The following is a 54562-nucleotide window of genomic DNA, read 5'->3' as shown; positions in this document are numbered from 1 at the left end:
AGCCCGGGAACCGCGCCGCCAGCCAGTTCGAAAGCGCCCCCGCCGTGCGGTTCACCAGCGGCATGATCGTCTGGCGCCACAGGGCGACATTGGCCTCGCGATAGTTGGCGTAGGTCGCGTCGCCGGGCACGCCCAGCAGCTGCGGCGGCACGCCGAACGCCAGGGCGATCTCGCGCGCCGCGGCGTGCTTGCCGGCGATGAAGTCCATCTCCGCCGGACTCAGGCTGATCGGCTTCCAGTCCAGCCCGCCCTCCAGCAGCATCGGCCGCCCGGCGTTCGCAGCGCCCGCATGCGCCTCGTTCAGCTCGGCCTTCAGCTGCTCGAACTGCGCCTCGGTCATCCGCTCGCCGCCCTTGGCGCCGTAGACCAGAGCGCCCGACGGCCGTGCCGCGTTGTCCAGGAGCGCCTTGTTCCAGGCGCCCGACGCATTGTGCACGTCGATGGCGAAGGCCGCCGCCTCCAGCGGCGAAAACCCGTAGTGGTCGTCCGTCGGATGAAACAGCCTCAGGTGCAGCACCGGCGACCAGCCGTCGCCCTGGCGCGGGATCGTCACCGACCGTCCGCCGGCCGCGTACTCATAGGCCGCCGGCCAACCGTTCGGCCCCGGGACCACCTTCACCCGGTCCGGCCGCAGCGACCACAGCTCGTCCGGCGCCCCGTCCGCGTCCCCGTCGGCGGTCGCCTCCAGATAGGCGTTGCCCGCCGTCTGCAGCCCGGCGTAGAGCGCCTCCATCAGCTCCGCCCCGCCCTGCTCGGCATTGGGCCGGGCCAGCAGCCGCGCCAGCGGATGATCCGCCGCCCGCTCCCCGTTCACGAAGACCTGGAGCGGCACGCTCGCCGCCGCCTCGGCCACCAGCCGGATGCAGCGATAGGCCACCGCGTTCTTGGCGAAGCCTTCCTCCGCCAGCCGGCCGTAGTCGCGCGGCGTCCATCGCGGCCGGCCCACATGGCTCCAGGCCACCACGGCGCCGGTGCGGCTGGTCTTGGCCTCCCACGGCCAGCGTCGCCGTCCCATCATCGCATCTCCAGCCGTTGAAGCTCGTTGCCCGGTCCGATCCAGGGCCGCCCCGCGACCAGGTCGAACGCCGTCCCGCCCGTGACCGGGCCGCTGACGACGGTCCGGCCTGATCCGTAGACCGCCGTGTAGCGGCTCGCCCCCGGCGGCGGCGTCACGCTGGCCAGCTCGGCGGAACGCGCCGCCTGTGCGCCCTCCGTTCGGATGGTCGAGGTCGCCGCTCCGCCCGCCTCGAACTGGGGCAAGATCAGCCAGAGCGTCTGCCCGGGATCGGCGAAGATCCGGGGATACCGGCCCGCCACCATCGGCATGCCGCCGGACGCGGTCGTCGCTCTGCGGTACAGTATCGACGCGGGGATCAGTCCAGCCCCGGACGATAGGCCCGTCGTCGACACCGACGTGCCCACCACGCCCGTCCCGCCCCGACTGTAGATCGAGATCGAATGGGCGGACGTCGCCCCGGCCACGCTGGTCGGGAAGTTGATGTAGGCCGCCGTGGAGCCCGCGCTGTTGTCCAGACGGAACACCACGCCGGACCCGCAGACGCCGCCCAGCCCCGATCCAGTGACGGCGGCCGCGTCGTTCACCAGCGACAGCGTGGCCGCCGCGTCCCCGCCCTTGGAGACGCCGGTCAGATCCAGCGGCTCGGCGTTGCGGATGACCAGCTTGTTCAGCGCCGCCGGCTCCAGCAGGAGCCCCGCCGTCGTCAGCCGCGGCTGGCCGTTCGCAAACAGCGACAGACCGCCGCCCGCATCGCGCGCGATCGCGGTCGACGCCCGGGAGAACGTCAGCCCCGTCACGCCTGGACGCGTGAAATCCCAGATCCGGCGCGGTCCCAGATGCCCCCACAGGCCGTTCGACAGCCCGAGCATCAGTCGAACAGCGCCACGATCTGTCCGGCCGTCGTGCCGGTCTGCAGAACGCGTCGCGTCTGGATCGGCACATAGCCGGACGGGTGGGCCGCGAACGACACGGGCGTGTCGCCCGCCTGCCCGGCCGGGATGATCGTCAGGTCGCCCCCCTGCCCGAGGAACAGCGCCTTGGCGACCTCGGGCAGATCCGCCGTGTCGCTCGGCGTCAGGGCCGAGGCTCGACGGGCGGGCCCTTCGGGCGAGGGCGCCCGGCTCGCATAGATGTCCTTCATTTGCTTCCTCGCAGGTTCAGACGCGCCGGACGCGCGGCAGTCCATCGGCCTTCAGCAACAGCTCGCTCACCGCCCAGACCAGCGCATCGGCTCGGTCCGGGCTTGATTTCGGGGCCGCCGCGCCGAACGCCATCAGCTCCTCCTCGAGCTCGGGCATCGGGGCGGCGTGCCTGACGCGCCCCTGTTCGTAGAGCGCGGCTACCGGCTCAGCCCTGCTCTTCTTGCCGAGCCTGGCCCGCACCGGGCGCACGGGCACGCTCACCCCGGCCAGGCGGAGCACGGTCTCCACCATGTCGCCGCCCTGGTTGACCTCGGCGACCACCTCGCGCGCGCCGAAGTCGGCGACCGCCCGTCCCACGGCGGACGCCCATCCCAGCGGCGCCTCCCCCCTCACCGACCGGTCGGCCAGCACCCAGGCCATCCCGCCGGTCTTGCCGACCACGACGATGCCGCAGGCGTCGCCGCCCGCCGTCGCCGGCGGATCGACGGCCACGATGACCGGCTGGAGATCGGCGGGCGCCTCGCCTCGGCACGACGCCACCATCTCCGGCGTCCACAAGGCGCCGTCGGGCGCGAGCACGAGGCCGTCCAGCTCCTGCGCCTCCAGGCGCGTGCCGCCGTAGAGGGCCTGAAGACCCTTGATGAAACCCGGCGCCAACGCCTGCGCGTTGGCCTGCGTCGAGGCTCGCGTGGTCCGGCAGCCGGGCTCCTCCATCAGCCGGCGTAGCGCGGGCGTCCCCTTCGGCGTGGTCGTGATCACGAGCCGGGGGTCGTCGCCGAGACGAAGCCCCAGCCGCAGCATGGCGAGAACCTCCTCCGATCGTCGCCAGGCGGCGAACTCATCGGCCCAGGCCGCATGGAACTGAGGCCCGCGCAATCCTTCCGGGTCCTCCGCCGAGAAAGCGTAGGCGACCGCGCCGTTGGGCCAGACCAGACGCCGGCGGCTCGTCTCATACGTCGGCCGTGTCTCGGCGCTTCCGATGTTCGCCAGACCGGACGGCCCCTGGACCATGACCTCGCGCACGTCGTGCAGGGTCGGCCCGACGAGGGCCAGTCGGCGGCCGGGCGTGGCCTGAAGCCTCAACCATTCCGCCCCCGCCCGTGTCTTGCCGGCGCCCCGTCCCCCGAGGAACAGCCAGGTCCGCCAGTCTCCCTCAGGCGGCAGCTGCGCCGGGTGGGCCCACAACGGCCAGTCCGTCGCCAGCGCCGCCAGCTGGCTCTCCGTCAGAGCCTCGACGGCCTCCCTTCGTTTCGAGTCGGGCTGCGAGGCGATCCAGACGCTCAAGGAGCTTGGCCTTGAGCTGCTCCAGCTCGCCGTCGTCCGCCGGCCCATGCTTCGCCTTCGACCTGTTCATCGCGTCCAGCGCCTCCTGCGCGCGGATCAGGGCGAGCGTGGCCTTGCCGAGCCGCTCGGCCTTGGCCGCCGACACGTCGTCGCCCGCCGTCAGAAGCGACCATCCTCGCCTGAGCGCCGCGGCCGCCTCGTCCTGATCTCCCGCCATGCCTGAACCCTATCGCCCCAGCGCACATGGGCGCGCCGAGGGCGCTCCTGTCGCCACGTCAGCTTGTTTTCAGAACGGCTTTTCGGTTCGGGTATGAAGGCGTGCGCCTTCGCGCCTTCGCTTCAGGGGTTGGAGACCACCAGCCTCAGGCGCCCGCGCCTCTCCTCGTCGCTCGTGGCCGGCGGCGGCGGGGGCGGGTCCGGGTCTCGCGCGCGCCAAGCGTCGGGCCGGACCAGCCAGCCCTGCGGGCTCTTCATCCGGTCCGGCAGGGGCGACCGCGCCACCAGGTCCACCGGAACCTCGGCCCGCGCATGACAGTGGCGCAGGATCTGCCGGTTGTGCCCCCGCCCCGGCGGCGCGACGCTGATCACCCGCATGCGTGGGAAGCCCTCGCTCAGGAACCGCGCCGTCGCCGCGTGGTCGCCGTCGGTCGTCAGCAGATAGGCGGCGTCCATCCGCCTCGCCTCCGCGTCCGCCGCGGCCGCGAGCGCCAGGTTCACGTCGCTCTGCTTCTCGGTCGCGTCCATCCAGCTGTGCCCGCAGGCATGGCAGTGATCGCCGCGCACCACGAAATGCCCCATCAGGCAGCGCACCCCGGACGCTCTCAGGGCCAGTTCATAGGTCGCGAGCGCCGTCATGCGCTCGCGCCTCTGCGGCCGGTGCGCCGCCACCCACGTCACGCCCGTCAGCCGCTCGCCGCGCGGCAGGATCGCCTTGCCCAGGGCGACAAGGTCCAGCCACAGCCACTCCGGCCGGTCCAGATCGAGGATCGAGTGATGCAGGTTGAAGCCGTCGACATAAAGCCGCGCTCGCCGCCGGAAAAGCGGCAGGCCCGTGCCGGGATGAACCACCGGCAGCTCCCCGACCTGTGACGTCCCGCGCGTCATCGCGCCCCCGCGCCGTTCTTCCCCGGCCGCAGGTTAACCCTTCTGAACGACGCGAGTCTGTGGCGCGGACGCTACATCCGCTCGGGCGTGGCGATCCCCAGCAGGTCCAGCGCCGTCTCCAGCTGGTCCAGCGTCGCCCGGCTCAGCGCCAGCCTGGAGGCCCGTGTCCCGGCGTCCGGGGCCGCCATGACAGGGCAGGCCGCGTAGAACTTCGAGAAGGCCTGGGCCAGGCGATAGGCGTGCTCGGCCACCAGATGCGGGCCCCGCCGTTCGTAGGCGTCCGCCGCCGCCTGGTCGAACGCGTCGAGCGTCAGCGCCAGGTCGCGCTCGGCCGGCTCCGTGATGCGGATGTCGCCCGCCGCCGCCCGCTCGCCCTCGGCGCGGCGCAGCAGGCTCTTGATCCGCACGGCCTGGTACAGGAGGTAAGGGCCGGTCTTGCCCTCGAACGACATGAAGCGGTCCAGGTCGAAGACGTAGCTGGTGGTCCGGCTGTTCGACAGGTCGGCGAACTTCAGCGCCGCCACCGCGACCTTGTGCGCGATGTCCTCGAACGCCTCGGGCGACAGGTCCTGGCCCAGCTCCGCCTCGCGCAGGCGCTCGCGCGCCTTGTCCTTCGCCTGGGTGATCAGGTCGTGCAGCTTCAGCACGCCGCCCGCGCGAGTCTTGAACGGCTTGCCGTCGGCGCCGTTCATCGTCCCGTTCGCGGCATGCTCCAGCTGGCCGGGCGTCGCGTACCCGGCCTTGTAGGCGGCGCGGAACACCTGCTCGAAGTGGTCGCTCTGTCGCTGGTCGACGCAGTAAAGCACCAGGTCGAAGTCCTGCTCCCGGCGGCGCTGCAGGATGGTGGCGAGGTCGGTGGTGCCGTACATCGCCGAGCCTTCGGACGACACGAGCAGGAGGGGCGGCAGCTCACGCTTGTCCCCCTCCTCGGCCACACGGATGATCCAGGCGCCCTGGTCGAACTCCGCCAGGCCCCGCGCCTTCAGATCGGCGACCATGTCGGGGATCAGCGGGTCGGCGTCGGACTCCCCATTCCACAGATCGAAGGTCACGCCGAGCGCGCCGAACTCGCGCTCCAGCGCCGTACGGCTGACCGCAACGAAATGCCGCCACAGGGCGCGATAGCCCGGGCGTCCCCCTTGCAGCTCGGCCGTGGCCTTGCGCGCCCGGTCCCGGAACTCCGGGTCTTCCTTGGCCCGCGCCGCCGCCGCCGGATACAGCCGCTCCAAATCTTCCAGCGTCACCGGGGTCTCTTCCGGGAAGGGGCCGTCGCCCTCGGCCAGGAACGGCGCGCCCAGCCCCTCGTCGGCGCAGGCGACGATAAGCAGCCCCATCTGGAAGCCCCAGTCGCCGAAGTGTGCGTCGCCCCAGACCGTGTCTCCGCGGAAACGGAACAGTCGCTTCAGGCTCTCGCCGATGATCGAGCTCCTCAGGTGCCCGACGTGCATCGGCTTGGCCACGTTCGGGCCGGCGAAGTCGATCACCACGCGCCTCGGGCTCGCGACCGCCGAGGCGCCTGTCAGCTCATCGGCGCCGACCTCCGCCGCGCGCGCCGCCAGCGCCGTGTCCGACACGGTCAGGTTCAGGAACCCCGGCCCGGCCACCTCGACGGCCTTCAGGTCCGCGTGTCCATCCAGGCGCGCCGCCACCTTCTGCGCCAGCTCGCGCGGATTGAGTTTCAGCGCCTTGGCGGCGGCCAGCGCGGTGTTGGATTGGAAGTCGGCCAGATCGGGCCGGTCGGACGGCGTGACTCTCACGAGGGACTCGTCCACGCCTTCGGCGGCGAAGGCGGCCTTGACCGCTTCGCCCAGCGACGATGCCAGCGCGGTCATTGAGCTCCGCCGACCCCCGCCTGCGGCCGGAAGCGGCTTCCGGTGCGGTTGAACGCGGCCATCTCCGGCGTCACGTCGAAGCCGATCAGGATCTCGAAGTTGCCCCCGGACGTCGTCGCTTCGGCCCGGGGAATGACCACGCGCTGCTGCTGCTCGATCTGGGCGGTCTGCTGTCCGTCGAAGTTGACGGGCAGATCGAAGTACTCCTTCGACAGGATCGCGCGGTTGCGCTCCGTCACCGCCACCCAGTAGCGATAGGTCCGCTGATCGCCCTGCGCCTGCGGGCCCCGGCCCAGGTTGAACAGGACGTTGAAGTCCACGGTGATCGGCTCGTCGCCCTGATAGGAACAGCCGGCCGAGACGCCCTCGATCTCGCCCGTGTAGCCCACGGCGGACGCCGAGGCCTGGTTGTTCTCCAGCTCCACATAGCGGGCTGCGTCATAGAGGATCTTCACGAACGGGCACGGGCCCACATTGGCCTGGCGCCGCAGCGGGGCCAGCGGCCTCGGTCGCGCCCGCTCCTGGTCTTGCCCCTCGGCGCCCGGCCGCTCGTTCCGATCCCGGCCGTCCGGGCGCTCGCGCGACTGCGCCTCGGCGACCCCGGGCAGGGCCGTCGCGAGGACCGAGATCGCGGAAATGGCGAGAGCGAGGCGACGCATGGCGAGTCTTCCGATGACGTGGGGGCGCCCGGCGCGAGCGCGACCGGAAGCTCCCGCCTGATAGCGGCTAAAGCGAGGCGCGGCAAACGGGCGCCGCGCGGCCGGTGGCGGGTGTCACGCGAAACCGCTACTGTCCGACGCATGACCGCCGAACCCCTCCCCCCAGCGGCCTCCCGACCCGCCCTGTCGGTGCGCATGGCGACGCCGCGCGGTTTCTGCGCCGGGGTGGATCGCGCCATCCAGATCGTGGAGCGCGCCATCGAACGTTTCGGGGCCCCGGTCTACGTCCGGCACGAGATCGTCCACAACAAGCATGTGGTCGATCGCCTGCGCGGCCTGGGCGCGGTCTTCGTCAAGGAGCTCGACGAGTGCCCCGACGACCGGCCCGTCGTCTTCTCGGCCCACGGCGTGCCCAAGTCGGTCCCGGCGGCGGCGAAGGCGCGCAACCTGTTCTATCTCGACGCCACCTGCCCGCTGGTCTCCAAGGTCCACGTGGAGGCCGAACGCCATCACGCCGCCGGACGCCACATCCTGCTGATCGGCCACGCCGGCCACCCCGAGGTCGTCGGCACCATGGGCCAGCTGCCGTCCGACGCGGTGACCCTGATTGAAACGGTGGAGGACGCCCGGGCCTTCCAGCGTCCGGGCGACGCGCCGCTCGCCTACGCCACCCAGACCACGCTCTCGCTGGACGACACCTCCGAAATCATCGCCGCTCTCAAGGCGCGCTTCCCCGAGCTGCCCGATCCGCACAAGGAAGACATCTGCTACGCCACCACCAACCGTCAGGAGGCGGTGAAGCGGCTCGCCGACGGCGCGGACCTGGTGCTGGTGGTGGGCTCGAAGAACTCCTCCAACTCCGCCCGTCTGGTGGAAGTGGCGCTGAAGGCCGGGGCCCGCGACGCGCGCCTGATCGACGACGCCTCCCAGATCGAATGGGACTGGCTGGAGGGGGCCTCGCGCATCGGCCTGACCGCCGGCGCCTCCGCGCCCGAGTCCCTGGTCCAGGGGGTCGTCGACGCCCTGTCCGCCCATTTCGACGTGTCGGTGGAGGAAGACGACGGCCTGCGCGAGACCGTCACCTTCAAGCTCCCGCGCGCGCTGACCGCCTAACCGTCCTTCAGGAAATCCTGCGCGAACTCCGGCGTGTCGCCGTCCTCGACCGGATCTTCCTCGGCGTCGCCGCCCCGCGAGGGGTCGGGGACCTCGAAGCCGGCGGGAATGGACAGGTCCAGCAGCCCCGCCGCCTTCATCTCCGACAGGCCCGGCAGATCGAACAGACTCGCCAGCCCAAAGTGCTCCAGGAACCGGTCCGCCGTCGCATAGGTGACGGGCCGCCCCGGGGTCCTGCGGCGCCCGCGCAGCCGAACGAACCCCATTTCCAGCAGCTGGTCCAGCGTTCCCTTGGAGATCGATACGCCACGCACGCTCTCGATCTCGGCCCGCGTGACCGGCTGGTGGTAGGCGATGATGGCCAGGGTCTCGAGCGCGGCCTTGGACAGCCGTCGCGGCTCCTCGCGCTGATCGGTCATCAGGAACGACAGGTCCGCCGCCGTGCGAAAGCGCCAGCGGTCGGCCACGCACTCCAGCTCCACGCCTCGCCCCTGGTAGCGGGCCTTCAGGGCCGCGATGGCCCGGCCGACGTCCACGCCCTCGGGCAGCCGCTCGGCGAGGTCTGCGGCTGACAAAGGCCCCGCCGCCGCGAACAGCAGCGCCTCCACCCGCCGCTCGACCTCGCCCTCGTCGGGCTCGAAGCTCAGGCCGCTCAAGGCGTCAGCTCCAGCGGCTGGCCCAGTCCCCGCCGCTTCAGATAGAGCGGATCGAAGGGCTTCTCCTGGCGCACGTCCAGCGCCCCCTCCTTGACCAGCTCCAGGCCCGCCGAAAGCGTCGAGGCGACATAGCTCGCCCGCGAGGGCTCCTCCTCCGTCCCGCCCGGCTCCGGCGCGATCTCCTCAAGCGGTGTCCAGTCCGCGATCCTAGGCAACGCTTCGCGCAGCCAGTCGCGCGCCGCCTCCAGGGGGAACGCCTCGACCCGCCGGCCGGGGTTGTAGCGCCGCAACTCGCCGCGCCGCCGCTGGTCCACATAGGCGGCCATGAGGTCGTAAAGGCTCGCCTCGATCCGGTCGGACGGCACGATCACGGTCGCCTCCGGATCGCCCCGCGTGAACACGTCGCGCTTCAGCTGGGGCCGTTCCAGAAGCAGGTCCGCCGCCTTCCGCATCGCCTCGAGCTTCCGCAGCCGGAAGGCCAGCGCCGCCGCCATCTCCTGCGCGTCCGGCTCCTCGGCCTTGCCCTTCTCCGTGCGGGGCAAGAGCAGCCGCGACTTCAGGAACGCCAGCCACGACGCCATCACCAGATAGTCCGCCGCCAGGGCGAAGTTCCGCCGCCGCGCCTCGTGCACGAACTCCAGATACTGCTCCGCCAGTCGCGTGATCGACAGCTTCAGCAGATCCACCTTCTGCGTCCGGGCCAGCGCCAGCAGCACATGCAGCGGCCCCTCATAGCCCTCCAGATCGACGACGAACGCCTCGCCCGCCTCGATCTCCTGGGCGGCGGTGAAGTCCAGGCTCGGCTGGAAGCCCTCGCTCACGCCTGGGCCTCCCCGACGTCCGGGCCCTTCGCCGCCGTCAGGCGCCCCGACAGGAAGGCGTCGAACCGGCCCCGCGCCTCGTCCACGTCCAGCGGCTCCGGCGCGCGCACGATGCGGGAGAGCGCCGCCTCGGCGCGCCGGGCGGCCCCGCCCTTCAGTTTCCCGACACCCTCGGCGACCTCGACCATCTCCTTCAGATCGCCGGTCCAGTGGATGACCAGGTCGCAGCCCGCCTTCAGCGACTTCTCCGCCCGTTCGGTCAGCGTGCCCGACAGGGCGTTCATGCACAGGTCGTCGGACAGCAGCAGACCGCCGAACCCCAGCCGCTCGCGGATCAGTCGGATCGTCTTTCGGGACTGGGTCGCCGGCCGTTTCCGATCCACGGCGGTGAAGACGATGTGCGCCGTCATGCCGATCGGCATGTCCGAGAGCGACCGGAACGGCGCGAAGTCCCAGGCCTCCAGCTCGTCCAGGCTGGCCTCGACCGTCGGCAGTTCCTTGTGGCTGTCGGCGAACGCGCGTCCCTGCCCGGGCATGTGCTTGATCACCGGCAGCACGCCGCCCGCCATCAGCCCCTCGGCGACCGAGCGCCCCAGCTGCGCCACGGTCGCCGGGTCGCGCGCATAGGCCCGGTCTCCGATGATGTCGTGGGCGCCCGGCGTGGGCACGTCGAGCACGGGCGCGCAGTCGATGTCGATGCCCACCGCCTTGAGGTCATGGGCCATCAACCGCCCGCCGAGCCGGGCCAGCTCCCGCGCCGTGAACGGATCGTTCGCCGCCTTCAGATAGGCCTCGCCCGGCGGATACTTCGGCCAGTGCGGCGGCCCCAGCCGCTGGACCCGCCCGCCCTCCTGATCGACCAGCACCGGCGCGGGGCGGCCCACCGCGTCCCGCAGGGCCTCGGTCAGGCGCAGCACCTGTTCCGGGCTCTCGACGTTGCGGCGAAACAGGATGAAGCCCCAGGGCCGGGCCTCGGCGAAGAAGGCGCGCTCCGCCGCCGTCAGAACCGGCCCTTCGCAGCCGTAGATCGCCGCCGAGACGCCCACGCCCGTCAGCGGACCAGGCAGTCGCGCCCGGCCGCCCTCAGCGCCGCGCAGAAGGCGTCCGCCCGCTCGCGGCTCAGGCCGGTGAACTGGGTGCGATAGACCGTCTGGCCGTTCGAGCCGGTCACCTCCTGCACGCGCTTGCCGGCGCCCGAGGCGAACTGGCCGAAACGCGACGCGACCGCCGCGTACTCCCGGTCCGCGATCTCGGGGCTGCCGAAGGCGCCGATCTGCACCGCCGAGGTCCCCGTCGCCGGCGCGGGGGCCTGGCCCCGGTCCGCGCGCACGATGGCCTCGCCGACCGGGTCTGCGGCGGCCGGTCGCGCCGGCGCGGGCGCCGGCCGTGCGGGCGCCGGCGCCGGACGGACGGCCGGGGTCTCCAGCGCTTCGCGGGGCAGCGGCTCGGCCGGCGGCGGGGCGAAGGTCACCCCGGCCGGCGTCTCCGCGTCGGCATAGACGCTCACGTCCGCTTCCGGATCGATCGGCTGGGCCTCCACGGGCGCCTCGACCTTCATCTGGCCGACGGGGTCGCCCACCGCCGGCGGCGCGTCCTCCGACGCCCTCAGGCCCGAGCGATAGAACAGCACCACCGCCACGATCAGGGCCAGCAGCACCGCCACGCTGATCATCAGCGTCATCGGCGGGCGACCCGCCGGCTGGGCGCGGCGCGCGTCATAGGAACGGTTGAAGGGCAGGTCGTCGTCGGTCGGGGGCGTATAGGCCCCGCGCTCGGGACGGCCGCGCGGATCGTCATGGGACATGGGTCGGGCTCTTCCGGCTTTCGGCCCCGGCCCGAATCGGTCCGGCGCGCCGCTCAGTCTAATCGCCCCCGCGCGGCTTTCGAATCACAGATCGAGGGCGAGATCGAGACTGAACAGGTTTCTGTGCTCCTCGATGGCGTAGCGATCCGTCATGCCGGCGATGTAGTCGCACACCACCCGGGCCCGCACGGACGGGTCCGCGGCGTGTTCGCCCCATTCCGGCGGCAGCACCGTCGGATCGGCCATGAACAGGGCGAACATGTCCTTCAGCAGCCGCCGCGCCTGGCTGCGCGTGCGGTTGACCCGATAGTGCCGGTACATCCGCTCGAACAGGAAGCGTCGCACGGCCGACAGATCCTCCAGCATGGCGGCCGAGAAGGCCACCATTGGCCGCGACGCCGCACGCACGTCCTCGACCGTCCCGATCCCATCCGCTGAAAGACGGGCGCGGGTCTCGGCCAGCACGTCGTCGGCCATCGCCCCGATCATCCGGCGCACCGCCTCCAGGCGCACCATGCGCTCATCCGCCTTCGGCCAGTCGCGCCGGACCTCGCTCAGGATCGCCCCGATCAGCGGCAGCCGCTCCAGGTCGGCCAGGGTGAACAGACCGGCCTGAACCCCGTCGTCCACGTCGTGATTGTTGTAGGCGATGTCGTCCGAGATCGCCGCGACCTGCGCCTCCAGCGAGGCGAAGGTGTCCAGCCGCAGGTCCCATCGGGCGCCGTGGTCCGCGACCGCCCTCCAGGCCGGCTCATCCAGCCGGTGCGCCACGGGGCCGTTGTGCTTGATCACGCCCTCCAGCGTCTCCCAGGTGAGGTTGAGCCCCGGAAAGCCGGGATAGCGGGCCTCCAGCTCCGTCACCACGCGGAAGGTCTGGACGTTGTGATCGAAGCCGCCGTGCTCGGCCATCAGCAGGTGCAGCTCATCCTCGCCCGCATGCCCGAACGGCGGATGTCCCAGGTCGTGGGCCAGGGCGACCGCCTCCGCCAGATCGACGTCCAGCTTCAGCGCCCCGGCCAGCGACCGCGCGATCTGCGCCACCTCCAGCGAGTGGGTCAGGCGGGTGCGATAGTGGTCCCCCTCGTGCGCCACGAAGACCTGGGTCTTTTCCTTCAGGCGGCGAAAGGCGGTGGTATGGATGATCCGGTCCCGGTCGCGCGCGAACGGCGTGCGGGTGCGGCTCTCGGCTTCGGGATAAAGACGCCCCCTGGACGCCCGCGCGTCGCAGGCGTGGGGGGCGAGGCGGCGGTCGGTGTCCGGATCGGTCAAGGCGGCCTGCTTTCAAGCGCGACGCCGGGGCTTTGCGCCCGGCGCTCGCCGCCACATATAGAGGGGCGTGAGCGACGTCCAATCCCAGAGCTTCCAGATCGCCGAGCGCGGCCCCGCCGACCACGGCCTGGTGCTGGCCGAGAGCGCCGCGCGGCGTCTCGCCCGGCTGTCCGCCCAGGAGGGTCGTCCGGTGCTTCTGCGCGTCGCCGTCGACGGTGGCGGCTGCTCCGGCTTCCAGTACCGTTTCGAGCTGATCGAGGCGGCCGACGCCGACGACATCGTCATCCGCCGGGACGATCAGGCGGCCGTCGTCGATCCGGTGTCCCTGCCCTTCCTCAGGGGCTCGGAGATCGCCTTCGTCGACGAGTTGGTCGGCGCCCAGTTCGCGGTCCGCAACCCCAACGCCGCCTCCTCGTGCGGTTGCGGCGTCAGCTTCTCGATCTGATCGGGCCTCAGGCCTCCACGCCCACCCCGATCGGACAGGCCACGCCGGTGCCGCCGATGCCGCAGTAGCCGTCCGGGTTCTTCGCCAGATAGCCCTGGTGATAGTCCTCGGCGAAGTAATAGGGGCCCGCCGGCGCGATCTCGGTGGTGATCTGGCCGCGCCCCGCCTTGGCCAGCGCCGCCTGATAGGCGTCGCGCGACGCTTCCGCCTCGGCCCGCTGGGCCTCGTTCAGATAGTAGATCGCGGAACGATAGGTCGTGCCCACGTCGTTGCCCTGACGCATGCCCTGGGTCGGGTCGTGGTTCTCCCAGAACGCCTTCAGAAGTTCGCCGTAGGTGATCTCCTTCGGGTTGAAGACCACCTGCACCACCTCCGCGTGACCGGTCCGCCCGGTGCAGGTCTCCTCATAGGTGGGGTTCGGCGTGATCCCGCCGGAGTATCCGACCGACGTCACCCACACGCCCGGCAGCTGCCAGAACACCCGCTCCACGCCCCAGAAACAGCCCATGCCGAAGATCGCCGTCTCGAACCCCTCCGGGTGCGGCCCCTTCAGCGGACGTCCGGTCACATAGTGCACCTCATCGGTCTTCAGCGGCGTCTCGCGGCCAGGCAGGGCGGTTTCGGCGGTCGGCAGGGTGGTCTTCTGGCTCAGCATCGAAGCGATCCGGTCAAGGAGGGACATGCACGCCATATGGGCCGCCTCGCCGAGGTTCGCCAGCGCCCGGCTTGCCGTCGGCGCCCGCCTGTTCTATCAGCCTGCCCTCCCGGGCCGAGCGCCCGGTGATCGCCCCGGGGCGATTGGACAGGTGGCCGAGTGGTTGAAGGCGCACGCCTGGAACGCGTGTATAGGTGAAAGCCTATCGAGGGTTCGAATCCCTCTCTGTCCGCCACCGTCCCGACCTGAGGCTGACGAGCTCCGATCCCCTCTGATTTCGGTCCACGCCTCGGGACCTTGGAAGCCTTGAGTCGTGAATCAGGCTCTCACTCAAAACTGGACCGAAATCTGAGCCCAGTTGGACTGCGTCCAACTAAACCGATTTCGGTCTAGGCCTCGTCGTCAGGCGGCGTCGCGGGCTCGACCTCGTCGAGGCTGACGTCGGCCGTGGGGGCCGCGCCCGCCTGAGCTTGCTCCAGCAGCGCGGCGGCGGCGGCCGCCGCCCCACCCCCGTGAGGCGCGTTCGCCAGGGGCCGCAGCAGCACCGCCGCCTCGTCGTGGCGGTCGACCATCATCAGCGCCTGCGCCAGACCGATCCGGCTTTCCGGCAGTTGCGGCGCCAGCTGGAACGCGCCGGTCCAGGCCAGGAGGTCGTTGTCGTTGGGATAGCCCGGCGCCCCGATGCGCGAACGGGCGATAAGAAGCAGGGTGAAATAGTGATCGGGGTCGGCCTCGTAGGCGCGGGCGAGGAAGGTCCGCGCCTGTCGCCGCAACGGCTCCGGATCCTCGGCGGTCTCGTCGGCCTGCGCGAGGCGCCGCGTGGCCATGAGCTGAAGCGCCTCGACGTTCGCCGGGTCCCGCTCGAGCACCGCCAGCAGGAGGCGTTCGCCCTCCGCCGCGTCGCCCATGTGCAGCTCCGCATGGCCGAGCTGAAGCTGAGGATAGAGCGCGTCCGGGTGGCGGGCGGCGGCGCGGCGCACGCGCTCCACGGTCTCGGCCCTGTCCTCCTGCGGCACGCCGACCTTCAGGCGCTGGCCCAGCAACAGCAGGTCGCCGACGGCGTCCGGCAGGCGGGTGACCTGCACCTCCACCTCGCGGGCCGGGAAGTCGTAGTGGGTGCCCATCAGCCGGGTGCGCATACAGTCCCTGAGTTCGGCGCGCAGGGCGTCCGGATCCAGCCCCGTCGCCGACTCCATCGCCTCCAGCGGCTCGACCCCGTCGCCGACCAGGCGGATGTACTCCACGAGCCGCCGGTTGCGTTCCGGATCGCTGGTGAACCAGTGCGTCAGAAGCCACGCCTGGGCGTAGAAGCCCGGACGGTCCGCGGGGCGGACCTCGCCGGCGCGCTTGGTCAGCAGATCCTCCATGGAGATCCAGGGCGTGTGCAGCAGCGAATAGGCGCGCCCCTCGTTGTAGTGGCCGACCTCCACCTGGTCCGAGCGGATCTCGGCGGTCATGTAGTATTCGGCCAGCCCCTCGATCATCCATCCCGGCGCGACGCTCAGGGCCCCGGCCTGGAACGAGAAGTGGTGGAAGTATTCGTGCAGGAGCGCGTCGTCCTCGGCCTCGTGCAGAGCCAGGGCGAACATGCCCTCGCTCGCCGTGAAATAGACGCCTCCGACGCTGCCGAGCCGTTCGCTCACGGTCCGGAGGCCGCTTTCGTTGACCAGGAAGATGGGCAGCTTGTACGCCGCCGGCTCGTCCGGCAGCCGGAATCGCTGCCTGAGGATGTAGTCATAAATCTCAAGGTCGCGTGCGTAGCGCCGCAGCTCGTTCTCGCTGCGCTCGCTGTAGATGCGGAAGCTCGGCGTCTCCGCGACCCGCCAGTCGGCGCGCGCGGGCGCGGCCCCGACCATGGCCCCGGTCACCGCGCCGCACGCCGCGGCGCCCGCCGCCAGACACTTCAGCTTCACGACACACGCCCTCGCCCGACCGCCGAAGGGAACTACGCCGGGTTGCATGTGGCAAGCGTGGCCGTGGCTGCGGCGGGTGGTTCCGGGCGTCCGTCGCCCCCGCGCCACAGGGCGTCGGACGCCCCGGTTCAGTTGGAGAAGATCGTCGACCAGTCCATCGTCCGGGTGTTCATTTCCCGACGGGCGGCCTCGATGCGCGCGGCCTCCTCGAAGGTTGGCGGCGTGCCGTCGTCCCTCAGGGCGATCGCCTGGCTGATGCAGGCCTCTTCCAGCGCCGTCTCGCGATAGCCCACGCAGCGCCTCAGATAGGTCATGCCCTCCTCGGTCTGGCGCCGCTGGAAGGCGATGCCGACCCGCAAGGGCAGGAAGAGCTTCTCCGGATCCTGGGTTTCGGCCGCGTGGGCGACGCCTCGGTCGATCACGGCGCCCGCCTGGTCGAAACGACGCAGCCGGGTGAGCAGGCCGGCGTGGGCGTAGTAGCCGTCCACGGTCTGATCCGGACTGGCGTGCGCGATCTCATACAGGCGTATCGCCTGGGCGTCCTCGCCGGCGGCCGCGAAGACGGCGGCGGCGCGATTGGCCACGGTCGCGGTGGACCGGTACCGGGTCTTCAGCGCCGGGTCGATGGCCAGCAGGGCGTCGCGGAACTGACCGGCCTGAACCAGGCGGTCGGACGTGGCCAGGGCTTCGGAGACGACCCGCGCCTCCTGGAACTCCGCGCTCGCCTTGATCGCCGATATGCGGTCGGTGGCCAGGTCGGGGGCGTCGGCGTCCGGATAGGCGCGATCGATATAGCGGGTGATCCCCGCGCGACGCGCGTCGGGCGTCCTGTGCCGCTGTCCGAAATATCTCAGCGCCCAGCCGATCGCACGCTGGCGCAGGGCGTCGCCGCCGCTACGTCCCAGCTGCTGCCAGAAGTCCCCGGCCCCGGCCCCGGTCAGGTTGTTCCGCGCCTGGGCGGCGGAGATCTCGGCGAAGGCCTGCGTCAGCACCTCGACGCTCTCGGCCGTCATGGCCTGCCTCAGCTGGAAGTCCGCGTTGTAGCGTTCCAGCATCAGGTTGGCCGCCTGGGCGGCGTTGAGGTTCAGCCGCAGCGTCAGGTCGACGCCGAGCGCGTCGGCCTCATCCTCCTGGTTCCGCTGCCAGGCGCCCTGGAGAAAGCTGTCGGTCATGTCCTCGACGGCGCGCGCGACACGGGTCGCCCGCGCGTTGGCGGCGGCGATCTCGTCGCGATCGTCGACCCGCATCCGATACTCGTCGCCCGAGCGCACCAGCCGTAGCTCCTCGGCGAAGGCGGCGCCGGTGTAGACCTGCCCAAGCGCCGTGATCATCTGGCGGGTGCGGCGGAATCCGGCGTCGTCGGCGAAATGGCCGAGCCGCAGATGCGCCAGCTCATGACCGAGGATCAGGGCCAGCTCGTCGTCGGACTCCACATCCGCCAGCAGGCCCACGTCCAGCACGATCGATCCGTCCGGAAACGCCTGGGCGCCATAGCCGGGCGCGGCCGTCACCCGGGCGCGCGGCGGGATGCCGCGTTCGTGGGGCCAGGCGGCGTCCAGCTCGTTGATGAAGCCCATCAGGGCCGCCTCGGTCTCCGGCATGGCGAGCAGCAGCTTGGCGTCCTCGCCGCGATTGCCGCTTTCGCCCGCCAGGACGCGGCCCTGGGCGTCGGCGACCCGCTGGCTGATGCGGGCGGGATCGACGGTCGTGATCAGCGGGCCGCGCCGGCCGTCGACCGAGAAACCGCGATCCGGCAACAGGCTGAACTGGGCCGACGCGGGCCCGGCCATGACGAGCGCCGCCAGGACGGCGACCAGGCCCGACAGGATGAGGCGCGACCGTTCCATCCTCACTCTCCCGGGCGGCAATCGCGCGAGGTTCCGGCGCCGGCCGTGACGCCCGCCACCACGGTGTCGCCCGCGCGGCGCTGGGGCGCGACGGTGTTGCACACCACCTGGGCCTGTCCCTCCAGCCTGAACTCCAGGTCGATGCCCCGGATGTAGATCACCTCGTCGCCCTGGGTCTGGACGCCGATCAGGCCGCTCGGGCGCGCCTCGACGACCGGGGCCGGCAGCCGCGGAAGCTCGCCGACCGGCAGGCGGCCGGCGGACCGTCCCTCGCGGGTGAACACCCGGACCTCGTCGCGGGGCTTGTATTGCGTGACCTGTCCGATGGGGTCGGTCAGAAGGGCGGTCATCGCCAGAATCAGGAAGGGATCGGGCATCAGTTCCTCACCAGTTTCGACAGATCGACGAAGGCCAGAAGGCGGGAGACGAGCCTGCGGCCGGGCAGGCGGCTGGCCGCGCGCTCGAAGCTCGGCGCCACGCAGATGACGAGGCTGCCGCCCACGACGCTGAGCACCGGGAAGGGGTTGATCGCGCGATCGCCCCAGTAGGCTCCACCCAGGGCGTGCGCGGCGAAGGCGGCGCCCGCGACGATCACCAGCGTCGCCGCGATCCAGGCCGCGTTCAGGCCCGGGCGACGCGGCCATCGACGCCCCGCTTCCACTGCGCCGGCCCGGACCAGGGCCATGAGACAGGCGGCGAAGACTCCGACGAAGGTCACCACCAGCGTGTGCAGGTCGCCCCGCACGAACAGGGCGCGCGGGTCCTTCTTCAGATAGGCGGGCCCGGCGGTGAGAAGGTTGTCCAGCGCCATGGCGTGCAGATGCACGCCGGGCACGGCCCCGTGCAGCGGCGACGGAATCCAGTCGTTGCCGTTGTCGAAGACGGCGCCGATGAGGACCAGCTTGTCCTCGAGCAGCAGGGGATAGTCCGAGGCGCTGTCCAGGCCGTAGCCGGCCACGAGCCGGTCGTAGCCCAGCGTCAGGTGCGCGAGGCAGGCCTCCCGGCCTCGGCCGGGGGAGGCCCCGACGCCGACGATCCGGCCGGCGGCGTGGATGGGTCCAGACCGGTCCGAGCGGCAATCGGGAACCCGGCCGGTGGATGTCTGGCTCCACAGCCGACGCTGTTCCGGGTGGATCCGGTCCGACCAGACCACCTCCATGGGCGTCCAGAAGGCGGCGAGGTCCCGGGCGGCGTCGGAAGAGGCGGCGACGACGCCGCCGGCGCGCAGCGACCTCGCCCGCGCCCAGGCGTCGTCGACGGCGGGGAGAGCGCAGCCCGGCTCGCCGCGCGCCGCCAGCGCCAGGCAGTGGGCCAGATACAAGGCCGTCGCCGGATGCAGTTCGCCCGTGTCCGGCGATCTCAGATCATAGGCCTTGGCGTGGGTCTCGATCGGCGTGGCCAGCGCCACGCGATCGAACGGCGTGGCGGTGTCGGCCGGACCCCGGGCCATCAGGATCGGCATGCCGCCCCAGGCGGTCGTGCACGCCAGGACCATCAGGGGCCCCGAATGGCAGGCCTGGACCGTCGACCAACCCCCGCCGTCGGGCTCCACCGCCCGCGAGAGGCCGCCGATGGTGGACACGAGGTCCTCGAAGGCGTCGCCGTCCTCCGGCCTCAGGTTCTCGCCGGTGATGATCAGGTCGAGGAACAGGGCCCGGGGCGGCGCGCCCTCGGTGCGTGTCGCCACGTCCTCGATCATGATCGCCAGGTTGTCGTATCCGGGGGGCCATCCGTTCCAGCCGGCGCCCGAAAGCGCCTGGACCGCCGCGTCGTCCACCGTCACCACGCGCACCAGCCCCTGGGCGTCGACGCTGGTCTCGCCGCGCCGGAGGTCCCCATGCCGGAGCAGGCCGCGCGTCTGGGCGGCGCCCGCCGCGTGCGCGTCCTCGGCGCTCTTGAAGCCGCCCAGATCGATCTTGGAGACGGCGATGCCGATGAGGGCGGCGCAGAGGCTCACCACAACCGCACGCGGTAACTTGGCTAGCGCCATCACCCACCCCCGGCTGTATTAAGCACGCGGCCGGAGCGGGGGTCAACGAACCGCGTTGCGGCTCAGGCGGACCGGCGGGAAGCCGTCAGGCGGTCAGGCGGTCAGGCGGTCAGACGGTCAGGCGGTCAGGCGGCGAGGCGGCCCCACACCACGCGATCCGCCGCGACGGCGTCGAGACGCCCGCGGGCGGCCTTGCCCTGCAACTGCCGCATCAGCGGCTCCGGCAGGTGACAGAAGCGCGGCTCGACCAGTTCCGGCGCGCAGCCGGTCTCCGGGGCGGCGAACAGCACCGCGTTCAACTCCGGCTCCCGGTCGTGCAGCAGCCAGGCCAGCCGCCGCGCGCGCTGCGGATCGTTGCGATGCAACAGCGGATCTTCGGCGAACAGCTCGCAGCCCAGCTCGATGACGTAGTCCAGTCCAAGCTTCTCGAAGCGACGCGCGTCGGCGGGCGTGACCGGGCAGGCCTCGTCCAGGTCGAACACCACGTCGTTCAGGAGAAACAGCATGCGGGACACCACCACCACCGGGCGTGTTCTTCCGCCCATGGCCGAACCCTAGGCCGGGCGCGCTTGCGGTTCCGTTCCTGAACGCGGTTAAGCGGCGTTAGGGCTGTTCGGGCTCTCGCCCTCGACCTTCTCGGTCAGGAAATGACGGCCCTGCCGGTCCTCGATCTCCACGATCCAGATGTCGGGATCATAGCGGACCTGCCGCGCCAGATAGTCGTCGATCTCGCCCTCGACCTCGCTCGTCACCGGCTGCAGCCACAGCCGGTCGCCGTCCGGCCCGAAGGCCTCCGCGTACACGCGCGCGCGCAGGGTCAGGGTGTCGTAGGTCTTCACCAGCACGCTGCCGGCCCGCACGTCGCCCTTGCGGGCGACGACCGCCGACGCCCCGGAAAGCTCGGCCCGGCGGATCAGGGCGCCCACCCAGACGTCTGTCGGCAGCAGCATTTCGCTAACCCTGAACGGAAACCGGGCCGGAAGGTCATGGCCCTATGGTCGAGGCGATGAGGATAGGCCCGACCCTGCTCCTGGCCAATGCGCTCCTGGCGCTCGCCGCGCCCGCGGCGGCGACGGAGGCGCTGGACCTTTACCGCGAACGCGCGCTCGTGAGCGCGCTCGACCGGCGCTGCGACCTGCTCAGCGGACCGACCGCCGCCGCGCTCGACGCGGCCACGGCCCAGGCGCGCGGCGCGGCCCTGCGCGGCGGCGCGGACGCGGCGACGCTGGACGGCGAGCGGCGCCGGGCGGAGCGGCGCGCGGCTGCGGCCGCCTGCGACGGCGCGGACGCCGCGACGATCCGGACCCGGGTGGAGCGGGCCTTCGGGGACTGGTCGCGCACCCCGCGCCTGACCCTGGCCGGCGACTGGTCGGCGTGGCGCGCCGAGCGCGGCGCCGCCGAGGGCTGGCGTCTGGTCCAGACCGGTCGCACCGGGGCGTCTCCCGTGGCGTTCGGCCTGCCCAGCTTCGACGCCCAGGGCCCCGCCGCCGTCGTCTCCTTCGTCGGCGCGCCCCGGCCCTATGGCGCGCGGCTGGTGTTCCGGGACGCCGAGCGCACGGCCCGGCCCTCCCTCGACCCACGCGCCCGCGTCGCCAAACGCACGATCTGGGCCTCCAGCCAGGCGCGCGCGCCGTCGGCCCTGCTCGGCGGCCGACGCGACGGCGAGGTGTGGCGCTTCCCCGCCGAGGCGATCGACCGGCTCGCGGAGCTGGATCCGCGCGAGCGGTTCACCGTGGAGTTCGTCTTCAGGGACGACAGCGTCGCCCGGGCGGAGTTCGAGGTGGGCGAGCTGATCGCCGGCCGCGCCTTCGTCCAGCTGGGGCCGTTGAGGCTCTAGACCGAGATCGGTTCAGTCGGACTGACGTCCAACCGTGCCCCGGTTCTGGTCCGACTTGAGTGAGATCAGGCTCTAGGCTTCCGCCGCCGCCGGCCGGCTCCCCGTCGTCAGCTCGACCACCGGCAGTCGGACCAGCGCGGCGGTCCCCTCCCCCAGGGTGCTCTCCAGAACGAGACGTCCGCCGTGCAGCTCGGCCAGAGAGCGCACGAGGGACAGGCCCAGTCCCGTGCCCTGCGCCTTCTGCGCCGCCTCGCCGGCCTGTTCGAACGGACGGCCCAGCCGCTTGACGTCCTCCGGCGCGATGCCCACCCCGGTGTCGGCGACGGTGAGCTCCAGATAGGGCCCGACCGCGTCCAGCGAGACGGTGACGGCCCCGCCCTGCGGCGTGAACTTGATGGCGTTCGACATCAGGTTCAGGGCGATCTGCTTCAGCGCCCGCCGGTCGGCCATCGCCATCAGGGGATCGGCGGGCAGGACGCCGTTCAGCTGCACGCCCTTGTCCTCGGCCTGGGCGCGGATCATGGCCATGGCGGCCGACACGGGGTCGCGCACGTCGATCCGCTCGGCGTTCAGCTCATAGCGCTGGGCCGCGATCTTGGAGACGTCGAGCACGTCGTTGATGAGCTCCAGCAGGTGCTGGCCGGCCTGGTGGATCAGGTCGGGATAGGTCTGATAGCGGTCCGGCATCGGGCCGAAGATGCGCTGGCGCATGATGTCGGCGAACCCGATCACGGCGTTCAGCGGGGTGCGTAGCTCGTGGGACATGTTGGCGAGGAAGCGCGTCTTGCCGGCGTCGGCCGCCTCGGCCTCCATGCGCGCCGCCTCCAGCCCGGCCTCGCGGGCGAACTGGGCGCTGTCGTCGAAGGCCTGGACGATCAGCCGACGCCCCGGCCCGGCGCCCTCGAAGGGGCGGACCAGGACCGCGATGCGGCGATCCAGCGCCACGCGCGGCGCGAACCGGGTCTGCGCCGAACCGCCCGCCAGCGCCTTGCTGATCGCCGACAGCACGGCGGGGCGGTCGGGCGCGTGGACCGCCGCGATCAGCCCGCCCTCGAACAGCGGGTCGATCGCCATGCCCGGCGGCGACAGCCCGTAGGCGGCGGCCACCCGACCGGCGGGGTCGACCAGCAGCGTCAGCCCGGGCTGGCTCGCCAGGATACGTTCGGCCCGGCCGGCCGAGATCTCCGCCAGCAGGACCCGCCGTTCCCGCGTCCGCCCCGCCAGGCGCGCGCCCCAGGCGGCGGCCCCGGCGGTGAGCAGGGCGACCGATGCGGCCACCACCGGCGAGGCGGCCGGCGGTCCGAACCAGGCCGCGACCAGCAGACCCGCCAGGGCCGCGACCCCCGTCGCCCCGGCGCCCATCTGAACCCGCCGCCAGCCGCCCAGCGTCAGGGCCGCGGCGAGCGGCATGAAGGCGAGCGAGCCGAGCGGGCCCGTCAGGCCGCCGGTCATGGCCGACGCCAGCACCGCCGCGACCGCCCATCCCCCGAGAACCTGCGCCCGGCGGATCTCCGGATGGCCCGGTCTGAGCAGGACCAGTCCCGCCGCCCCGGGCGCCGCGGCGAGCAGCAGCGCATAGGTCACCGCCGGGTCGGCGATGAGCCCCGCCACCCGCAGCACGAGCGCCAGAAGCACACAGGCCGACGCCCACGCGGCGTGCCACACCGACAGGCCCGGCTGCGGGACCGGCTCCGGCGTGCTGCCCTGAAGGGGGCTGGAATGGGCGGCGGGCTCGGTCAAGCGCGGGGTCTGAACTTTTGATCTGACCGGTGAACCTAGCCGGGCGCGCGAGTCGAGGCGAGCGCGCTCCCGCCTCAGGCGACGAACGTCTGTGGGCGCGCGCGACAGGGCTGGGGACGGATCGGCCGCATTGTCCTTAACGCGCCCGCGGCCTATGTCGCGGCCATGTCGACCGGTGAAATCGAGACCGCCCTTCAGGAGCTCGTCGAGGACTTCGAGGTCCTGGACGGCTGGGAGCAGCGGATCGAATACGTCATCGAACTCGGCAAGGGGCTCGCGCCGCTGCCCGAGGCCGACCGGACCGAGACCAACAAGGTGCGGGGCTGCGCCGCCCAGGTCTGGCTGGCCAGCGACCGTCGCGACGGGCGCCTTTGGTTCCGCGCCGATTCCGACAGCCACCTCTCCAAGGGCAACATCGCCCTCCTGCTCAAACTGTATTCGGGCCGGGAGCCGGCGGACATTCTGGCCTTCGACGCCCGCGCCGCTCTGGACCGTCTCGGCCTGCCCCAGGCGCTGACGGTCCAGCGCGCGAACGGCCTGAACAGCATGGTGCAACGCATCCGCACCGAGGCCGCCGCGGCCGCCTGAGGGCCGTCATCCCAGACGATAGTGCCGCGCCAGCGCGGCCAGCGCCGCCCTCAGCCGCTCGCGGCCCCGCCGGGGCGGCAGGCCGAGCCGCCCTTCCGCCGCGCGCAGGGCGTCCCCCTCAAGGCAAATGCGGACCAGGATCTGCGCCTCCATCGGCGACACCGCGTTGAGCGCCTCGGCGACGCGCCGTCGCGCGGCCAGCGCCGCGCCGCCGGGACCGTGGTCGGCGCCCCCGCCCGCCCCGCGTCTGGGCAGGGCGTCCCAACGCATGGTCAGGGACGGGCCCCGCCTCGCCAGTTCGCCGTCCAGCGTCAGCCGCTCGCCGGCGGCGGCCTCGGCGGCGCTCAGCATCGGCCGCCCGTCGCGGTCCTTGCGCGCCGCCAGCCAGGCCACCGCCGTCGTCGTGGCGTTGACCCGCACCCTGCGGCGCACGCCGTCGGGCCCCTCCACCTCGCGCTCGGCCTCGGTCACGCCCGGCCGGCCGCCTGGGCTTTCGGGCTCCGGCGCCCGCCTGCGGACCCAGCCCCCTCCGGCGCGCGCCTTCAGACCGGGCGCGATCGCCAGCGCCCGGAAATCGTCTTCGTCGAGGACCATCAACACCCGCGCGCGGCGGTCGGGACCCAGCCTCAGCGCATAGCCGCCGGGCGCCTCCGCCAGCCACGCCCCCTGCCGCTCGATCAGCCGCCGCGCGCGATCGATCCGATCGGTCACGTGCGGGCTCCCGCCGCGCGCAGGGCGGTCTCCAGCGCCTCGCCGAGCCGCTCGATGCGCGCGTCCGCCTCCGGGTCGTCGCGCTCGTCCTCCACGCGCTTGCAGGCGGCGCCCACCGTGACGCGGTTGCGCCCCATGGCGTGGCCGACCCGCTCCAGCGACCAGCCGTAGGTCACATGCGCCAGATAGAAGGCGGTGCGCCGCGCCAGGCGGACCTCGGGCTCGCGCCGGCGCACGTCCAGCACCGCCTCCGGCGTCAAGTCGTTCGCCAGCGCCACCAGCTGGACGACCAGCCCCGCCTTCACGCGGTCGGCCCGCCCGACCAGGATCCTGTACTCGCCGTCGCCCACGCCGCTGTCCTCCGCTCTCTGGAGCGACTCGGACTATCTTCCTATTGCGACGGAATCGGTCGCATGGGGCCGGGCTTTCGCGGGCGGGCCGGTTTTTTCGAGGGGTCTTGACTCCCGGGGGTCTGGACGCCGATTCGCAAATCACCCTAGATTCGCCGTTAACTAATCTTAAGCCTTTGGCCGATTAACTGGCGAACAAGGTTACCGCTTTCTACGCTGGCGGAGCCACGGCCAAGCTTTGCCTGGAGGGGCATGAATGCGCGTTCTGTTGATTGAAGACGACAGCGCTACCGCGCAGAGCATCGAGCTGATGCTGAAGTCGGAAGGCTTCAACGTCTACACGACCGATTTGGGCGAGGAAGGCGTCGATCTGGGCAAGATCTACGACTACGACCTGATCCTGCTCGACCTCAATCTCCCGGACATGAGCGGCCTCGAGGTTCTGCGCCAGCTGCGCGTCGGCAAGATCAACACGCCGGTGATGATCCTGTCGGGCAGCCACGAGATCGAGACCAAGGTGAAGACCTTCGGCGGCGGCGCCGACGACTATCTCACCAAGCCGTTCCACAAGGACGAGCTGGTCGCCCGCGTCCACGCCGTGGTGCGCCGCTCCAAGGGCCACGCCCAGGCGATCATCCACACCGGCGAGATCGCCGTGAACCTGGACGCCAAGACGGTGGAGGTCGACGGCCACCGGGTGCATCTGACCGGCAAGGAATATCAGATGCTCGAGCTTCTCTCCCTGCGCAAGGGCACGACCCTGACCAAGGAGATGTTCCTGAACCACCTCTACGGCGGCATGGACGAGCCCGAGCTGAAGATCATCGACGTCTTCATCTGCAAGCTGCGCAAGAAGCTGGCGACCGCCGCCGGCGGCAAGCACTACATCGAGACCGTCTGGGGCCGCGGCTATGTGCTGCGCGACCCGGCCGAAGGGTCCCAGACCGCCGCGGCCTGAGGCCCCCGAGACCGACCACGCGACGCCCGCCGCGCCCCACGCGGCGGGCGTTTTGTTCGCGCGGATTGCGCCAAACCGCCCCAGCCGCCCGCGCTCGGAGAGATTTTCTATTGTTTTCCAGCATTTAAGCCGCGCCCGGCCCGCCTTGACCTGTCGGCCCCTCGCCTATAGGTTCCGCGCCGAATTCAGACCCCCCTCGGAGCCCGCCAGACGGCGGAGGACGAGGCGCTGAGGCCGTCATGTCCCAAGAACCGGAATCGCGCGAAGAGGCGATCGCTCGTCTCAACCGCAGCGCATCCGAACTGGAGGCGCGGAACCGGCCGAAGTCGTCGCAGACGCTCGCCGCCAGCGCGGTCGTCTCCGAGGCCTACAAGATCATCGCCGAGCTGATCGGCGGCGTGGCGGTGGGCCTGGCGATCGGGTTCGTGATCGATCGGTTTCTGCCGACCGATCCGTGGGGACTGATCGGCGGCGTCCTTCTGGGCTTCGCCGTGTCGATCTGGATGGCGCGCCGCACGGCGAACCGTCTGATGGAAAAAGCCAAGGCGGAAGGGATCGAGGCCAAGTCGATCCCCTTCGACGACGAAGACGACGACTGGGAGCGCAAGGCTTAGGCGATGGCCGACCCGATTGAGCAGTTCAAGGTCAAGACCCTGGTCGACCTGCCCGACGTCACCGTGCCCGGTCTGGGCGTGGTCGACCTCGCGTTCACCAACTCGCACCTGGCCATGACCGTGGCCTTCCTCTTGATGGTCGGCTTCATGCACGCCGTGACCTCGCGAGCCCAGGTGGTGCCGGGACGGCTGCAGGCGGCGGGCGAGCAGATGTTCGGCCTGATCGACAATGTCACCGAGTCGATCATCGGCCATGACGGCCGCAAGTACTTCCCCTTCGTGTTCAGCCTGTTCCTGCTGATCCTGGGCATGAACCTGCTGGGCATGTTCCTGTTCTTCACCGCCACCTCGCAGCTGGCGATCACCGCCGCGCTCGGCGCCATGACCATCCTGCTGGTGATCGCGGTGGGCGCGATCAAGAACGGCTTCGGCTTCTTCAAGCTGTTCTGGCCGACCTCGGCGCCGCTGGTGCTGCGCCCGGTCGTGGGCCTGATCGAGTTCCTGTCGTTCCTGCTGCGGCCGGTCACCCTGGCGCTTCGTCTGTTCGGCAACATGCTGGGCGGCCACGTGGCGCTGAAGATCTTCGCCGGCTTCGTCGTCACCCTGGGCGCCGCCGCCTTCGCGGGGGAGGGCCTGGGCCTGTTCGCCCTGCCGATCGCGGCCCTGTCCCTCGGCATGGTCGTCGCCCTGACCGCGCTGGAGTTCCTGGTGGCCTTCCTCCAGGCCTTCGTCTTCGCCGTTCTGGCCAGCATCTATCTCAACGATGTGGTCAACCTGGGCCACGGGCACTAAGCCCAGGACCAGCCTTTCACCCCCAACCCTGAACCTCTGAACTAGGACTAGACAGACATGGAAGCTGAAGCCGCCAAGTACCTCGGCGCCGGCCTCGCCACCCTCGGCATGATCGGCTCGGCCATCGGCGTGGGCAACATCTTCGGGAACTTCCTGAACGGCGCGCTGCGCAACCCGTCGGCCGCCGCCTCGCAGGTCGGCAACCTGTTCGTGGGCGCGGCGCTCGCCGAAGCCCTGGGGATCCTGGCCTTCGTGCTCGGCATCCTGATCCTGAACGCCTAAGCGGCGACAGGACCCTGATCCAAGCGGCGGCGGCCTCCTGCGGGGAGCCGCCGTCTCTTCGTTTTTCTTCGCGACGAACGGACCCCATGGCCTCTCCCGCCCCTACCGATCCGCACGGCGAGACCCACGCCTCGACCGAGGCCGCCTCGGGCGGCCTGCCCCAGTTCGACACCACGGTGTGGGCCGGGCAGATCGCCTATCTGCTGATCCTCTTCGTCCTGATGCTGATCCTGGTCAGCAAGGTCTTCGCCCCGCGCATGCGCCGGGTGTGGGACGAGCGCGCCGCCACGATCCGCGGCGCCGTCGAGACCGCTCGGTCCGTTCAGGAGCAAGCCGCCCAACAGGCCGCCGCCGCCAAGGCCGAGGTCGAGGCCGCCCGCGCCGAGGCTCGCGCCACCGCCGCCGCCGCCCGCGCCCGCGTGGCCGAGCAGGCCGCCGCCCGCACCGCCGCCCAGGAAGCCGAGCTGAACGCCAGGATCGCCGCCGCCGAGGCCGAGATCGCCAAGACCCGTGACGGCGCCCTGGCCTCCGTCGGCGCCGTCGCCGCCGACACCGCCGCCGCCATGGTCGCCAAGCTGACCGGCAAGGCGCCGACGGCGGCCGAGATGAAGGGGACCGCCTGATGCCCTACTTCCTTGACCCCCACTTCTATTCCTTCGCCAACGCCGAGCTGTGGGTCGCCATCGGGCTGCTGATCTTCTTCGGCATTCTGATCGCCGTCGGCGTGCCGAGGCTGGTCGCCGGCCAGCTGGACGCGCGCGCCGCGAAGATCCAGGCCGAACTGGACGAAGCCGCCCGCCTGCGCGCCGAAGCCGAGGCGCTGCTGGCCCAGATCCGCGCCGAGAAGGCCGAGGCCGAGGCCCAGGCCAAGGGCATGCTCGCCGCCGCCGAGGCCGACGCCCGTCGCCTCGAGGAAGAGACCCGCGCCACGCTCGAGGAAAGCCTGGCCCGCCGCCAGAAGCTGGCCGAACAACGCATCGCCCAGGCCGAGGCGCAAGCCGTCGCCGAGGTGAAGGCTCTGGCCGCCGAACAGGCCGCCGAACAGGCCGAGCGCGTGCTGGCCGCACGGTTGGCCGCCGGCGGCGCCGACCCGCTCGCCGACGCCGCCATCGCCCAGATCGGCCAGCGCCTGAGCTGAGGCGACCGATCTTCTCCTCCCCCTCTCGAGGGGGAGGGGGACCGCCGAAGGTGGTGGAGGGGGCGACTCCAGACACCGGCGCTTGAACTCGCCCCCTCCACCATGCTGCGCATGGTCCCCCTCCCCCGCAAGCGAGGGAGGAGTCCTGGTAGAGCGCGCCGCCCCTTAGTGCGCGGCCAGGCCGTCCATGGCGTGGGCGCGCTCCAGTCGCCGGTTGCGGGCCACCAGGCGGGCATAGACGTTGCCCATCACGATCCCGAAGACGATGTGGCCGCCCAGCATCCACAGGACGCCGCCCAGCCCGGCGCGCGCGCCCAGCATGCCGACGCCGGACAGGGGCGCCACGGTCAGCATCATCACCAGGAAGGCCCCGACTGCGAAAAGGATGCCCTTGGTCTCGGGCGTGTCCGTCGGCAGGCGTGGACACAACATGCCGAAGATCGGCCCCAGAACGAGGGCCCCGACCACGAAATGCCCGACCCAGCCCACGACGGTCATGTCGGGGACCTGAAGCATCGTCGCGATCATTCGTGGGAACGGGACGGCCCAGGGCCCCAGGACGGTGTTGGCGACCTCCAGGACCGCCACGGCGATCGCCCCGGCAAGGCCGGACAGAGCGCCCATTTGTACGCGTGACATCATGATCAGAGCGCCTCCCAACGCTTCTTTCTTGTTGTACGCGGGAAGGAGGATACGCCCGTTGGGCGAGCCCGGATGTCACATTGGCGTGCGCGCCCTGGCCTTGGGGCGTCGACCGCTCAGCCGAACCTGACCCCGGTCAGGCGCTCGGCCTCGTCCCACAGAGCCCGGGCGACGGCTTCGTCCCTGGCCCAGGGCTTGATCTCGGCGGGGCCCGCCGGACCCTTCAGCTCGTTCAGCCGGGTCGCCCCGTAGTAGCCGCCAGGCTCCACCTGTCCGGTCGCCGCCATGAGGATCGGCAGCGCCCCGTCCGCCTGCGAATGGCTGACCAGCGGCTCGATGAATGGCCGGAACACATAGCGGAACCCCGCCCGCACGAAAGCCGAGCTCGACGCCAGCGGCCCGTTGGCGATCAGGTCGGTGCGGGCATAGCCCGGATGCGCCGCCACACTGGTCAGGCCCCAGCCGCCTGCCCGACTGCGCCGGTCCAGCTCCAGCGCGAACATCAGCATCGCCAGCTTGGACTGGGCATAGGCCTTCCACGCGGTGTAGCCGGTCTTCAGGTTCACGTCCTTCAGGTGGATTCGCCCTTGGCGGTGGGCGATGGAGGACAGCTGCACCGCCCGGGCCCCACCGGCCCTCAACAGCGGCAGCAGCCGCGCCGTCAGCGCGAAGTGGCCCAGGAAGTTGGTCGCCAGCTGAAGCTCGTGCCCGTCCGCGCTCTCGCGCCGCTGGGGCAGGGCCATGACCCCGGCGTTGTTGATCAGCACGTCGATCGGGCGGCCCTCGGCCAGCAGCCGGTCGGCGAAGGCGGCGACCGACGCCTGGCTGGACAGGTCCAGGATTTCGACCCGCACGTTCGCCCAGGGGCTCGCCTTCAGAACGGCCGCCCGCGCCGCCTCGCCCTTTGCGGCGTTCCTCACCGCCATGATCACCTCGGCCCCCTTGGCGGCGAGCACCTTGGTCGCCTCGAGGCCGGTGCCGGAGTTGGCGCCCGTGATGACGATCCGCTTTCCGGTTTGGTCCGGCACGTCGCGGCTGGTGAAGCGGTCCATGGGCGTTATCCTTGGTGGGGTGAAACCATCGACGAAAGCATCTGACAGGTCTATATCTGCACTTGATGCAACATTGCAAAGGGTGCAGATGATCGGCCTTCGCGACCGCAAGCGACGCGACACCCACGCCCGGATCCAGGGCGAGGCTCTGCGCCTGTTCATGACGCACGGCTTCGAGGCGGTGACGCTGGATCAGATCGCCGAGGCGGCGGGGGTGTCGCGCCGCAGCCTGTTCCACTACTTCGCCTCCAAGGAGGAGATGGCCCTCTCCGCCAAGGTCGAGATCGGGCCGCGCCTGGCCCAGGCGGTGGCGCGACGGCCCGCCGACGAGTCGCTGCTGGACATGGCCGAGGCCGCCCTGACCGAGATGGCGCAGGACTTCCAGGGACCGGAGGCGCGCGCCCTGGCCCGGCTGATCTCGACGACGCCGGCGCTCGAGGCCGGCGACCACGCCAAATACGCCGCGCTGGAGACCACGCTCGCCGCCGCCATGGCCGAGCGGAGCGGGCGGGCCGCGGACGACGCGGAGATCGTCGTCGTCGCCGCCGCCGCCATCGCCATCATGCGGCACGCCACCGACGCCTGGCTCGCCGCCGACGACTCTCGCGGGCCGGAGGTCTTCGGCCACGCCCTCTTCGCCGCGCTCAGGCGCGCCGCGCGCGGCTGAGGATCAGCCCGCGTATTTCGCGGCGTCCTCTTCGGAGATGTCCTCGTTGGAATAGACCTGCTGAACGTCGTCCTCGGCGTCCAGCGCGTCCAGCAGCTTGAACAGGGTCCCCACCTGGTCGCCGCTCAGCGGGACCTCCGACTGGGGCTTCCACACGATCGAGGTGGACTTGGGGTCGCCCAGCACCTTGGACATGGCCTCGGCGACCTCGTTCAGGTCCTCGAAGGCGGTCCAGATCACGTGGCCCGGCGCATCCTCATAGATGTCCGGCTTGACCAGGTCGCTCTCCACGTCCTGGGCGCCCGCCTCGATCGCGGCCTCCATCACCGCGTCTTCCGACCCGGCTTCGGCGGGATAGTGGATGCGGCCCACCCGGTCCCACATGAAGGTCACCGACCCGGTCTCGCCGAGCGCGCCGCCGTTCTTGGAGAAGGCCGAGCGCACGCCGGACGCGGCGCGGTTCCGGTTGTCGGTCAGCACCTCGACGATGATCTGCACCCCGCCCGGCCCCCGACCCTCGTAGCGGATCTCCTCCATCGCATCGACTTCGCCGCCGACGGCCTTCTTGATGGCGCGGTCGATGTTGTCCTTGGGCATGGACTCGGCCTTGGCGTTGTTCACCGCCAGGCGCAGGCGCGGGTTCATCGCCGGATCGGGCAGGCCGGACTTGGCGGCCACCGTGATCTCGCGCGACAGCCGCGAGAACAGCTTGGAGCGGAGCGCGTCCTGGCGCCCCTTCTTGTGCATGATGTTCTTGAATTTGGAGTGGCCGGCCATGCGCGCTGACGTCTCGATCGAAGGCTTGGGGGATGGCGGGCTCTAGCGCAGCCGCGCGCCCCTGTCACGGCGGGGAACCCGCGCCTGCGGCCGGCATTCAGACCGCATCAGCACGGAGAAGTCCCATGGGCGCCGAAGAAGCTCTGATCGACGACGACGACCTCGACGAGGGCGAGATCGTCGAGTGGTACGCCGCCCGGCCCGTCACGGTCTCGACCGCCGCCGCCTCGGGCGCGATCCTGGGCGCTTTCGCACTGGGCGTGGTGGCGACCGTCGGCGTGCTGATCCTCAGCGGCCGCCTCGACGACTGAGCTGTCACATTCGCGCGCTAACCGGCGAGGGTTCGTCGTCGGAGCGCGTCCATGCCCCTCATCTCCCCCTCCCGTCGCGGCCTGATCCTGGGCCTGACCTCCGGCGCGGCCGGCTTCGCCGCGTCCGGCGCCCTGGCCCGGCAGGTCTACGTCGACTACCCGTTCCAGCTGGGCGTCGCCTCGGGCGACCCGACCCCGGACGGGTTCGTGATCTGGACCCGGCTCGCGCCCCAGCCGCTGGAGGTCGGATACGGCATGCCCGCCGCGCCGGTCGGCGTCTCCTGGGAGGTCGCGACGGACCGGGGCTTCGGCGAGGTCGTCCGCTCCGGCGACGTGGTCGCCCGCCCCGAACTCGGCCATTCGGTCCACGTCGAGGTCGAGGGCCTCCAGCCCGGCCGCGACTATTTCTACCGCTTCGTCTCCGGCCGCGAGCGCAGCGCCACGGGGCGCGCCAAAACCGCCCCGGCGGCGGGCGCCCGCACCGACGCGGCGCGTTTCGGCGTGGTCGGCTGCCAGGCCTATGAGCAGGGCTTCTACACCGCCCACCGACGGGTCGCGGGCGAGAACCTCGACTTCATCTACTGCTACGGCGACTACATCTACGAGGGGCGCGCCAGCCGCGTCTGGAACAGCGCCGACGGCCCCCAGGCCCAGCCCCGCAGCCACATCGGCGGCGAGATCCATTCCCTGGACGACTACCGGCGCCGCTACGCCCAGTACAAGATGGACGCCGACCTGCAGGCCAGCCACGCCTCGGCGCCCTGGTTCGTCGTCTGGGACGACCACGAGATCGACAACAACTGGGTCTCGGACCTCGATCAGGACGATACCGACCCGGCCGTGTTCCGGCTGCGCCAGCAGGCGGCGATGCAGGCCTTCTATGAGAACATGCCGCTGCGCCGCTCGGCCTTCCCGCGCGGTTCGGCGCTGCAGCTGTACCGCCGGGCCCAGTACGGCGACCTGCTGGACCTGAACCTGCTCGACACGCGCCAGTATCGTTCGAACCAGCCCTGCGACGAGCGCTGGGCCTCGACCTGCGACGGCGTCAACGACCCGGCGGCCCAGGTGCTGGGCGACGCGCAGGAGGCCTGGCTGTTCCAGAACCTGCAGTCGTCCCGCGCCCGCTGGAAGGTGCTGGCCCAGCAGGTCATGCTGATGGACCTGAACCGCAACCTCAACGGCGAGGTCGGCTACAACCTCGACACCTGGGCCGGCTACCGCATCCCGCGCGCGCGCCTGCTGAACCACATCCAGCGGCGCGGCGTTGACAACGTCGTGGTCCTGACCGGCGACGAGCACCAGAACTATGCGGGCGAGCTGCACCTGGATGGCCGAGATCCGACGGGCCGGCCGATCGCCACCGAGTTCGTCACCACCTCCATCAGCTCGTCCGGCGACGGCGTCGACCAGCGCCCCGACGGCGTCCGCATCCAGGCCCAGAACCCGTTCCTGAAGTTCAACAACGCCCAGCGCGGCTACGTCGTGTGCGACGTCACCCACGAACGCTGGCGGACCGACTTCAAGGTGCTGGACAAGGTCTCGACGCCGGGCGGCGTCCTCACCACCCGCCGCTCGCTGGCGATCGAGGCGGGGAATCCGACGCTGGTGGAGGCGTAACCGTTCTCCTCCCCCTCGCAGAGGGGGAGGGGGACCACGAAGTGGTGGAGGGGGCGACCTCGGCCCCCGGCGCTTGAACTCGCCCCCTCCGCCATGACGAGCATGGTCCCCCTCCCCCGCTTCGCGAGGGAGGAGAAGGCTCAGCTCACCGCCGCCCCAGGGCCACGAACCGCACGGCCATGCCGCCGCCGGGGGCGAGGCGCAGCTCCATCGTGTCGCGCGACGTCACCTCGCGGCTTTCGATGACGATCTCGTACGGGTTGCTTTCCCAGTCCGCGTTGGCCCCGTCGCGATAGATTTCGGCGCGATAGCGGCGGTTCGGATCCAGGAAGTCCAGGCTGACCGGCAGCACCCGACCGTGCTCGTCCGTCACCGACCCGACGTACCAGTCCTCGGAGTTCCGGTCCTTGCGGGCGAAGGTGACGTAGTCGCCGATCTCGCCGTTCAGCACCCGAGTGTCGGCCCAGTCGACCGGCACGTCCTTGATGAACTGGAAGGCCTCCATGTTGGTGGCGTAGTTCTCGATCAGGTCGGCGACCATCTGGATCGGGCTGTAGATCACCACATACAGCGCCAGCTGCTTGGCCAGGGTCGTCTGGATGCGGCTTCCCGGCTGCTGACCGTTCAGGACGAAGATGCCCGGCGTGTAGTCCATGGGCCCCGACAGCATGCGGGTGAAGACCAGGTTGGCCTCGTGCTCCGGCGGGTTCGGCGGCACGCCCCAGGCGGCGAACTCCATCCCCCGGGCGCCCTCGCGCGAGACCCAGTTGGGATAGGTCCGGCGCAGGCCCGTGTCCTTGATCGGCTCGTGGGGGTTGACGGCGATCTGGTGCTCGGCGGCGGCTAGGACGACGTTCAGGTGGTGGCGCGCCATGTGCTGGCCGTCGTGCCAGGCCCAGGCGATCTCGCCGTTCTCGTCCAGCACCTTGGCCTGGCCGGCGTCGGCGACATAGCCCGACTTGATCGAGTCGATGCCCAGCCGCTGATACAGGGCGAAGGCCTCCGGGATCTGCGCCTCGTAGTGGGAGGCGAAGCCGGACGTCTCGTTGTGGCCGACCAGGTGCACGCCCCGCTCACGGGCGTAGGCCGCCAGACCCTCCAGGTCATAGTCGGGATAGGGCTGGGTGAAGTCGAAGTCGCCGCCGTTGCCGAACCAGTCCCCATCCCAGCCGACGTTCCAGCCCTCGACCAGCACGCCGCGGAAGCCGTGCTCGGCCGCGAAGTCGATGTAGTCACGGGTCCGCTCGGTGGTGGCCCCATGGTTCGGGCCCGACGCCCAGGTCATGGTGTTCAGGTGCATGCCCCACCAGATGCCGACGTACTTGTAGGGCTCGACCCAGCTGACGTCGCCCAGCGCATTGGGCTCGTTCAGGTTCAGGATCAGATCGGACATGTACAGACCGCCGGCGTCGTCGGCGATCTGCATCGTGCGCCACGGCGTCGGGAACGGCGCGGTGCGACGCACCTTGGCCTCGTCGATGCCGGGCGACAGCTGGGCGGTGAACCTCTGGCCCGACACGCGACGCAGCCACATGCCGGAATAGTCGACCAGCGCCGCCTCGTGGAAGGCGATGTGCAGGCCGCTGTCCAGCTTCACCGTCATCGGCGTGTGCGCCCGGCCGATCTCGGCGATCGGCGTGCGGTTGTAGAGGTATTCGTAGCGGTTCCATTCGCCGGCGGGAATCCACCAGGCCTCGCCCGCCTCGACCAGATTGAACTCGGTCAGCTCGTCGGCGATGGCCACCTCGCGCAGCTGCGGCTGGTCCGGGAATTCGTAGCGGAAGCCGACGCCGTCATCGAACACTCGGAACACCACGTCGAAGCGGCGGCGCGGCTCGACCTGTTCGGTGAAGGTCACGCGCAGCTCGTTATGGTGGTCGCGCACGAAGCGGCGCTCGCCCCAGGGCTGCTCCCACGTCTCGTCGTGCGACGCCGTCGCCTGGTCGGTCAGGCGGAAGTTGCGCTCCAGCTTGGGCGCGCCCACCAGCATGAAACCCAGCCGGCTCTCCTCGATCACCGACCGGCCCAGACGGCTGACGGTGTAGAAGGGCCGTCCCTCGCCGTTGGTCGACAGGGTGACCGAGAGCACGCCGCCCGGCGAACTCACCGTCGCGCTGGGCGGCGGCGCGGGCGGCGTCTGGGCCAGCGCCATCGCGGGCGCGGCGACCAGCAGGAGGGTCAGGAACAAGCGTCTCAGCATGGGCGCTCCATGGGGTTCGGGCGAAACGAAATCGGCGTGGGGACCCGCTTGCAAATCGGCGGAATCCCTGCGACCTGTGACGGAAAGTTTTGCGGCAAATTTTGCGCGGATCGGCCGCGCCGCGCCGCCACGGGGGACCGGTGAGCCGCAAGACGCGCCTCGAGGATCTGGCCAGGCTGGCGGGCCTGTCGATCTCCACGGTGTCGCGCGCGCTGAACGACAGCCCGTCGATCAACGCCCAGACCAAGCAGCGCATCTGGCAGCTGGCGCGCGAGCACGACTACCCGTTCCGCCGCTACATGCCGGCCGGGCCGGTGGGCGCCGACGCCACCATCGCCATCATCGTGCCGCGCCCCCAGGGCCGGGACAACTACTGGCTCTCGGACCCGTTCTTCCTGGAGCTGTTCGCCGGCGTCGGCGACGCGGCGCGCCAGAGGGACTGCGACTTCCTCGTCAGCCACGTCTCCCCGGACAGCTACGACGACCTGCGCCAGGTGATGTCCACCAACCGGGCCGACGGCGTCATCTTCCTGGGCCAGAGCCACCTGCACGACGACTTCAACCGCCTGGCCGAGGTCGAGGACCGCTTCGCCGTCTGGGGCGCCCAGCTGCCGGACCAGCGCTACTGCTGCGTCGGCTCGGACAATCTGCTCGGCGGCCGCCGGGCCACCCTGCACCTGGCCCGTCTGGGGCGCGAGCGCATCGTCTTCCTGGGGGACACCGAGGCGCCCGAGGCCGACCAGCGTCGCCGGGGCTATATCGACGGCCTGATCCAGTCCGGCCTGAAGGTCGACCCGGCCCTGATCGTCGACGCCCATTTCGAGGTCGAGAGCGCCGAGGCCTCGGTGGAGTCCCTGATCCGCCGCGGCGTGGAGTTCGACGGCGTGGTCGCCGCCTCCGACCTCATCGCCCTCGGCGCCATCCGGGCGCTGCGTCGGGGCGGCCGATCGGTGCCCACGGACGTCTCGGTCATCGGCTACGACAACGTGCCCTTCGCCCGCTATTCGGGCCCGGCCCTGTCGACCATCGCCCAGGACACCGCCCGCGCCGGCCGGCTGCTCGTCTCCAAGCTGCTGGACCATCAGGGCGAGGGCGCCATGCGCTCCGAGCGCGTGGCCACGGACCTGATCGTCCGCGAGAGCTGCGGGGGCTGAGGGCGACGCCCTCACCCCGGGACCGCCACATAGGCGCCGTAGCCTGGCACCACGCCGGGCCGCGCGCCCGTCATGTTCGCCTCGGCCACCCGCCGCCAGCCGGGCTCGGCGGCGAAGGCGACCGGCTCGGGCCCGAGGTTGAAGACGCACAGCACCCGCCCCTCGCCCACGCCGCGCTCGAACACCACCAGCGGCGGCTCGACCTCGCGCGGCGTCAGGGTCCCGGTGCGCAGCGCCGGCAGCTCGCGACGCAGCCGGATCGCCCGGCGTGTGGCGTTCAGGGTCGAGCCCGGGTCGGCCTCCTGCGCCTCCACCGCCAGCGGCGGATGGCGCGGATCGACGGGCAGCCACGGCTCCACGGTGGAGAAGCCCGCGTGCGGCCGCTCGGCCTTCCACGGCATCGGCGTGCGCGCGCCGTCCCGGCCCAGGGTCTGGGGCCAGTTGGCGATCGCCTCCGGGTCCACCAGCCGCTCGAACGGCACATGCGCCTGCGGCAGGCCCAGCTCCTCGCCCTGATAGACGAAGGCGTTGCCGCGCATGCACATGAGCAGCAGCATCGCCATCTCGGCGAACGCCTTGCGATCGGCCTCGGCGGCCCAGCGCGACACCGCGCGCGGCGCGTCGTGGTTGGAGAAGGTCCACGAGGGCCAGCCCTCGCCCTGATGCCCCGGCCACATCGCCTCGGCCTGGTGCAGCAGGTCAGCCGTCAGTTTCTCCGCATACAGATAAAGGAAGCCGTAGGCGCTGTTCAGCCGGTCGCCGCCTTCGGTGAACAGCTTCATCTCGCGGTCGGCGTCGTCGCCGCCCACCTCGGCGACGGTGAAGCGGTCGCCGTAGGAGTCCATCAGCGCGCGGATGCGCGTCAGATAGGCCGGGATGTCCGCGTGGCTCTGGTTGTAGACGTGCTGCTGGAAGTCGAACGGCCGCGTGCGCTTGCCCGGCTTGGTCGCCGGCGGATTGTCGGTGAGCGCCGGGTCGTGCATGGCGAAATTGATCGCGTCCAGCCGGAAGCCGTCGACCCCCCGGTCGAGCCAGAACCGCGCCGCGTCCAGCGTGGCCTGCTGCACCTCCGGATGGTGCAGGTTCAGCTGCGGCTGCTCCGGCAGGAAGTTGTGCATGTAGTACTGGCCGCGCCGCGCGTCCCAGGTCCAGGCCGGTCCTCCGAACACGGACTGCCAGTTCGACGGCGGCGAGCCGTCCGGCTTGGCGTCGGCCCAGACGTACCAGTCGGCCTTGGGGTTGTCGCGGCTCTGGCGGCTTTCCTCGAACCAGGCGTGCTGGTCCGAGGTGTGGCAGTAGACCTGGTCGATGATGACTTTCAGCCCCAGCGCGTGGGCCCGCGCCACCAGCGCGTCGAAGTCCTCGAGCGTGCCGAAGATCGGATCGACGTCGCAATAGTCGGCCACGTCATAGCCGAAGTCCCGCATCGGCGAGGTGAAGAAGGGCGAGATCCACACCCCGTCCACGCCCAGCGAGGCGATATGCTCGAGCCGCGCGGTGATGCCCTTCAGATCGCCGACGCCGTCGTCGTCGGAGTCCGCGAAGCTGCGCGGATACACCTGATAGATGACCGCGCCCTTCCACCAGGCGTCGGGCGCGGCCTCGGCCGCGGGCGCCGGCTCGGGACGTGAGATGAGGGCGGCGGAGGTCAAGCGGCGTCTCGCGTGGTGCAGATGATGTAGTCGAGCGGTCCCAGGCGCACGTGCACGCTCCCGCGGGCCTGGGCGGCCGGCGCGCAGGCCCCCGCCAGCGAACGCCAGCTTTCGGACCCCACGTCAACTTCGATCGCGCCCTCGAAGGGGGTTTCGGCGGTGTTCAGCACCACCAGCGTCTCGACCCCGTCCAGGCGGCGGGAGAAGGCGAACACGCCGGCCTCGGCGCTGGAGGCCCGCACCACCTGGTCGCCGCGCGCCAGCGCCGGCTCCGACCGGCGCACCGCCGCCAGTTCCGCGATCAGCCGGTAGAGCGGCGCCCCGGTGTCGAAGTTCTCCTCGGCCGGAGTGGCGTCGGAGCCCACGAGGGTGTTGTCGTTGTAGGAGGCGACGCGGCTCGGGAACATGGTCTCGCGCGCGTCCTGGTCGCCGCCGTCGCCGGCGAAGCCCTGCTCGTCGCCATAGTAGATCACCGGCGAGCCGCGCCCGGTCATGAGCAGCACATGGGCCAGCTCCACCCGCCGCTGGATCTCCTCGGGGCTCGCGTCCGGCTGCGCCTCGCGCACGAAGCGGGCGAAGCGGCCCATGTCGTGGTTGCCCAGGAAGGTCTGCAGCCGCCGCGCCGCCTCGGCCCCGCCCGCATAGACCGGATCCTGGAAGTACAGCCGCTCCAGCACATCGGTGCCGGCCCCCTTGCCGAACACCTCGACCGCCGCCCCCTGGAAGGCGAAGTCCAGCACCGAGGGGTAGCGATCCACCCGCGTGAAGCGCGCCAGGGCGCCGGGCTGGAACTCATAGACCTCGCCGAAGATCTGGAAGTTCTCGACGCCGCGCGCCCGCGCCCGCTCCTGCATCGCCGGCACGAAGGCCTGCCAGAACTCCGGGTTCACGTGCTTGGCGGTGTCGATGCGGAAGCCGTCGATCCCGAACCGGTCGATCCACCCGCCGAAGATGTCGATGAAGCCCTGAACCACGCGCGGGTTCTCGGTCATCAGGTCGTCCAGGCCGGCGAAGTCGCCCATCGTCACCGTCTCGGGCCCGCGCCAGTCGCTGTCGCCCCGGTTGTGATACAGGATCGGATCGTTCAGCCAGGCGGGGACCTTCACCTCGGCCTCGGCCTCCGGCACGAAGGGCGTGTAGGCGAAGTTCGGGTCGGTCAGCCGCGCGAAGTTCTCGGCCGTCTGATGCTCCGGGCCGTCGCCCATGAAGCCCGGGTTGATCGGCGCGCCGTCGATCCCGCCCCGGGTCTGGTACGGATAGTCCGCGCGGGACCGGTATTCGCAGGGCGCCTGATAGCACTCCCGGTAACGGATCACGTCGGCGGTGTGGTTGGTGATGACGTCCAGATAGACCTTCATGCCGCGCGCGTGGGCGGCGTCGACGAAGGCCTGCATCTCGGCGTTCGTGCCGAAGTGCGGGTCCACCTGGGTGAAGTCGGTGATCCAGTAGCCGTGATAGCCGGCGGACTCGGCGCCGGGTGCCCCCTGCACCGGCTTGTTCTTGTAGATCGGCCCCAGCCAGATCGCCGTGGCGCCCAGCCCCTGGATGTAATCCAGCCGCCGGATCAGCCCGGCCAGGTCGCCGCCCTGATAGAAGCCCTTGTGGGTGGGGTCGAAGCCGGTGACGAGCCGGTCGCCGGTCAGTCCGCCACGGTCGTTCGCGGGGTCGCCGTTCTCGAACCGGTCCGGCAGGACGAAATAGACCACCTCGTCCTCGGGCAGGCGCTCGCGGAACGACGCCTCCTGGGCCGCGACCGGGGCCGTTGCGACGAGCGCCAGCGCGGCCGTGGCGGCGGCCGAGGCGAAGCGGACGCGGCGAGCGCGACTCAAGGACATGCGAACTCCTCCCACAACGCGGCCTTGCGGCCGTCTTTTGCAAAGTTTTGCGGAGGCCCGGCCGCGCTGTCAACCCGGCAAATTTCGGATTACCGCTGTGTCATTTTTGCTATATTACTGTTTTCAAACGTGTTTTCAGAAACTCGCCGTGACCGGATCACGGCGACTTTATGACGAGCTGACGATTTCGCATTGCAAGTTGCGCAGATTTTTGCGTTCTTTTGCGGTGATAGGCCTGCCGCATTCCAAAAGGCGGATGGTCACCAGGGAGGATGAGAAGGCCATGAGAACCCCGACGCGCGCCCGCCTGCTGGCCGGCGCCGCCCTTGTCGCCATCTGCGGGGCCACCCCCGCGCTGGCCCAGTCCGCGCAGGACCCGCAGGACGCCACCGAGGTCGAAGAGATCGTCATCACCGGCATCGCGGCCTCGCTGGAGAACGCGATCGCCGAGAAGCGCGAGGCGACCTCGATCGTCGAGGTGATCTCCGCCGAGGATCTCGGCAAGCTTCCCGACCAGTCGATCGCCGAATCGCTGGCCCGTCTGCCGGGCCTGGCGGCCCAGCGCATCGACGGCCGCGCCCAGGTGATCTCGATCCGCGGCCTCGGCCCGGACTTCACCACCGCCCTTCTGAACGGCCGCGAGCAGGTCACGACGGGCGACAACCGGGGCGTCGAGTTCGACCAGTTCCCGTCGGAGCTGCTGTCCGGCGTGATCGTCTACAAGACCCCGGACGCGGCGCTGGCCGCCCAGGGCCTGGCCGGCACCGCCGACCTCCAGACCGTCCGTCCGCTGGAGTACGGCCGCCGCGCCGGCGCGATCAACTACCGCTATGAGTGGAACGACCTCGGCTCGCTGAACGCGGGCGCCGAGGACACCGGCCACCGCTTCAGCGCCTCCTTCGTCGACCAGTTCGCCGACGACACCATCGGCGTCGCCCTGGGCTTCGCCTACATGGAGACGCCCTATCAGAACGAGCGCTACAACGCCTGGGGCTACCCGACCGTGGACGCCGGGCCGAGCTACATCTCGGCCAACCCGGCGCCCTACGCCGGCGCCATCGGCAACCTCGTGCTGGGCGGCGCCAAGCCCTACGCCCAGTCGGGCCTGATCGAGCGCACCGGCGTCATGGGCGTGGTGGAATGGGCCCCGACCGACCGTTTCCGCGCCACGGCGGACGTCTTCTATTCGGAGTTTCAGAACACCCAGATCCTGCGCGGGATCGAAATCCCGCTCTGGTGGGGCGACTCGGGCCGGGGTGAACAGCTCCAGCCGGGCTATACGGTGACCGACGGCGTCCTGACCCAGGCGACGTTCAACAACATCCGGGGCGTGGTCCGCAACGACCTGAACACCCGCGACGCCGAAACGACGTCGCTCGGCCTGAACCTGGAGTACGACCTGTCGGACACCTGGTCGATCTCGCTGGACCTGAACAGCTCCAAGGTGGACCGTGTCGACCAGGTGATCGAGTCCTACTCGGGCTACGGCTACAACTTCGCCGGTCCGCGCGACAACATCACCTACACGCTCGACAGCCGCGGCGTGGCCAGCTTCGACACCCAGCTCGACTACACCGATCCGACCCTGATGCGGCTGACCGACCCGCGCGGCTGGGGCGGCTCGCAGATCCAGGCCGGCTATCTGAACTCGCCGATCACCACCGACGAGCTGGAGGCCGTGCGCTTCGCCACGACGAAGGAGCTGAACACCGGCTTCATCCGGTCGATCGAGGCGGGGGTGAACTTCACCACGCGCGACAAGAGCTTCGTCGCCGACGAGTTCTTCCTGAACCCGGCGGGCGGCGCCACGGACGTGGCCATTCCGACCCAGTGTCTGCTGGACCCGACCACCATCGGGTTCCTCGGCTTCAGCATGATCAGCTACGACACCCAGTGCGTGCTGGACTCGGGCGCCTATGACCTGGCCCGCAACGTCAACTTCGACGTCGTCTCCAAGAACTGGAACGTGACCGAAGACGTCATCAACATCTTCTTCAAGGCGAACTTCGACGGCATGGTCGGCTCGATCCCGTTCTCGGGCAACGCCGGCCTTCAGGTCATCGACGTGGACCAGTCGTCGACCGGCTTCGCCGCCACCAGCCAGGCCAACGGCACCTCGACGCCGGCGTCCGGCGGCGCGGAGTACCGTGACTTCCTGCCCAGCCTGAACCTGATCTTCGAACTGACGCCGTCCGACGTGCTGCGCTTCGGCGCCGCCAAGGTGCAGGCCCGTCCGCGGATGGATCAGATGCGCGCGAGCCGCACCTACGGCTTCGACACCAACAACTACAACTCCACCGACATCAACGCCCCCTTCTTCAGCGGCGGCGGCGGCAACCCGGAATTGCGTCCGTGGGAAGCCAATGTGTACGACGTCTCGTACGAACACTACTTCACGCGCAGGTCGTACGTGTCGATCGCGGGCTTCCACAAGGAGCTGCTGACCTACATCTACAACCTGAACGTCATCCAGGACTTCACCGGCTTCCCGTACACCGTGCCCGCCGGTCAGCCGGCTCAACCGGCGTCCTTCTTCGGCACCTACAACTCGCCGCAGAACGGCACGGGCGGCACGATCGAGGGCATCGAGCTCGCGGCGTCGGTCCAGCTCGGCGACTTCTGGGAGCCGCTGGAAGGCTTCGGCGTAGTGGCCAGCTATTCGGACACCTCCTCGGACATCCAGCCGGAGCCCGGCAATCCGTCGCGGCCGATCGAGGGGCTGTCCGAAGAAGTCTCGAACGTGACCCTCTACTACGAGCGCTACGGCTTCCAGGCCCGTGTCTCGAACCGCTACCGGTCGGAGTTCCTGGGCGAGGTCGCCGGCTTCGGCAACGGCCGCGCCTTCCGCACCGTGGGCGACGAGAACATCGTCGACGCCCAGATCGGCTACGAGTTCCAGTCGGGTCCGCTCGAGGGCCTGTCCATCATCCTGCAGGGCAACAACCTCACCGACGAAGAGTTCGTGACCCTGAACAACAACATCGAGACCCAGCCGATCGACTACCAGGTCTATGGTTCGACCTATCTGATCGGCCTGAACTACCGCTTCTGAGTTCTCTCCTGAGAAAACCTCCCGCCCCGGCTCTTGCAGCCGGGGCTTTTTTCTTTTCAGTATACAGTCGAAGGCCGGCGACAGTCCGGCCGCGAAGCCCAAGGGAGTGAGACCATGTCCAGCGCCACCCCGGCCGCCCCGCTGTTGACGACCCGCCCGCGCCTGTCGCCCTTCGCCATCTGGAACATGTGCGTCGGCTTCTTCGGCATCCAGATCGGCTTCGGCCTGCAGAACGCCAACACTAGCCGCATCTTCCAGACGCTGGGCGCCGAGGTGGAGTCCTTGGCCATCCTGTGGATCGCCGCGCCGCTGACGGGCCTGCTGGTCCAGCCGATCATCGGCCACATGTCGGACAAGACCTGGAGCAACCGCCTGGGCCGGCGCCGTCCCTACTTCCTGGTCGGCGCGATCCTGACGACGCTTGCGCTGATCGCCATGCCGAACTCGCCCAGCCTGTGGTTCGCCGCGGCGATGCTCTGGATCATGGACGCCTCCATCAACATCACCATGGAGCCGTTCCGCGCCTTCGTCGGCGACAACCTGCCGGAGGAACAGCGCACCACCGGCTTCGCCATGCAGAGCTTCTTCATCGGCGCCGGAGCCGTTTTCGCCTCCTGCCTGCCGTGGCTCTTGTCCAACGTCTTCGACGTCGCCTCCACCGCCCCCGACGGCGTCGTGCCCGACAGCGTTCGCATCGCCTTCTACGTCGGCGCGGCGGGCCTGTTCGCCGCCGTCCTCTGGACCGTGCTGTCGACCCGCGAATACAGCCCCGAGCAGCTCGACGCCTTCGAGGCGCATCGGGCCAGGCTGGCCGGCGAGCCGGCGCCGGTCCCGCACGCCGCCGCGCCCGCCCGCACGCCCCGCGGCTATGTCCTGGGCGGCCTGATCTGGCTGCTGGTCGGAGGCGCCGCCTTCTACGGCGTCTGGGCCTTCGGCATCGAGAAGGAGCTCTACATCCTGTCGGGCTTCGTGGCCGCCTTCGGCGTGCTGCAGATCCTGGTCGGCGGCTTTCACGCGGCCAAGAACGTCAACGGCGTGACCGAGGTCGTGGACGACATCTTCCGCATGCCCCGCACCATGCGCGACCTGGCGGTGGTCCAGTTCTTCAGCTGGTTCGCCCTGTTCTCGATGTGGATCTACACGACCGCCGCCGTCACCTCGGTCCACTACGGGACCACCGACACCACCTCGCCCGCCTACAACGCCGGCGCGGACTGGGTGGGCGTGCTGTTCGGCGTCTACAACGGCGTGGCCGCGCTGGCCGCTTTCGCGATCCCGGTCCTGGCCCGCCGCACGGGCCGCAAGGGCGCCCACGCGATCAACCTGATCCTCGGCGCGCTCGGCTTCCTGGGCATCTTCCTGATCCGGGATCCGCAGCTGCTGTGGCTGCCGATGATCGGGGTGGGCTTCGCCTGGGCCTCGATCCTGTCGATGCCTTACGCCATCCTGTCCGGAGCCCTGCCGGCGCGGAAGATGGGCGTCTACATGGGGGTCTTCAACATCTTCATCGTGGTGCCCCAACTCGTCGCCGCCACCATCCTGGGGCTGGTGCTGAAGTCCTTCTTCGACGGCCAGGCGATCTTCGCGCTCGTCATCGGCGCGGGCGCCTTCGGCGTCGCCGCCCTGATGGCGCTCCGCGTCCGGGAAACCTAGGCCAAGTCCGCCAACGCCGCCTTCAGCGCGTCCGGCAGGGGCCTCGGACGCCGAGTCTCCCGATCCACATAGACGTGGACGAAGAAGCCCTCGGCGGCCGCCTCGGCCTCGTCCTCGCGGAACAGGCCGATCTCGTAACGCACGCTGGTCGTCCCCAGCCGCGCCACCCGGATCCCCGCCGTGACCCGATCCGGGAAGCTGACGGCGGCGTGGTAGCGGCAGCCGGTCTCCACCACCAGGCCGATCACCCCGCCCGCGTGGATGTCCAGCGCGCCGCGCGCGATCAGCAGCCGGTTCACCGCCGTATCGAAGAAGGCGTAGTAGACGACGTTGTTGACGTGGCCATAGACGTCGTTGTCCGCCCAGCGCGTGTCGATCGTCTGGAACGCGCGATAGGCCTCGCGCCGGCCCCGGGTCTTTCTGTCGATGTCGCTCATGCGGGCCATCTTGGCGGACGTCGCGTCAGCCGAATAGGCTCCCGGGCATGAAGACCACCGCCGCCGTCCTCAGCGCCATGGGCGCGCCCCGCCCCTATGCCGGCAGCCGCCCGCTTCGCCTGGCGACGGTCGCGCTCCAGCCGCCCGGTCCCGGCGAGGTGCTGATCGCCGTCCGCGCCGCGGGCCTGTGCCACTCCGACCTCTCGGTCATCAACGGCGACCGGCCCCGTCCCATGCCGATGGCGCTGGGCCACGAGGCGGCGGGCGTGGTCCAGGCGCTGGGCGCCGGCGTCGACGACCTGAGCGTCGGCGACCACGTCGTCACCGTCTTCATGCCGTCGTGCGGCGCCTGCGCCCCCTGCGCCGAGGGACGCCCGGCCCTGTGTGAGCCCGGCGCCAAGGCCAACGGCGCGGGCGAACTCCTCGCCGGCGGCCGCCGCATCGCCGACGGCGACCAGTCTCTGAACCACCACCTGGGCTGTTCCGTCTTCGCCGAGCACGCGGTGGTGTCGCGCCGCTCGCTGGTTCCGATCGACCCGGACCTGCCGTTCGAGCACGCGGCCCTGTTCGGCTGCGCGGTGCTCACGGGCGTCGGCGCGGTGGTCAACACGGCCCAGGTCCGCCCGGGCCAGTCGGTGGTCGTGGTGGGGCTGGGCGGCGTCGGCCTCGCCTCGGTGCTGGGGGCGCTGGCCGCCGGGGCCAGCCCGGTCGTGGCCGTGGACCTCGGCGAGGACAAGCTGGCGCTGGCCCGCACCCTCGGACCCGTCCTGACCGTCAACGCCGCCGACGCCGATGCGATCGACCAGGTCCGCGCCCTGACGGGCGGCGGGGCGGAGGTCGCGGTCGAGATGGCCGGCTCGGCCCGTGCGCTGGACGCCGCCTGGCGCATGACCCGGCGCGGCGGCCTGACCGTCACCGCCGGCCTGCCGCCGCCCGACGCCGCGCTGGCGGTCAATATCGTCTCGCTGGTGGCCGAGGAGCGCACCCTGAAGGGCTCCTACATCGGGACCTGCGTGCCCAGCCGCGACATCCCCCGCTACGTGCGCCTGTTCAAGGACGGCCGCCTGCCGGTCGACCGGCTGATCTCGGACATGATCGGCCTTCAGGATCTCAACGCCGCCTTCGACCGCCTCGCCGACGGCCACGCCGTGCGCCAGGTGGTCCGGATCGGCTGAAAAGGCTAGGCTTCACCGCCATGCTCGACCGTCGCGCGCTCCTGATCGCCGCCGCCTCGCTGACGGCCCCGCTCGCCGCCTGCGGGCGACAGCCGACGGTCGTGGAGGGCGGGGTTCTCGCCGCGGGCCAGCCGGCGGCGCTCCTGGTCTTCGCCCTGGCCCCCGAGCGCCTGATCGGCTGGCCGCGCCGCCCGGCTCCCGACGCGCTGGCCCTCCTGCCGCCGTCCGCCGACCGGCCCGAGACCGGTGCCCTGGCGTCCGGCGGTCCGCCCATCGGCGTGGAGGCCGCCGCCGCGACCCGCCCGGCCATCGTCATCGACTATGGCGATCTGGACGCGGACTATCAGGCGCTCGCCGCCCGCGTCCGGCGCGAGCTGGACGTGCCCTACACCCTGATCGACGGCGCCCTGTCCGCCACCCCCGACGCCTTCCGCCAGGCGGGCCGGGCGCTGGGCCTCGACGCGATCGCCGCCCGCTATGCCGAGGACGCCGAGGCCCTGCTGGCCGCGCTGCGCCCCGGCTCGGGGCCGTCCTACTATCTGGCGCGCGGCGACGACGGGCTGGAGACGGCCTTCCCCGACGCCCTGGCGGCCCAGGTGCTCCAGGCCGGCGGCTGGGCCAACGTCGCCACGGGGGGCGAGAACCTCGGCCGCGTGTCGCGCGAGCAGATCGCCGCCTGGGACCCTGAGGTCATCGTCACCCAGGTCCCCCGCTTCGCCGAGGCCGTCGCGAACGATCCCTTCTGGCGCCGGCGCCGGTCGGGCGCGCCGCGACGGCTGGTGCTGCTCCCCGACCGGCCGTTCGGCTGGATCGACAAGCCGCCCTCGGTCAACCGCCTGCTGGGTGTGGCCTGGCTCGCCTCGCGCGATCCGCTGGGTCCGCCAGATCCGGCGCTGGCCCAGACCGTCGCGGCGCTGCACGAGCGGCTCTACCACCGCCGTCCGACGCCGGAGGAGACGCTGTCGCTCCTGCCGCGCGTCTTCGCCTGAACCAGCCGGTGGGAGCTCTCGCCCGCCCGCTGGCCGTGGCCGCCCTGGTCGTCCTCGCGCTCCTGTCCCTGTCGATCGGCCCGCTTCAGGTCTCGCCCGACCGCCTCCTCGCGGCGGCGCTCGGCGGCGGCGACGAGACCGCGCGGCTGGCCCTGTCGCTGCGTCTGCCGGGCCTGCTGACGGCGCTCGTGACGGGCGCGGGACTGGCCACCGCCGGCGCCGCACTCCAGCTCCTGTTCAGGAACCCCCTGGCGGCGCCGGACCTGCTCGGCGTCTCCTCCGGCGCGGCGGCGGGCGCGGCGCTCGCCATCCTCGCCGGGCTGGGCGCGGCCCTCACCCAGGGCGCCGCCTTCGCCGGAGGACTCGTGGCGGGAGGCCTGGCGCTCGCCGCCGCCGGCGCGGTTCGCTCGGCCGAGCCCAGGCTGACGCTGGTGCTCTGCGGGGTCGTCGTGGGCGCGCTCGCCTCGGCGCTGGTCGCCCTGATCCTGCTGGTGGCGGACCCCTATGGCCAGCTGCCGACCCTCACCTACTGGCTGCTCGGCTCGTTCGGCCGCGCCACCCTGTCCGAGGCGACCGTGGCCCTGATGTTCGCGGGATTGGGCGCCCTGATCCTCAACCTCCTCGGCTTCCGGTTGGACGCCCTGTCGCTGGGGGACGCCCAGGCGCGGTCGCTGGGCCTCAGCGCCGGTCCCTTGCGCCTGATCGCGCTGGGCGCCGCGACCCTGACGGCGTCGGCGGTGGTGTCCATCGCCGGACTGGTCGGCTGGATCGGCCTGATCGCGCCCCACGCCGCGCGCCTGATCGTCGGCGACAGCGCGCCGCGCCTGCTGCCCATGAGCGCGCTGGTGGGCGCGTGTCTCGCCGTGCTGGTCGGCCAGCTGGCGCGCGCCTTCGGCCCGGCGGAGATCCCCGTGGGCCTGCTCACCGCCGCCGTCGGCGCCCCCGCCTTCCTCGCCCTGTTCATCGCCACACAGCGGGGCCGCGCATGAGCGCGATCGTCGCCGAACGCCTGGTCGCCGGCCGTGGCGGCTTCAGGCTCCCGTCCCTCGACCTGACCCTCATGCCCGGCGCCCGCCTCGCCCTGATCGGCCCCAACGGCGCGGGCAAGTCGACCCTGCTGAACACCTTCGCGGGCCTGCTGAAGCCCGTCTCCGGCCGCCTCTCGGTCGCCGCCCCCGTGGCGCTGCTGCCCCCGCCCGGAGAGGTCGAGGCCCCCTTCACCGCGCGCCGCATGACCGCGCTCGGGCGCGCCGCCCGCCGCGGCTTCGCATCCGACCTGGACCGCGCCGACCTCGCCGCCGCCGACGCGGCGCTCGACCGCCTCGGCGTCGCCCACCTCGCCGAGCGACCGTTCGATCGCCTGTCCTCGGGCCAGCGCCAGCTGGTGCTGATCGCCCGCACCCTCGTTCAGGACGGCGCGTTGGTGCTGGCCGACGAGCCGACCGCCACGCTGGATCCCGCCCACGCCGCCCGCGTCGCCGGGGCGCTGGACGATCTGGCGGCGGAGGGCCGCGCCGTGGTCGTGGCCACCCACGACCTCTCGCTCGCCGCGCGGCAGGATCGGGTTCTGGCGCTCACCCCGGCCCCGGTCGAGGGCGCCCCGTCCGGGATCCTGACGCCCGCGACGCTCCAGGCGCTCTACGGCGCGCCGCTTTCGCCCTGCCCGACCTGCGGCCGGCCTCACTGAAACCGAAATTCATTGCGCGCCCCGGCCGCTTCAGGCCAACGTCCGCCCAACGATCCGCACCGACCGGACACCGATCCGCAACGGGCGAGACACGCGGCCCCTCAGGACGGCTCAACGCAGCCGAAGGCCGTCGCCGGACCATAACCGCACATGTTCCGGCCCCCGGCCGGAGCCAGGGAGACCTGATGACCCAAGCCGCCCCCACCCCGCCCCCGCCCCCGCCCGTCAAGGGATCCGGGCTCGCCTTCGCCTATGTGACGACCCTGTTCTTCGCCTGGGGCTTCGCCACCTCCCTGATCGACCCCCTGATCGCGGCGGTGAGGCGGGTGTTCGACCTCAGCTTCGCGGAAGCCACCCTGACCGCGTCCGCCTGGTTCATCGCCTATGCGGTGGTGTCGGTGCCCGCCGCGGCCCTGCTCGGTCGGCTGGGCTACAGCCGATCGATCATCGCGGCGCTGGTCGTCATGGTGTTCGGCTGCCTGATCGTGCCGGTGGCCACCATCGTCGACTGGTACCCCGGCGTGCTGATCGCCCTGTTCGTCATCGCGTCCGGCGTGACCCTGCTGCAGGTGGCGGCCAACCCCCTGGTCGCGGCGCTGGGCGAGCCGAAGCGTGCGCACGCGCGGCTGAACTTCTCCCAGTTCTTCAACTCGCTCGGCACCACCGTCGGCCCCTACCTGGGCTCCAGCATCCTGCTGACCGGCGGGGTCTTCGCGGCGGGGGCCGTGGTCACGGCGGCGACCCGCGAGGAGTCGCTCCGCAGCATCGACTTCGCCTTCCTCGGGCTCGGCGCCGTGTTCGCGCTCGTCGCCGTCTTCATCTTCACCGCCCGCAAGAAGATCAACGCCGCGGCCGCCTCGGCCGGGGACGCGGGCGTGTCCTCGCCGCTCAAGGCCTTCACCTCGCCCTGGGCCCTGTTCGGGGCGCTCGCCATCTTCACCTACGTCGGTTCCGAGGTGACCATCGGCGGCCTGCTGACCAACTTCCTGGCCAGCGACAGCATCCTGGGCCTGCCCGAGGCCGACGCCGGCCGCATGGTCAGCCTGTACTGGGGCGGCGCCATGGTCGGCCGTTTCATCGGCGCGCTGCTGCTCACCCGCGTGCGGGCCGGCGTGCTGCTGACCGTCAACACCGCCATCGCCGCCCTCCTCTGCCTGGTCGTGACCCAGACCTCGGGCGAGACCGCCGCCTACGCCGCCATCGCGGTCGGCTTCTTCAACTCGATCATGTTCCCGACCATCTTCACCATCACGCTGGAGCGGTCCGGCGCCCCGGCCCCGGCCACCTCGGGCCTGCTCTGCACCGCCATCGTCGGCGGCGCGGTCCTGCCCTGGATCGGCGGCATGGTGGCGGACGCCTCGGCGACGCTGAACCCGGTCTTCTACGTGCCGCTGGTCGGCTATCTGGTGCTCACCGTCTTCGCCCTGGGCGCCGCCCGCACCAAGGCGCGCTACGAGGCCGGCGCGGCCGCCGGCGGGCACTGACGCCAATCTCCTCCCCCGCCTGCGGGGGAGGGGGAGGAAGTCATCACGACCCGCACATCTCCACGCAGGCCCGGGCCAGCACCTCGGCGCTGTCGATCAGCGGCGCGTCGAGGTCGCCCTCGTCCAGCAGCAGCGGAACCTCCGTGCATCCCGCCACCACGGCGCCCGCCCCGGCCGCCAGCAGCCGCTGACCGAGCGTCCTCATCTCCGCCCGCCGGTCGGGGCCGACGTCGCCCGCCTTGACCGCATAGATCAGCGCCATGAACCGCGCCTGGTCGTCGTCCTCCAGCAGCACCGGCCGCATCCCCGCCGCCTGAAGCGCCGGCGCATAGAGCGCGCGCCCACCGCCGGTCGCCAGCACCCCGACCGCCCCGACCCCCGTCGCCTGGGCCCCCGTCGCCTGGGCCGCCGTCACCGTCGCCGCGATCATGTCGATGAAGGGAACCCCCGCCGCCCGGATCCCCGCCGCCTGGGCGTGGGCGGTGTTGCACGGCATGGCCAGCACCTGGGCCCCCGCCTGGACCAGCCGCCGCGCCATGGCGCCCAGCTCGGCCTCGGCGTCGCCCGGGCGGATGTTCCGGTCCGGGACCTGGGGGTTCATGTCCATGACGACCCGGATGTGGTCGGCGTCGCCCTTCGCCGGGGTCAGGGCCTGCACCCGCGCCAGGAAGGCCACCGTCGCCGCCGGCCCCATCCCTCCAAGGACCCCCAGCGTCTTCACGCCAGCACGCCCGTCAGCTGCGACTGATAGCCCGCGATCCCCTGCGCCCCGCCGGTGTGCAGGAACACCAGCCGTTCGCCCTCGAACCGTCCGGCCTTGGCCAGGGCGACCAGCCCCTTCATCGCCTTGGCCGAATAGACCGGGTCCAGCAGGACGCCTTCGGTGCGCGCCGCCAGCGTCAGGGCGTCGATCACCCCCTGGTCGATGAAGCCGTAACCCTCGCCGACGTAGTCGCAGTCCGCGACCACCATGTCCGCCGTCACCGCGTCGGGCCGCCCCAGCAGGGCGGCGGTCTCGCGCGCCAGCTTCAGGACGTTCTCCTCCTGCTTCGGCCTGGGCGCCCGCACGCCGATCCCCAGCACCGGAATGTCCGCCCCCATGACCGCCAGCCCGGCCACCAGCCCCGCGTGGGTCCCGGCGCTGCCTGTCGCGGTGACGATCCGGTCGATCTTCAGGTCCAGCTCGTCGGCCTGGACCGCGATTTCGCGGGCGCAGTCGACATAGCCCAGCGCTCCGATCGGGTTGGAGCCCCCGCCAGGGATCACATAGGGCCGCCCGCCCCGCGCCCGCACCTGTTCCGCCGTGATCTCCAGCTCCGCGTTCATGTCCGAGCCGCCCGGCACGGTGCGGATCGACGCGCCGAACAGCCGGTCCAGCAGCACATTGCCGTTCTCGCGATAGTCGTCCGAGGTGAAGCCCGTGCGGTCCTCCAGGATGATCTGGCAGTCGAGACCGTGGGCGGCCGCGGCCGCGGCGGTCTGGCGCACATGGTTCGACTGGGTCGCCCCTTGCGTCACCAGGGTGTCGGCCTCGGCCTGAAGCGCGGCGCCCAGCAGGAACTCGAGCTTGCGCGTCTTGTTGCCCCCGCCCGCCAGGCCGGTGGCGTCGTCCCGCTTGATCCAGACCTCCACGTCCAGCGCCTCGGACAGACGCGGCGCCAGCTCCAGCGGGGTCGGCAGATGCGCCAGTCGGACGCGCGGAAAACGGGCGAGATGCATGGGTCGGGTCTCCGGTTCAACCGCCGCTTATCCCTTCTCCGCGCCGGCGCCCACTCCTCCCCCGCCTGCGGGGGAGGGGGACCGTCCGGAGCCCGAAGGGCGCAGGAGGGTGGTGGGGGCGACTCCAGACACCGGCGCTTGAACTCGCCCCCTCCACCATGCTGCGCATGGTCCCCCTCCCCCGTTGCACGGGGGAGGAGTTCGAGCGACTTTGCCTTATGCGGTCGAAGGTCCTGACCCAGAAGCGCGCCCGGGAGTTGCGGCGACGCATGACGCCGCCCGAGGCGATGCTCTGGAACCGCCTCCGGAAGCGGCTGCCGGGCCAGCCGATATTCCGGCGACAGCATCCGATAGATCCCTACGTCGCCGACTTTTGCTGCGTGGAAGCCCGGCTGGTGATCGAGGTCGACGGGCAAAGTCATCTGACCGCAGAGGCTGAAAATCGCGACCGCGCCAGGGACCGAGCCATCATGACCCTCGGTTTCGCCATCCTGCGCATCCCCGCCCTTGAGGTGCTCCGCGACCCCGACGGCGTGGCCGACCGCATCGTCAGATCAGCTCTCGCCAGAACACGAGGCGTCGGCCTTTAGACTCCTCCCCCGCCCGCGGGGGAGGGGGACCGCGAAGCGGTGGAGGGGGCGACCCCATCCACCAGCGCTTGAACTCGCCCCCTCCACCATGCTGCGCGGGGTCCCCCTCCCCCCTTGCACGGGGGCGGAGCGATTCACCTCACTCCGCGCACGCCCCTTCCATCTGGTCGAAGTGCGCGGTCTCGCCCTCGGCTTCCATGTGCGGCTCCAGCGTGGTGAGGATCGCCGAGCCGCCCTCCAGCGTCCGGTGCACCGGGCACTTGTCGGCGATCTCCAGCAGGCGCGCCCGCTCCGCCTCGGTCAGCTCGCCCTCGATGGTCAGGGCCCGCTCGAACAGGTCCGGCGGCGTTTCGCCCTTGCGCTTGGAGTGGCGCACCTCCACCGAGGTGCGGGTCAGCTTCAGCCCCTTGTGCTCGGCGTAGAGCCTCAGCGTCATGGCGGTGCAGGCGCCCAGCCCCGCCGCCACCAGCTCATAGGGGTTCGGCCCCGAGCCCATGCCGCCCACGCTCTCGGGCTCGTCGGCCATCAGCACCGCGCCGCCCGCCTCGACCTTGACCTGGAACTTGCCCGCCCCGGTTTCGGACACGCGCACCGATCCGTCCGTCGGCGCGTCCGGGGCCTCGACGCTCACATCCTCCAGATAGCGCGACGCCCAGCCGGCCACGACCTTGGCGGCGTAGGCCGCGTCCTCGGCCCGGGTCAGCAGGTGATCGGCCCGGTCCAGCGAGACGAAGCTCTTGGGGTGGCGCGCGGCGACGAAGATCTTGGCCGCCTCGTCGATGCTGACGACCTCGTCCAGCGGCGAGTGCAGCACCAGCAGCGCCCGGTTCAAGGTCTCCAGCCGCCGGCCCTGATCCTGCGCCCTCAGATCGGCGGCGAAGCGGCCGGTGACCCGGATCGTGCGGCCCGCCACCTTGGCCTCGTGCACCTCGTCGTGCTCGACCTTGGCGGCGCCGTCGCCGAGCAGTTTCAGCACATGATCCGCGTCGAACGGGGCGGCGATCACCGCCACGGCCTTCAGACCCTCGATCCGCCCCGCCGCGGCGATGGCGGCCGCACCGCCCAGGCTGTGTCCGACCAGCAGCTGCGCCGGGCATCCTTGCGCCCGCATGTGATCCGCCGCCGCGATCAGGTCGTCCACGTCGGAGGTGATGCCCTCCGGCATGTGGTCCGCGCCCATGTCGCCCAGTCCGGCGAAGTCGAGCCTCAGCGTGCCGACGCCCTCCGCCGCCAGGGCGCGGGCGATCCGCGTGGCCGCCAGATTGTCCTTGCCGCAGGTGAAGCAGTGGGCGAACAGCGCATAGGCC

The 54562-nt window shown here is 71.2% G+C and carries 55 protein-coding genes and 1 tRNA gene (2 of these 56 cut by a window edge); 23 read left to right on the top strand and 33 right to left on the bottom strand.

Features of this window, described 5'->3' with window-relative positions; translation table 11 throughout:
* From ACFFGE_RS13450 to ACFFGE_RS13415, 8 genes are all read right to left on the bottom strand, one after another.
* Positions 1-1015, bottom strand: partial view of a phage portal protein gene (locus ACFFGE_RS13450; RefSeq protein WP_376836963.1) — the 5' portion only. It extends 131 nt beyond the left edge of the window; 1015 of the gene's 1146 nt are visible here — the first part of the coding sequence; its start codon is at positions 1013-1015; its stop codon lies beyond the left edge, outside the window.
* A complete protein-coding gene (locus ACFFGE_RS13445) occupies positions 1015-1887 on the bottom strand; it encodes a phage head spike fiber domain-containing protein (protein WP_376836962.1) in 873 nt (290 codons plus the stop codon). Before ACFFGE_RS13445 ends, ACFFGE_RS13450 begins: the two co-directional genes overlap by 1 nt.
* Positions 1887-2159 carry a spike base protein, RCAP_Rcc01079 family gene (locus ACFFGE_RS13440; RefSeq protein WP_376836961.1) on the bottom strand — a complete coding sequence of 91 codons (273 nt, stop codon included), beginning with the start codon at positions 2157-2159 and terminating at the stop codon, positions 1887-1889. Before ACFFGE_RS13440 ends, ACFFGE_RS13445 begins: the two co-directional genes overlap by 1 nt.
* A gap of 16 nt (positions 2160-2175) precedes the next feature.
* A complete protein-coding gene (locus ACFFGE_RS13435) occupies positions 2176-3345 on the bottom strand; it encodes a DNA-packaging protein (RefSeq protein WP_376836959.1) in 1170 nt (389 codons plus the stop codon).
* Positions 3314-3661 (bottom strand): hypothetical protein, encoded by a 348-nt coding sequence (locus ACFFGE_RS13430; RefSeq protein ID WP_376836958.1) that lies wholly within the window; start codon positions 3659-3661, stop codon positions 3314-3316. Before ACFFGE_RS13430 ends, ACFFGE_RS13435 begins: the two co-directional genes overlap by 32 nt.
* Positions 3662-3783: 122 nt before the next feature.
* Positions 3784-4512, bottom strand: coding sequence for a PIN domain-containing protein (locus ACFFGE_RS13425; RefSeq protein ID WP_376836955.1), 729 nt, complete (start codon positions 4510-4512; stop codon positions 3784-3786).
* 107 nt (positions 4513-4619) lie between these two features.
* A complete protein-coding gene (gene argS / locus ACFFGE_RS13420; protein ID WP_376836954.1) occupies positions 4620-6380 on the bottom strand; it encodes an arginine--tRNA ligase in 1761 nt (586 codons plus the stop codon).
* Positions 6377-7039, bottom strand: coding sequence for a Tat pathway signal sequence domain protein (locus tag ACFFGE_RS13415; protein ID WP_376836953.1), 663 nt, complete (start codon positions 7037-7039; stop codon positions 6377-6379). The genes argS and ACFFGE_RS13415 overlap by 4 nt, the downstream gene beginning before the upstream one ends.
* Positions 7040-7180: 141 nt before the next feature.
* On the opposite strand from ACFFGE_RS13415, the gene ispH reads away from it, so the two are divergent.
* Complete coding sequence (ispH, locus tag ACFFGE_RS13410; protein ID WP_376836952.1) at positions 7181-8152, top strand: 4-hydroxy-3-methylbut-2-enyl diphosphate reductase; 972 nt, start codon at positions 7181-7183, stop codon at positions 8150-8152.
* On the opposite strand, the gene scpB is transcribed toward ispH, so the two are convergent.
* The 5 genes from scpB to ACFFGE_RS13385 all read right to left on the bottom strand — a co-directional run bounded on the left by scpB (position 8149) and on the right by ACFFGE_RS13385 (position 12702).
* Positions 8149-8808 carry an SMC-Scp complex subunit ScpB gene (gene scpB, locus ACFFGE_RS13405; protein WP_376836950.1) on the bottom strand — a complete coding sequence of 220 codons (660 nt, stop codon included), beginning with the start codon at positions 8806-8808 and terminating at the stop codon, positions 8149-8151. The two genes, ispH and scpB, sit on opposite strands and share 4 nt — an antisense overlap.
* Entirely contained in the window at positions 8805-9629 is an 825-nt protein-coding gene (locus tag ACFFGE_RS13400) for a segregation and condensation protein A (RefSeq protein WP_376836949.1), read from the bottom strand. Before ACFFGE_RS13400 ends, scpB begins: the two co-directional genes overlap by 4 nt.
* On the bottom strand, positions 9626-10675 hold the full coding sequence (gene nagZ / locus ACFFGE_RS13395; protein WP_376836948.1) for a beta-N-acetylhexosaminidase: 1050 nt from the start codon (positions 10673-10675) through the stop codon (positions 9626-9628). The genes ACFFGE_RS13400 and nagZ overlap by 4 nt, the downstream gene beginning before the upstream one ends.
* Positions 10676-10680: 5 nt before the next feature.
* On the bottom strand, positions 10681-11433 hold the full coding sequence (locus ACFFGE_RS13390) for an SPOR domain-containing protein (RefSeq protein WP_376836947.1): 753 nt from the start codon (positions 11431-11433) through the stop codon (positions 10681-10683).
* An 84-nt stretch (positions 11434-11517) separates the two neighbouring features.
* Positions 11518-12702 carry a deoxyguanosinetriphosphate triphosphohydrolase gene (locus ACFFGE_RS13385; protein WP_376836946.1) on the bottom strand — a complete coding sequence of 395 codons (1185 nt, stop codon included), beginning with the start codon at positions 12700-12702 and terminating at the stop codon, positions 11518-11520.
* Positions 12703-12829: 127 nt separating this feature from the next.
* Between ACFFGE_RS13385 and ACFFGE_RS13380 the strand changes: the two genes are divergently transcribed.
* Positions 12830-13147 (top strand): HesB/IscA family protein, encoded by a 318-nt coding sequence (locus ACFFGE_RS13380; protein ID WP_376837072.1) that lies wholly within the window; start codon positions 12830-12832, stop codon positions 13145-13147.
* A gap of 7 nt (positions 13148-13154) precedes the next feature.
* Here ACFFGE_RS13380 and msrA read toward each other — a convergent pair whose 3' ends face one another.
* Positions 13155-13802 carry a peptide-methionine (S)-S-oxide reductase MsrA gene (gene msrA / locus ACFFGE_RS13375; RefSeq protein ID WP_376837071.1) on the bottom strand — a complete coding sequence of 216 codons (648 nt, stop codon included), beginning with the start codon at positions 13800-13802 and terminating at the stop codon, positions 13155-13157.
* Between the two features lie 145 nt (positions 13803-13947).
* Between msrA and ACFFGE_RS13370 the strand changes: the two genes are divergently transcribed.
* A tRNA-Ser gene (locus ACFFGE_RS13370) sits at positions 13948-14037 on the top strand.
* Between the two features lie 154 nt (positions 14038-14191).
* Here the strand turns inward: ACFFGE_RS13370 and ACFFGE_RS13365 are convergent.
* The 6 genes from ACFFGE_RS13365 to ACFFGE_RS13340 all read right to left on the bottom strand — a co-directional run bounded on the left by ACFFGE_RS13365 (position 14192) and on the right by ACFFGE_RS13340 (position 20502).
* On the bottom strand, positions 14192-15715 hold the full coding sequence (locus tag ACFFGE_RS13365; RefSeq protein ID WP_376836945.1) for a hypothetical protein: 1524 nt from the start codon (positions 15713-15715) through the stop codon (positions 14192-14194).
* A gap of 128 nt (positions 15716-15843) precedes the next feature.
* Positions 15844-17562, bottom strand: coding sequence for a M48 family metalloprotease (locus ACFFGE_RS13360; protein ID WP_376836944.1), 1719 nt, complete (start codon positions 17560-17562; stop codon positions 15844-15846).
* A 2-nt stretch (positions 17563-17564) separates the two neighbouring features.
* Positions 17565-17939: a hypothetical protein gene (locus ACFFGE_RS13355; protein ID WP_376836943.1), complete on the bottom strand. Its 375-nt coding sequence runs from the start codon at positions 17937-17939 to the stop codon at positions 17565-17567.
* On the bottom strand, positions 17939-19519 hold the full coding sequence (locus ACFFGE_RS13350) for a CHASE2 domain-containing protein (protein ID WP_376836941.1): 1581 nt from the start codon (positions 19517-19519) through the stop codon (positions 17939-17941). Before ACFFGE_RS13350 ends, ACFFGE_RS13355 begins: the two co-directional genes overlap by 1 nt.
* Before the next feature lie 158 nt (positions 19520-19677).
* Positions 19678-20097: a hypothetical protein gene (locus tag ACFFGE_RS13345; protein WP_376836940.1), complete on the bottom strand. Its 420-nt coding sequence runs from the start codon at positions 20095-20097 to the stop codon at positions 19678-19680.
* Positions 20098-20145: 48 nt separating this feature from the next.
* Positions 20146-20502 (bottom strand): DUF1491 family protein, encoded by a 357-nt coding sequence (locus ACFFGE_RS13340; protein ID WP_376836939.1) that lies wholly within the window; start codon positions 20500-20502, stop codon positions 20146-20148.
* Between the two features lie 56 nt (positions 20503-20558).
* Here ACFFGE_RS13340 and ACFFGE_RS13335 point away from each other — a divergent pair, with 56 nt between their 5' ends.
* On the top strand, positions 20559-21389 hold the full coding sequence (locus ACFFGE_RS13335) for a hypothetical protein (protein WP_376836938.1): 831 nt from the start codon (positions 20559-20561) through the stop codon (positions 21387-21389).
* Between the two features lie 72 nt (positions 21390-21461).
* Here ACFFGE_RS13335 and ACFFGE_RS13330 read toward each other — a convergent pair whose 3' ends face one another.
* Positions 21462-23129, bottom strand: coding sequence for a sensor histidine kinase (locus tag ACFFGE_RS13330; protein WP_376836936.1), 1668 nt, complete (start codon positions 23127-23129; stop codon positions 21462-21464).
* A gap of 165 nt (positions 23130-23294) precedes the next feature.
* Between ACFFGE_RS13330 and ACFFGE_RS13325 the strand changes: the two genes are divergently transcribed.
* A complete protein-coding gene (locus ACFFGE_RS13325) occupies positions 23295-23717 on the top strand; it encodes a SufE family protein (RefSeq protein WP_376836935.1) in 423 nt (140 codons plus the stop codon).
* Between the two features lie 6 nt (positions 23718-23723).
* On the opposite strand, the gene ACFFGE_RS13320 is transcribed toward ACFFGE_RS13325, so the two are convergent.
* Together ACFFGE_RS13320 and ACFFGE_RS13315 are read right to left on the bottom strand one after the other, a co-directional pair.
* Positions 23724-24428 carry a DUF6456 domain-containing protein gene (locus ACFFGE_RS13320; RefSeq protein WP_376836934.1) on the bottom strand — a complete coding sequence of 235 codons (705 nt, stop codon included), beginning with the start codon at positions 24426-24428 and terminating at the stop codon, positions 23724-23726.
* Positions 24425-24778, bottom strand: a complete 354-nt coding sequence (locus tag ACFFGE_RS13315; protein WP_376836933.1) for a helix-turn-helix domain-containing protein — start codon at positions 24776-24778, stop codon at positions 24425-24427. Before ACFFGE_RS13315 ends, ACFFGE_RS13320 begins: the two co-directional genes overlap by 4 nt.
* A gap of 256 nt (positions 24779-25034) precedes the next feature.
* Between ACFFGE_RS13315 and ctrA the strand changes: the two genes are divergently transcribed.
* From ctrA to ACFFGE_RS13285, 6 genes are all read left to right on the top strand, one after another.
* Positions 25035-25736 (top strand): response regulator transcription factor CtrA, encoded by a 702-nt coding sequence (gene ctrA / locus ACFFGE_RS13310; protein WP_376836932.1) that lies wholly within the window; start codon positions 25035-25037, stop codon positions 25734-25736.
* A 239-nt stretch (positions 25737-25975) separates the two neighbouring features.
* Positions 25976-26350, top strand: coding sequence for an AtpZ/AtpI family protein (locus tag ACFFGE_RS13305; protein ID WP_376836931.1), 375 nt, complete (start codon positions 25976-25978; stop codon positions 26348-26350).
* 3 nt (positions 26351-26353) lie between these two features.
* A complete protein-coding gene (locus tag ACFFGE_RS13300) occupies positions 26354-27142 on the top strand; it encodes a F0F1 ATP synthase subunit A (RefSeq protein ID WP_376836930.1) in 789 nt (262 codons plus the stop codon).
* Between the two features lie 57 nt (positions 27143-27199).
* Positions 27200-27424, top strand: coding sequence for a F0F1 ATP synthase subunit C (locus tag ACFFGE_RS13295; RefSeq protein WP_298276930.1), 225 nt, complete (start codon positions 27200-27202; stop codon positions 27422-27424).
* 86 nt (positions 27425-27510) lie between these two features.
* Complete coding sequence (locus ACFFGE_RS13290; RefSeq protein WP_376836929.1) at positions 27511-28047, top strand: F0F1 ATP synthase subunit B family protein; 537 nt, start codon at positions 27511-27513, stop codon at positions 28045-28047.
* On the top strand, positions 28047-28562 hold the full coding sequence (locus tag ACFFGE_RS13285; protein WP_376836928.1) for a F0F1 ATP synthase subunit B: 516 nt from the start codon (positions 28047-28049) through the stop codon (positions 28560-28562). The genes ACFFGE_RS13290 and ACFFGE_RS13285 overlap by 1 nt, the downstream gene beginning before the upstream one ends.
* Before the next feature lie 165 nt (positions 28563-28727).
* Here the strand turns inward: ACFFGE_RS13285 and ACFFGE_RS13280 are convergent, their stop codons facing one another.
* Positions 28728-29201 (bottom strand): DUF6789 family protein, encoded by a 474-nt coding sequence (locus ACFFGE_RS13280; RefSeq protein WP_376836927.1) that lies wholly within the window; start codon positions 29199-29201, stop codon positions 28728-28730.
* Positions 29202-29320: 119 nt separating this feature from the next.
* Positions 29321-30256, bottom strand: coding sequence for an SDR family oxidoreductase (locus tag ACFFGE_RS13275; protein ID WP_376836926.1), 936 nt, complete (start codon positions 30254-30256; stop codon positions 29321-29323).
* A gap of 88 nt (positions 30257-30344) precedes the next feature.
* On the opposite strand from ACFFGE_RS13275, the gene ACFFGE_RS13270 reads away from it, so the two are divergent.
* Entirely contained in the window at positions 30345-30923 is a 579-nt protein-coding gene (locus ACFFGE_RS13270) for a TetR/AcrR family transcriptional regulator (protein ID WP_376836925.1), read from the top strand.
* A 3-nt stretch (positions 30924-30926) separates the two neighbouring features.
* Here ACFFGE_RS13270 and ACFFGE_RS13265 read toward each other — a convergent pair whose 3' ends face one another.
* Positions 30927-31700, bottom strand: coding sequence for a YebC/PmpR family DNA-binding transcriptional regulator (locus ACFFGE_RS13265; protein WP_376836924.1), 774 nt, complete (start codon positions 31698-31700; stop codon positions 30927-30929).
* Positions 31701-31825: 125 nt separating this feature from the next.
* Here ACFFGE_RS13265 and ACFFGE_RS13260 point away from each other — a divergent pair, with 125 nt between their 5' ends.
* Both ACFFGE_RS13260 and ACFFGE_RS13255 read left to right on the top strand, forming a co-directional pair.
* Entirely contained in the window at positions 31826-32011 is a 186-nt protein-coding gene (locus ACFFGE_RS13260; protein ID WP_376836923.1) for a hypothetical protein, read from the top strand.
* 51 nt (positions 32012-32062) lie between these two features.
* On the top strand, positions 32063-33628 hold the full coding sequence (locus ACFFGE_RS13255; RefSeq protein ID WP_376836922.1) for an alkaline phosphatase D family protein: 1566 nt from the start codon (positions 32063-32065) through the stop codon (positions 33626-33628).
* 145 nt (positions 33629-33773) lie between these two features.
* Here the strand turns inward: ACFFGE_RS13255 and ACFFGE_RS13250 are convergent, their stop codons facing one another.
* Complete coding sequence (locus ACFFGE_RS13250; protein WP_376836920.1) at positions 33774-35828, bottom strand: glycoside hydrolase family 97 protein; 2055 nt, start codon at positions 35826-35828, stop codon at positions 33774-33776.
* Between the two features lie 140 nt (positions 35829-35968).
* Here ACFFGE_RS13250 and ACFFGE_RS13245 point away from each other — a divergent pair, with 140 nt between their 5' ends.
* Positions 35969-36982: a LacI family DNA-binding transcriptional regulator gene (locus ACFFGE_RS13245; RefSeq protein WP_376836919.1), complete on the top strand. Its 1014-nt coding sequence runs from the start codon at positions 35969-35971 to the stop codon at positions 36980-36982.
* 11 nt (positions 36983-36993) lie between these two features.
* Here the strand turns inward: ACFFGE_RS13245 and ACFFGE_RS13240 are convergent, their stop codons facing one another.
* The gene (locus tag ACFFGE_RS13240; RefSeq protein ID WP_376837070.1) at positions 36994-38616 is read right to left on the bottom strand and encodes an alpha-amylase family glycosyl hydrolase; all 1623 of its coding nucleotides are present in this window, start codon (positions 38614-38616) and stop codon (positions 36994-36996) included.
* A gap of 14 nt (positions 38617-38630) precedes the next feature.
* The gene (locus tag ACFFGE_RS13235) at positions 38631-40469 is read right to left on the bottom strand and encodes an alpha-amylase family glycosyl hydrolase (protein WP_376836918.1); all 1839 of its coding nucleotides are present in this window, start codon (positions 40467-40469) and stop codon (positions 38631-38633) included.
* 283 nt (positions 40470-40752) lie between these two features.
* Here ACFFGE_RS13235 and ACFFGE_RS13230 point away from each other — a divergent pair, with 283 nt between their 5' ends.
* The gene (locus ACFFGE_RS13230; RefSeq protein ID WP_376836916.1) at positions 40753-43521 is read left to right on the top strand and encodes a TonB-dependent receptor; all 2769 of its coding nucleotides are present in this window, start codon (positions 40753-40755) and stop codon (positions 43519-43521) included.
* A gap of 114 nt (positions 43522-43635) precedes the next feature.
* Positions 43636-45174 (top strand): MFS transporter, encoded by a 1539-nt coding sequence (locus ACFFGE_RS13225; protein ID WP_376836915.1) that lies wholly within the window; start codon positions 43636-43638, stop codon positions 45172-45174.
* Here the strand turns inward: ACFFGE_RS13225 and ACFFGE_RS13220 are convergent.
* The gene (locus tag ACFFGE_RS13220) at positions 45171-45611 is read right to left on the bottom strand and encodes an acyl-CoA thioesterase (RefSeq protein ID WP_376836914.1); all 441 of its coding nucleotides are present in this window, start codon (positions 45609-45611) and stop codon (positions 45171-45173) included. The genes ACFFGE_RS13225 and ACFFGE_RS13220 overlap by 4 nt on opposite strands.
* 47 nt (positions 45612-45658) lie before the next feature.
* Here ACFFGE_RS13220 and ACFFGE_RS13215 point away from each other — a divergent pair, with 47 nt between their 5' ends.
* From ACFFGE_RS13215 to ACFFGE_RS13195, 5 genes are all read left to right on the top strand, one after another.
* On the top strand, positions 45659-46786 hold the full coding sequence (locus ACFFGE_RS13215; RefSeq protein WP_376836913.1) for a zinc-dependent alcohol dehydrogenase family protein: 1128 nt from the start codon (positions 45659-45661) through the stop codon (positions 46784-46786).
* A gap of 20 nt (positions 46787-46806) precedes the next feature.
* Positions 46807-47775 (top strand): TroA family protein, encoded by a 969-nt coding sequence (locus ACFFGE_RS13210; RefSeq protein ID WP_376836912.1) that lies wholly within the window; start codon positions 46807-46809, stop codon positions 47773-47775.
* An 8-nt stretch (positions 47776-47783) separates the two neighbouring features.
* Entirely contained in the window at positions 47784-48764 is a 981-nt protein-coding gene (locus ACFFGE_RS13205; protein ID WP_376836911.1) for a FecCD family ABC transporter permease, read from the top strand.
* Positions 48761-49462 (top strand): ABC transporter ATP-binding protein, encoded by a 702-nt coding sequence (locus tag ACFFGE_RS13200; RefSeq protein ID WP_376836910.1) that lies wholly within the window; start codon positions 48761-48763, stop codon positions 49460-49462. The genes ACFFGE_RS13205 and ACFFGE_RS13200 overlap by 4 nt, the downstream gene beginning before the upstream one ends.
* A gap of 185 nt (positions 49463-49647) precedes the next feature.
* Positions 49648-50946, top strand: a complete 1299-nt coding sequence (locus ACFFGE_RS13195; protein ID WP_376836909.1) for a sugar MFS transporter — start codon at positions 49648-49650, stop codon at positions 50944-50946.
* Between the two features lie 43 nt (positions 50947-50989).
* On the opposite strand, the gene cuyB is transcribed toward ACFFGE_RS13195, so the two are convergent.
* The gene (gene cuyB / locus ACFFGE_RS13190) at positions 50990-51667 is read right to left on the bottom strand and encodes a cysteate racemase (RefSeq protein WP_376836908.1); all 678 of its coding nucleotides are present in this window, start codon (positions 51665-51667) and stop codon (positions 50990-50992) included.
* Positions 51664-52665, bottom strand: coding sequence for a D-cysteate sulfo-lyase (gene cuyA / locus ACFFGE_RS13185; RefSeq protein ID WP_376836907.1), 1002 nt, complete (start codon positions 52663-52665; stop codon positions 51664-51666). Before cuyA ends, cuyB begins: the two co-directional genes overlap by 4 nt.
* Positions 52666-52934: 269 nt before the next feature.
* Between cuyA and ACFFGE_RS13180 the strand changes: the two genes are divergently transcribed.
* Positions 52935-53255: an endonuclease domain-containing protein gene (locus ACFFGE_RS13180; protein WP_376836906.1), complete on the top strand. Its 321-nt coding sequence runs from the start codon at positions 52935-52937 to the stop codon at positions 53253-53255.
* Between the two features lie 139 nt (positions 53256-53394).
* Here ACFFGE_RS13180 and ACFFGE_RS13175 read toward each other — a convergent pair whose 3' ends face one another.
* Positions 53395-54562, bottom strand: partial view of a bifunctional alpha/beta hydrolase/OsmC family protein gene (locus ACFFGE_RS13175; RefSeq protein ID WP_376836905.1) — the 3' portion only. 83 nt of this gene lie beyond the right edge of the window; the window shows 1168 of its 1251 coding nt (coding positions 84-1251); the start codon falls outside the window, past its right edge; its stop codon occupies positions 53395-53397.

The sequence above is a fragment of the Brevundimonas balnearis genome, from assembly GCF_042434805.1.
GTDB lineage: Bacteria > Pseudomonadota > Alphaproteobacteria > Caulobacterales > Caulobacteraceae > Brevundimonas > Brevundimonas balnearis.
The sequence above is the reverse complement of the archived record's forward strand: the minus strand, read 5'-3'. Positions and strand labels throughout refer to the sequence as shown.

Coding starts and splice junctions, on each gene's coding strand:
- ACFFGE_RS13325 (WP_376836935.1), top strand. CDS start 23,295: ATGTCGACCGGTGAAATCGAGACCGCCCTTCAGGAGCTCGTCGAGGAC.
- ACFFGE_RS13195 (WP_376836909.1), top strand. CDS start 49,648: ATGACCCAAGCCGCCCCCACCCCGCCCCCGCCCCCGCCCGTCAAGGGA.
- ACFFGE_RS13360 (WP_376836944.1), bottom strand. CDS start 17,562: ATGGAACGGTCGCGCCTCATCCTGTCGGGCCTGGTCGCCGTCCTGGCG.
- ACFFGE_RS13260 (WP_376836923.1), top strand. CDS start 31,826: ATGGGCGCCGAAGAAGCTCTGATCGACGACGACGACCTCGACGAGGGC.
- ACFFGE_RS13335 (WP_376836938.1), top strand. CDS start 20,559: ATGAGGATAGGCCCGACCCTGCTCCTGGCCAATGCGCTCCTGGCGCTC.
- ACFFGE_RS13250 (WP_376836920.1), bottom strand. CDS start 35,828: ATGCTGAGACGCTTGTTCCTGACCCTCCTGCTGGTCGCCGCGCCCGCG.
- ACFFGE_RS13270 (WP_376836925.1), top strand. CDS start 30,345: ATGATCGGCCTTCGCGACCGCAAGCGACGCGACACCCACGCCCGGATC.
- ACFFGE_RS13280 (WP_376836927.1), bottom strand. CDS start 29,201: ATGTCACGCGTACAAATGGGCGCTCTGTCCGGCCTTGCCGGGGCGATC.
- ACFFGE_RS13355 (WP_376836943.1), bottom strand. CDS start 17,939: ATGCCCGATCCCTTCCTGATTCTGGCGATGACCGCCCTTCTGACCGAC.
- ACFFGE_RS13235 (WP_376836918.1), bottom strand. CDS start 40,469: ATGTCCTTGAGTCGCGCTCGCCGCGTCCGCTTCGCCTCGGCCGCCGCC.
- ACFFGE_RS13275 (WP_376836926.1), bottom strand. CDS start 30,256: ATGGACCGCTTCACCAGCCGCGACGTGCCGGACCAAACCGGAAAGCGG.
- ctrA (WP_376836932.1), top strand. CDS start 25,035: ATGCGCGTTCTGTTGATTGAAGACGACAGCGCTACCGCGCAGAGCATC.
- ACFFGE_RS13440 (WP_376836961.1), bottom strand. CDS start 2,159: ATGAAGGACATCTATGCGAGCCGGGCGCCCTCGCCCGAAGGGCCCGCC.
- argS (WP_376836954.1), bottom strand. CDS start 6,380: ATGACCGCGCTGGCATCGTCGCTGGGCGAAGCGGTCAAGGCCGCCTTC.
- ACFFGE_RS13215 (WP_376836913.1), top strand. CDS start 45,659: ATGAAGACCACCGCCGCCGTCCTCAGCGCCATGGGCGCGCCCCGCCCC.
- ACFFGE_RS13200 (WP_376836910.1), top strand. CDS start 48,761: ATGAGCGCGATCGTCGCCGAACGCCTGGTCGCCGGCCGTGGCGGCTTC.
- ACFFGE_RS13285 (WP_376836928.1), top strand. CDS start 28,047: ATGCCCTACTTCCTTGACCCCCACTTCTATTCCTTCGCCAACGCCGAG.
- cuyA (WP_376836907.1), bottom strand. CDS start 52,665: ATGCATCTCGCCCGTTTTCCGCGCGTCCGACTGGCGCATCTGCCGACC.
- msrA (WP_376837071.1), bottom strand. CDS start 13,802: ATGCTGAGCCAGAAGACCACCCTGCCGACCGCCGAAACCGCCCTGCCT.
- ACFFGE_RS13180 (WP_376836906.1), top strand. CDS start 52,935: ATGACGCCGCCCGAGGCGATGCTCTGGAACCGCCTCCGGAAGCGGCTG.
- ACFFGE_RS13265 (WP_376836924.1), bottom strand. CDS start 31,700: ATGGCCGGCCACTCCAAATTCAAGAACATCATGCACAAGAAGGGGCGC.
- ACFFGE_RS13295 (WP_298276930.1), top strand. CDS start 27,200: ATGGAAGCTGAAGCCGCCAAGTACCTCGGCGCCGGCCTCGCCACCCTC.
- ACFFGE_RS13290 (WP_376836929.1), top strand. CDS start 27,511: ATGGCCTCTCCCGCCCCTACCGATCCGCACGGCGAGACCCACGCCTCG.
- ACFFGE_RS13255 (WP_376836922.1), top strand. CDS start 32,063: ATGCCCCTCATCTCCCCCTCCCGTCGCGGCCTGATCCTGGGCCTGACC.
- ACFFGE_RS13220 (WP_376836914.1), bottom strand. CDS start 45,611: ATGAGCGACATCGACAGAAAGACCCGGGGCCGGCGCGAGGCCTATCGC.
- ispH (WP_376836952.1), top strand. CDS start 7,181: ATGACCGCCGAACCCCTCCCCCCAGCGGCCTCCCGACCCGCCCTGTCG.
- ACFFGE_RS13415 (WP_376836953.1), bottom strand. CDS start 7,039: ATGCGTCGCCTCGCTCTCGCCATTTCCGCGATCTCGGTCCTCGCGACG.
- ACFFGE_RS13305 (WP_376836931.1), top strand. CDS start 25,976: ATGTCCCAAGAACCGGAATCGCGCGAAGAGGCGATCGCTCGTCTCAAC.
- ACFFGE_RS13430 (WP_376836958.1), bottom strand. CDS start 3,661: ATGGCGGGAGATCAGGACGAGGCGGCCGCGGCGCTCAGGCGAGGATGG.
- ACFFGE_RS13230 (WP_376836916.1), top strand. CDS start 40,753: ATGAGAACCCCGACGCGCGCCCGCCTGCTGGCCGGCGCCGCCCTTGTC.
- ACFFGE_RS13340 (WP_376836939.1), bottom strand. CDS start 20,502: ATGCTGCTGCCGACAGACGTCTGGGTGGGCGCCCTGATCCGCCGGGCC.
- ACFFGE_RS13210 (WP_376836912.1), top strand. CDS start 46,807: ATGCTCGACCGTCGCGCGCTCCTGATCGCCGCCGCCTCGCTGACGGCC.
- ACFFGE_RS13300 (WP_376836930.1), top strand. CDS start 26,354: ATGGCCGACCCGATTGAGCAGTTCAAGGTCAAGACCCTGGTCGACCTG.
- ACFFGE_RS13390 (WP_376836947.1), bottom strand. CDS start 11,433: ATGTCCCATGACGATCCGCGCGGCCGTCCCGAGCGCGGGGCCTATACG.
- ACFFGE_RS13445 (WP_376836962.1), bottom strand. CDS start 1,887: ATGCTCGGGCTGTCGAACGGCCTGTGGGGGCATCTGGGACCGCGCCGG.
- ACFFGE_RS13225 (WP_376836915.1), top strand. CDS start 43,636: ATGTCCAGCGCCACCCCGGCCGCCCCGCTGTTGACGACCCGCCCGCGC.
- ACFFGE_RS13345 (WP_376836940.1), bottom strand. CDS start 20,097: ATGGGCGGAAGAACACGCCCGGTGGTGGTGGTGTCCCGCATGCTGTTT.